Raw genomic sequence first — 56,394 nt, 5'->3', positions numbered from 1 at the left:
AAGTAGTTTGACTCATTACCAGGCCACGGGCCACAGGAGGGCAGATGGCATTTTCCGAACGGGTGACCCGACTCAAGAGCAGCCTGATCCGCGACATCCTGGCAGCGGCGCAGCGCCCGGAGGTGATGTCCTTCGCCGGAGGACTGCCGGCCGAGCGCTGCCTGCCAGCGGTGGACTGGAGCACGATGCCGGCCGGCCTGGGTCAGTACGGCATGAGCGAGGGCGAGCCGGCGCTGCGCGAGGCCATCGCCGCCCAGGCCCGCGCCTATGGCCTGGACTGCACGGCGGACCAGGTGCTGGTGACCACGGGTTCGCAGCAGGCCCTGGATCTGATCGCCAAGCTCTATCTCGACGTCGGCACCCCGGTGCTGGTGGAGGGCCCGACCTACCTGGCGGCGCTGCAGAGCTTCCAGTTCTTTGGCGCCGAGTGCCTGGAGGTCAGCCTGACGCCGGAGGGGCTGGACCTGGAGGCCTTGCGCCTGCGCCTGGAAGAGCGACGCCCGGCCTTCGCCTATCTGATCCCGACCTTCCAAAATCCTTCCGGGGTGCGCTATTCCGCAGCCAACCGTGCGGCGGTGGCAGCCCTGCTGGACGAGTATGGCGTGACCCTGGTCGAGGACGAGCCCTATCGCGAACTCAGCTACGACGGCGCGCCGGCGCGACCGCTGTGCGGCCAACTCCGGCGCAGCGCCTGGATTCACACCGGCAGCCTGTCCAAGACGCTGCTGCCCGGCCTGCGCGTGGGCTACCTAATCGCCTCGCCTGAATTGCTCAAGCCCCTGCGGGCGCTCAAGCAGGCGGCCGATCTGCACACCTGCCGCATGAGCCAGTGGCAGGTGCTGCAATGGCTGGGTAGTGAGCGTTATGCCCGGCACCTGGAGGAGGTAAGGACCTTCTACCGTGAGCGTCGCGATGGCTTCGAGCGGGCGCTGACGCGACATTTCAGCGACATCGCCGACTGGCAGATTCCCCAGGGTGGACTGTTCTTCTGGTTACGGCTGAAAACGCCCCTGGATACCCGTACGCTGCTGGACGCTGCCCTGGCGCAGGACGTCGCCTTCATGCCGGGCGAGCCATTCTTCGCCGAACCGGATCGTCACCGCGGTCTGCTGCGGCTCAATTTCAGCCATGTGCTGCCCGAACGGCTGGACACGGGCCTTGCGCGCCTGGCCAGCGTGATCCGGGAAGCCACCCCCCATGACAAGGAGCTGTGAGATGTATCAGGTCTATGGCGATCGTCGTTCCGGCAACTGCTACAAGGTGGTGCTTATGCTGCACCTGCTCGGCCTGGAGTATCGTTGGCACGAGGTCGATATCCTCGCCGGCGAGACGCAGAGCGAAGCCTTCCTGGCGAAGAATCCCAACGGCAAGATTCCGGTGCTGGAGCTGGAAGACGGCACCTGCCTGTGGGAATCCAATGCCATCCTCAATTTCCTCGCCGACGGCACGCGCTTCCTGCCCAGCGAGCCGCGGCTGCGGACCCAGGTGCTGCAGTGGCAATTCTTCGAGCAGTACAGTCACGAACCCTATGTGGCGGTGGCGCGTTTCATCCAACTCTACCAGGGGCTGCCGGCGGAGCGCCGGGAGGAGTACGAGGTCTGCCTGGTGCGCGGCTACAAGGCCTTGCGGGTGATGGAGCAGCAGTTGCAGCGCACGTCCTTCCTGGTCGGCGAGGACTACTCGATCGCCGATATCGCGCTCTATGCCTACACCCACGTCGCCCACGAGGGCGGCTTTAGCCTGGACGACTATCCGGCCATCCAGGCCTGGCTGGCGCGGGTAGCGGCGCAGCCGGGACATATCGCCATCGGCTGAAACGCGAGCGGGGAGCCAAGGCTCCCCGCGGGACGCCCGGGCGTGATCAGCGAGCGCTGACCACGAATTGCCAGTACTGGTTGAGGCGGCGCTCGCCACCGTTGGCGGTCAGCAGCACGGAGGACGGCGGCTTGGACTGCAGCTCCGGCAGGGATTTCATCAGCGTCAGCCAGTTGCTGTAGTAGGTCTGCAGGCAGCGGCGGGCGGTGCCGTTGTTCTGCAGGGAGGTGAGGGCCTTCTGGTAGGCCGGCTCGATCTGCGACAGTGCCTGGACGACACAGCTGTCGGTATCGGAGAAGCGGGCCGTATCGCCGATGCGGGTTCCGGCGATCACCGCCTTGTTCGCGCAGCTCTTGAAGGCAACCATGCTGGCCTGCTCGAACTGCAGGGCATCCTGGTCCATGGCGAAAACGGGGGCGTTGCAGACAGCGGCTGCAACGAGGGCTAAGGCGTAAGCGTGGCGTTTCATGGTGGCGTCCCTGGCTACGTCATACAACGTGATGGCATCAATGCACAGCGGCAGACTGCGCCGCCGGACAAATGTTCAGCGCAAAAGGCGGCAAAGCGCCATCAGGTGAATTCCACCAGACCGACGGTAGTGAGACCTATGAACAGGGCGGTCAGGGCGACCATGGCGAACGCCAGGAGATAATCTTCCATCAGGGCTTTCCCTACTACGATGACGGCAGTAGGACCGATGGCAATTGGCCAGGTTCGTGCGGAAGCGCAGCGCGCGCAAGCGGGCCGACGAAAGGTCATCGGGCCGAGGGGAGGGCGACGACGCCCGATGGGCGCCGTCGCCTAGACATCACTCTTCCAGACGGTTCTTGTCGAGTTGCTTGGCCAGGCCGGCGCCCAGATCGGCACCCGTTACCGGTGCAGCATTCGGATCCGACATGGTGCGGGTCGCGAGCTGTTCGACCGCCTTGGCCTGCATCGGCGGCAGCTTGACGCTGGCCAGGCCGTCGCCGCCGTCCACGGCGGGGCTGGGCTGCTCCACGAACTCCCAGTCCTGACCCTGGTTCCAGGGACCGCGCATATCGCCTTCGCCTTGCGACATGTTGTAGTAGACGCTGGCGAATTCCGGCCGCGGTGGCATCTTGCCCTGGGGGAAGTTGGGCTGGATGGAGTGCAGCGCGTTCTCGAAAGACTTCTGGTGCGCGATCTCGCGGGTCATCAGAAAGCTCAGGGTGTCCTTGATGCCGGCATCGTCGGTGACGTTGATCAGGCGCTCGTAGACGATCTTGGCCCGGGCCTCAGCGGCGATATTGGATCGCAGGTCGATGGTCGGCTCGCCGACGGTGTCGATGTAGGCCGCGGTCCAGGGCACCCCGCCCGAGTTGATCAGTTGCGGGCCGCCACCGTAGAGGATCTGGGTGAGGTGGGAATCATTGCCGGCACCGGTCAGGGAGCGGTACATGTCCGCTTCTTCCTGGGTCTTTTCCGCCAGGTCGCCCTTGGCGCCCTTGTTCAGCATGGCGATCATCGAGCCGATGATTTCCAGGTGGCTGAGTTCTTCGGTGGCGATGTCGAACAGCATGTCCTTGCGGCCCGGGTCGAGCTCGGCTATTGCCTGGGTGAAGTAGCGCATGGCGGCGGCGAGTTCGCCTTGGGGACCGCCGAATTGCTCCAGCATCAGGTTGGCGAGACCGGGATTGGGTTCGGACACGCGCACGGTGTATTGCAGTCGCTTGTTATGGACGAACATGTAACCTCCAGGGGCTAGTCACGGTATAACTCGGGCGTTTCAGCGCTTCGCGGTCAGATCGGGGTCGGCGGAGCGTTCCAGGAAGGCGCGGGTGGTGGCGGGCAGGTCTTCCAGCAGCCAGGCCGCCATGGCCTTCTCCTGTTCGAGGATGCGTTCGCAGGCCTGCTGCGTTTCGCTGTCGCCGATCTCGGCAGCCGCCGCGATCAGCGTGGTGTAGGTGGCGATTTCGATGTTCTCGAAGACATAGCCGGCGATGGCCCCCTTGATGACCTCATCGCTCATAGGAGCGCCGCCGATGGCCTGGCCCAGCGCCATCAACTTGCCGCCCATGTCCTTGAGGGTCGAGGGGCTGCTGCCGTGACGGCTCAGGCAGCCTTCGATCACCTGCCGCTGTTCCTGGGTCTCGCGGATGTGCTGCTCGATACGCTGGCGCAACTGCGGATAGTGCTCCAGGCGCGCGGCCTGGGCGGAGAGCATCTTCTCGGCCTGTTCCTCCATGGCATGGGCATCGCGCAGCCAATCGATGAGGTTGTCTTGCTTGGAAGCGGTCATGGAAAACTCCTGCTCGTGGAGAGTGGCGACAACGGGCTGCAGCGCCCCGCCAGATTGCGTTCTGTCTGCTTATTAGTGGCCCTGGCCTAGCCAGAGATTCGGCTCATGGTGGCCTTTCGGATCGATGGGGAAGCCCTGGGCTTTTTGTTTTACAAGCCCAGCGGCAGGGGATTGTCTGGAACGCCGAGTTGTTGGACAGGCGCCTGTCGGCTGTACAACTCTTGTATTAGCCAAATAGCGTCTTTAGTCATATCTTTGCCGTTCACCCCCTCGAGCAAACCGTTCATTCCGTACTTGCCGAAGCCAGGGACATCTGTGTCAGGATCCGGCGAATGCATGGGAAGGAGTCAGCATGAAAGGGGCTGAGGAACAGCTGCCAGGCGTAGGCCCGGTCAGGCCGCCGGAGGCACGCTGGCCGGATCCGAACGTGCCGGGGCTGGAGCCGGACGAGATCATCGCGCAACTGCGGGCGTCGGCTGCGGGCGCTGACTGGGCCTGGTACCAGCGCCGTGGCCACTGGTCTTGCATGGCCACCGGAAATGACGCCGGTGGCTGGCCGGAATTGCTCGACGACGAGGAACTGGCGCTACTGTCCGCCCAGACCTCGCTCCGCTGCTTTCCCACCGGCAGTGGCCCGACCCCGCTGGGCTGGTTGCTCGCCCGTCCCGATGGCCATACCGATTTCGCTGCCCTGGCCCTGAGATTCGGCTTCGTACTGCAGCGCCTGCAGTTGCAGCGGGCCCAGGCCATCCAGCAGGTGCTCTACGACATCACTTACCTGGCCAGTTCGACCCTGGATCGCCAGCTGTTCATGCAGCGCACCCATGAGTTGCTGGTGACCCTGATCGATGCGGAGAATCTCTGCCTGGCACTGCTCGATCCCGACGCCGACCGGATCCACTATCCCTATTACTTCGATCAGCGCGACGAGAGCCCGCCAGCGCCGGGTTCCTTCGAGCCGCTGGACCGCGAGCAGCCGAGCCTGACCGCCTTCGTGCTCATGCACGGCGAGCCGCTGCTGCTGCCCAAGGAGGCCATGGAGGCCGCCCAGGCCAACGGACCCTATTACTGCCAGGGCAGCGTGCCCGAATTCTGGATGGGCATACCGCTCAAGGATGGCGCCGATCGCACCTTCGGTGTGCTCAGCCTTCAGGTCTACGACCGCGAGCGCCGTTACGGCCCCGAGGACCAGGCGCTGTTCCAGGTCATCGCCCGTGACGTCGCCATGGCCCTGGACCGCATCCTCCGGCGCGAGGATCTGGAAGCCACCGTGGGCCAGCGCACCCAGGAGCTGTCGGAGGTCAACGCCCGGCTGCGCGAGCAGATCGCCGAGCGCGAACGCGCCGAGCAGTTGCAGGCGGCGCTGTTCCGCATCGCCGAGCTGTCCAGCGCCAGCACCGACATGCCGGAATTGCTGGGGGGACTGCACCGTGTCGTCGGCGAGTTGCTCTATGCCCACAACTTCTACATCGCCCTCTACGACGACGCCTCGGGCGAGGTGAGCTTTCCCTATTTCGCCGATGAGCGCCGTACCGCGGCCCCTGTCGCCCGGCGCGGCAGCCGCGGCTATACCGAATACACCATCCGCCAACGGCGACCCTGCATCATCGATCGGCACAAGGCCCGCCTGCTCATCGAGCGCGGCGAGATCACCCCGGTCGAGGGCACCCCGGAAGCCTGTTCCTGGCTGGGCATCCCGCTCTATGACGGCAAGCAGGTCCGCGGCGTACTGGCGGTGCAGAGCTATCGCGAAGACGTCCGTTACAGCCAGCGCGACCAGGAGCTGCTGACCTTCGTCTCGCGCCACATCGATACCGCCTTGTCCCGGCGCAGCGCTGCGGAAGCCATCCAGCAGTCGCGCCAGGCCCTGGAGGTCAGGGTGCAGGAGCGCACCCGGGCCCTGGATGCGGCCAATGCCCGACTGCTGTACGAGAACAATCACGATGCCCTGACCCGGCTGCCCAATCGCAGCTTCTTGCAGCAGCGCCTGGGCGAACTCTGGACGGCGCTGGAGCGCGACGGCGCCGGCCTGGCGGTGATGTTTCTCGACCTGGACAGGTTCAAGCGCATCAACGACCAGTTCGGCCATCCCTTCGGCGATCTGCTGCTGGTGGCGGCGGGGGAGCGGCTGTCCGGCTGCCTGCGGGAGACCGACCTGCTGGCGCGGCTGGGAGGTGACGAATTCGCCATCCTGGTGCCCGGTGGCGGCCTCGATTCACCGGTGGCCATCGCCCAGCGCATCATCGACGCCTTCGATCGCCCGCTGGTGATCGACGACCACAGTCTGTTCGCCTCCTGCAGCATCGGCATCGTGGTGGCCGATCCCAGTCTGCATCGCCAGCCGGATGACCTGCTGCGCGATGCCGACACGGCCATGTACCGGGTTAAGCAGGGCGGCCGCGACAACTTCGCGGTGTTCAACCAGGAACTGCGCCAGGTGGTGTCCGACCAGGTGGTGCGCGAAGGCGCGCTGCGCAAGGCGCTGAAGAACGGCAACGAACTGGAGCCCTTCTTCCAGCCGATCATCGAGGTCGGCACCGGTCGCGTGGCGGCGCTGGAGGCGCTGATCCGCTGGCGACAGCCCGATGGCAGCGTGCTGGCGCCGGGGGCCTTTCTCCCCGAGCTGGAAGGCCTGCGCCTGATCGGGAGGCTGGATACCTACATGCTGACGCGCATCGCCGCCACCCTGGCCGAGCCCGCCCAGGCCCACTGGCCGGTGGTGCACGTCAACTGCTCCAGCTACAGCATCGTGCAGCCGGAATTCGCCGACGAGGTGCTGAGCATCCTCGCCGCGTACGGCGTGGCGCCGTCACGGATCTGCCTGGAATTGACCGAAGGGGCCCTGGTCGCCGAGCCCGAGCGTGCCAAGGCGGCCATGGAGGCCCTGGATCGCCACGGGGTCTCGGTGGTGCTGGACGATTTTGGCGCGGGCTTCTCGTCGCTGGGCTATGTCCACGAATACCGCTTTCGCGGCCTCAAGATCGACAAATCCTTTGTGCTGCGTCTGGGCGACAGCACGCGCAGTGTCGCCATCGTCCGCGCCATCGTGCGCATGGCCGAGTCGCTGGGCCTGGATGTGGTCGCCGAGGGCGTCGAGGACGCCCAGGCACTGCAACTGCTCAAGGACATGGGCGCCCGCCATGCCCAGGGCTATCTGTTCGCCCGGCCGCTGGACCTGCAGGCGACCCGGCAGCTGCTGGGCAGGGCCGCCGGCTAGAAGGTGACGCCGGCCACCAGGATCAGGTTGGTGTAGGGCTGGCACTCGCCGGTACGGATCTGCACCCGCGCCTGGCGACACAGCGTCTTCATCTCGTCATGGGAAACCAAGCGGCGGCTGCCCAGGGCGCCGTCGGCGTTCAGGCGCTCCAGTTCGGCCAGGGCCGGGGGCTGGACCTCGAGGGTTTCCTCGGCGAGCAGATGGCTTTCCACCTGCATCTCGCTGAGCAGCGCCTGCACCACACTGAGGAAATCCGGGACGCCCGGGGTCACGGCCAGATCGACCAGGGGCGTGCCCGGCGGCACCGGCATGCCGGCGTCACCGATGACCACCAGGTCGCCGTGGCCGAGACTGGCGACGGCCTGGGACAGGGCGATGTTGAGCAGAGCGGTCTTCTTCACCGGGCGAGCTCCTGGCGGGTGGGGATGGAGGGCTGGGCGCCCGGACGGGTGACGGCGATGGCGGCGGCCTGCTGGCCGAGGGCGATGGCCGCCGAGACGCTCAGACCCTCCGCCAGGCCGGCGGCGAAGCCGCCCAGGAAGGTGTCTCCGGCGGCCGTGGTATCCACCGCCTTGACCGGCGTGGCCGGGTGGTGCTGGCAGCCGTCGGCGGAGACCTGCAGCAGGCCCTGGCCGCCCAGGGTCAGCAGTACCTGGCGGGCGCCGGCGGCGACCAGCTGGCGCGCAGCAGCTTCGGCCTGTTCCAGCGTGTCCACCGGCAGGCCGGTCAGCAGGCTGGCCTCGCTTTCGTTGGGCACCAAGTAGTCGATATGGGCGTACCACTCGGCCGGCAGCGGTCCGGTGGCCGGCGCCGGATTGAGGATCACCGTCTTGCCCAGCGCATGGGCGCGGGCGAGGGCGGCGCCCACGGTAGCCAGCGGGACCTCCAGCTGGGCGATCACCAGCTTGGCCTGGTCCAGCACGGATTCCTGGGCCTGCAGATGGGCGGCGGACAGTTCGCCGTTGCCACCGGCGACGATGACGATGGCGTTCTGGCCCTGGTCGTCCACCAGGATGGAGGCGATGCCGGTGGGCACCTCGGCCGCCACCGAGACGCCCTGGCAGTCGATGCCCTCCTGGAGCAGGCTGCGGGTGAGGAAGTCGCCATAGGGATCGGCGCCGACGCAGCCGATCATGGCGACCCGGGCGCCCAGGCGCGCGGCCGCCACGGCCTGGTTGGCGCCCTTGCCGCCGGGTGCGGTGGCGAAGGTATGGCCGGCGAGGGTCTCGCCGCCCTTGGGCAGGCGCGGGGTGCGCACCACCAGGTCCATGTTCAGGCTGCCGATGACGACGACGTCAGGGTGCATGGGAGGTCTCCAGAGCAGAGGGCGCCGCGGTGGATTCGCGCAGCACCAGCCGGGGTACGGCGATGTCGTGGGTGGAAGGGCTGCCGACCGTCTCGCGGCGCGCCAGCAGCAGCTGGGCGGCGCGTTCGCCGAGGTCACGGATCGACTGGCCGATGGTGGTCAGGGCCGGGTAGAGATAGCGACTGAGTTCGATGTCGTCGAAGCCCACTACGGACAGCTGGCCGGGGACGCTCAGGCCCCGTTCGGCGGCGGCGCGCAGCACGCCCAGGGCGATGGTGTCGTTGCCGGCGAAGATCGCGGTGGGGCGCTCCGCCCGGGCCAGCAATTCGCGGGCTGCGGCATGACCGGCGGCGGCGGTGAAGGAGCAGCGCTGGATGGCGCCAGGGGCGATACCGGCCTCCGCCAAGGCCTGCTGGTAGCCGGTGATGCGCTCGCTGGCGACGGGAGAGTCGGCCGGGCCGCCGATGCAGGCGATGCGCCGATGACCGAGTTGCAGCAGGTGGCGGGTGGCGAGCAGGCCACCCTGGTGGTGATCGATGCGGATATGCGCGGCCTGGACGCCATCCAGCGGCCGGTCGGCCAGCACCAGCGGGATGCGCAGGCCGGCGAGGGCGCGGGCGAAGCGCGGATCGCCATCCACGGTGGCGACCACCAGGCCGTCGATCCGGCGCTCCTTCAGCACCCGCAGATAGCGCAGCTGCTTGTCGGCGTCGTCATCGGAATTGCAGAGGATGACGCTGTAGCCCTGGCGTTCGCAGTGGTCCTCGATCCCTCGCGCCAGCTCGGCGAAGTAGGGGTTGACCGCATTGGGCACCAGCACGCCGAAGGTGCCGGTGGCGCGACTGCGCAGGGAGCGCGCCACGCCGCTGGGCACGTAGCCCAGTTCGGCGATGGCCGCCTCGACCTTTTCCCGCACGCCCGGGCTGACCGGGCGGCTGTTGTTCACCACATGGGAGACGGTGGTGTAGGAGATGCCGGCGCGGGCGGCGACATCCTTGATGGTCGCCATCAGCCCTTGCTCTTGGCGCGCTGGCTGCGGTAGGTGTCGAGGATCACGGCGACCACGATGACCGCGCCGGTGATGATGCGCTTGGTCGGCTCGCTGGCGCCGATCTGGGCCAGGCCCGCGGCCAGCACCGAGATGATCAGTACGCCGAAGAAGGTGCTGATGACCGAGCCGCGACCGCCCATGAGGCTGGTCCCGCCGATCACCACGGCGGCGATCACCTGCAGCTCCAGGCCGACGCCGGCATTGGGATCGGCGGCTTCCAGGCGGGAGATCTGGAACAGCGCGGCGAGGCCCGCCAGCAGGCCCATGAGGGCGAAGACGATGACCTTGTAGGGCTTGGGATTGATCCCGGCCAGGCGCACCGCTTCCTCGTTGGTGCCGATGGCGATCAGGTAGCGCCCGAGCACCGAGCGGGTCAGCAGCAACTGGGCGACCACGATCACCAGCAGGGCGATGACGAAGGAGGGCGAGATGCCGAAGGCGAAGGGCGTCGACAGCCAGGCATAGGCATCACCGATGTAGGCGGTGCGCGAATCGGTCAACTGGTAGGCCGCGCCGCGGGCCATTTCCAGCACGCCCAGGGAGACGATGAAGGAAGGGATGCGCCAGGCCACGGTCACGCTGCCGGTGAGGGTGCCGGTCAGGGCGGCGCAGAGCATGCCCAGGGCCGCGGCGGGCAGGATGCCCCAGCCCCATTCCAGGGTGGCGACGCTGACCACGGCGGCGGCCAGGGCCACTACCGAACCCACCGAGAGGTCGATGCCGCCGATGATCAGGATGAAGGTCATCCCGGTCGCCAGCACCATCAGATCGGGGATCTGGTTGGCCAGGGTGGTGAAGGTGGCATAGGAGAGAAAGTGACTGCTCATCAGGGAGAACAGCACGATCATGGCCAGCAGGGCAGCGGCCAGGCCGACGTAGGTGCCCAGGCCCAGGCCGAAGGCGCGCCGGGAGGAGGTGACGGGAAGACTGCTCATCGAATGGCTTCCTGAGAAAGGGGTTGCGGCGGGACAGGTTCTTCCAGCAGGGCTTCGCGGGAGCGATAGCCGGCGAAGGCGGCGGCCAGCAGCCGCTCCTGATCCCAGTCATGGCGTTCGAAGGTGGCTTCCAGGCGGCCGGCGGAGATCACGCCGATGCGATCGCAGATCAGCATCAGCTCGCGCAGATCGCTGGAGACCACGACCAGGGCCTTGCCCTGGCGGGTGAGTTCGGCCAGCAGGCCATAGATCTCGAACTTGGCGCCGACGTCGATGCCGCGCGTGGGTTCGTCGAACAGCAGCACCTGGCAGTCGCGTTCGAGCCAGCGGCCGATGACCACCTTCTGCTGGTTGCCCCCGGAAAGTTCGCCCACGGGCTGGCTGCCGTCGTTGCAGCGGATGCGCATGCCCTTGATATGACGCTCGGCCAGGGCGGCTTCACGGGCGCTGCTGACCAGGCCCTGCTGGGCAACCTTGGCCATGTTGCCCAGGGCCAGGTTGGCGCTGATGGGCTGGCTGAGCAGCAGGCCTTCGCCCTTGCGGTCCTCGGTGATCAGGGCGATGCCCTGGCGTACCACCTTGGCCGGCGAGGCCAGGTCGACCGGTTTGCCGGCCAGGTGAACCGCGCCGGAGTCGGCGCGATCGGCACCGAAGATCAGCCGCAGCAATTCGGTCCGTCCGGCGCCGATCAGCCCGGAGATGCCATAGATCTCCCCGGCGCGGACGCTGAAGGAGACGTCCTGGACCTTGTCGGCGCGCGACAGGCCCTTGACCTCCAGCAGCGGCGGCCCGAACCGGCGCTCGCCCATGCCCAGGTGCTCGCCGAGATCGCGGCCGACCATGAGGCTGACGATCTGGTCGGTGGCGTACTCCGCCATGGGCGCATCGGCCACCAGGCGGCCATCGCGCAGCACCATCAGTTGCTGGGCGATGCGCTTGAGTTCTTCCAGGCGATGGGAGATGTAGACCAGGGCCACGCCCCGGGCACGCAGCCGCTCGATCTGCTCGAACAGCAGCTCCACCTCGCGCGAGGTGAGCATGGCGGTGGGTTCGTCGAGGATCAGCACCCGGCAATCGCCGATCAGGTTGCGGGCGATTTCCACCATCTGCTGGTGACCCACGCCCAGTTCGGCGATGGGGGTATCCGGATCGATGGACTCCAGGCCGACCTGGGCCATGGCCAGCCGCGCCTGTTCGCGCAGCTGGCGGCGGTCGATCCAGCCCAGCCGCCGGGGCAGGCGGTCGAGAAAGAGATTTTCCGCCACGGTTAGGGTGGGCAGCAGATTGAGCTCCTGCATGACCATCCGCACCCCCTGGGCTTCCGCCTCGCGGCGGCTGCCCGGGGCATAGGGTCGGCCGAGAAAGCTCAGCTCGCCGGTGGTGGGTTGCACCAGGCCACAGAGGATCTTGGACAGGGTGCTCTTGCCGGCGCCGTTTTCTCCAGTGAGCGCCAGCACCTGGCCGGCGCGCAATTCCAGGTCCACGCCGCCGAGTACCGGCTGTGCATAGGTCTTGCCGATGCCACGGGCGCTGAGGATGACCTCGGACGACATGGGGGCTCTCCTCGGATCAGGGCTGGGTGACGAGTTCGACCGGGGTCTCGATCACGCCGTCCTTGGCACCGGTGGGCTCGCCCTTGACCAGCTTGAGCGCGGCTTCGATCCCGAACACGGCCTGCTTGGCAGCGAACTGGTCGGCGGTAGCGAGGACGCGACCGTCCTTGAGCATCGGGTGGATGGCCTTGATGTTGTCGTAGCCGACGATCTGCACCTGGCCTTTCTTGCCGGCCGCGCGCACGGCGGAGACGGCGCCCAGCGCCATGCTGTCGTTGCCGGCCAGCAGGGCCTTCAGGTCAGGGTATTCGTTGAGCATGGCCGCGGCGACGGCGTTGCCCTTGTCGATTTCCCAGTTGCCGGATTGCACGCCGACGATCTTCATGCCGGCCGCTTCCATGGCGTCCTTAAAGCCTGCGGTGCGCTGCTGGGCGTTGGTGGTGGTGGAGACGCCCTCGATGATGCCGACCTGGTCACCCTGCTTGAGCTGCTTGGCCAGGTACTCGCCCACCAGGCGCGCGCCCTTGCGGTTGTCGGGCCCGACGAAGGGGATGTCCAGGGACTTGGACTTGAGCACCTCGGGATCCAGGCGATTGTCGATGTTGACCACCTTGATGCCGGCGTCGCTGGCCTTCTTCAGTACCGGAACCAGCGCCTTGGAGTCGGCCGGAGCGATGACCAGGGCGTCGACCTTGGACACGATCATCTGCTCGACGATACGGATCTGGCTGGAGGTGTCGGTCTCGTCCTTGATCCCGTTGGAGATCAGGTCGAAATCGGCGGAATGGTCTTTCTGGTAGGTCTTGGCGCCGTCTTCCATGGTCAGGAAGAATTCGTTGGCCAGGGACTTCATGACCAGCGCGACCTTGGGCTTTTCGGCGGCCGTGGCGTGACTGGCGGCGAGCGGCAGGATCAGCGAAGCGGAGGTGAGAGCGATAGCCGCCAGCAGGCGGGCAGGGCGAAAGGCCAGCATAGGGGAATCTCCGAATTCTTATGGTTCTTGTGGTCGCGCAAACGTTTGCGCGAAAGCGAGAATGTCCGCTTCGTTGGTAGCTGTCAACGGAAGTCACTACATGAATCGATTCAGCGCCAGGGGACGGCAGGTTGGCCCCGGCCCTGTAGCCCCCGGTATACTGTGCAATCGTGTTCAACCAGGCGCCCGGCGCCCGAGAGTCTTTGCCATGTCCTTTTCCGAATCCGCCCTGAAATCCCTCATCCGCGCCGTGCCCGATTTTCCCAAGCCGGGGGTGATCTTTCGGGACATCACGCCGCTGTTCCAGTCGCCCGAAGGCCTGCGCGCCGTCATGGCGGAGTTGCTGGAGCGCTATCGTTCGGCGTCCTTCACCCATGTCGGGGCGCTGGATGCCCGCGGATTCCTCATCGGCCCGATCCTGGCCTATGAACTGGGCAAGCCGCTGGTGCTGTTCCGCAAGCAGGGCAAGCTGCCGGCCGAGTTGCTGACCGAGGTCTACAGCACCGAATACGGCGACTCCGTGATCGAGGTGCACAAGGACAGCGTCAGCGCCGGTGATTCGGTGCTGCTGGTCGACGACCTCATCGCCACCGGCGGCACCCTGGTCGCCGCTGGCAACCTGATCCGCCGCCTGGGCGCCGAGGTCCACGAGGCCGCCGCCATCGTCGACCTGCCCGAACTGGGCGGCTCCAAGCGCCTGGAAGCCGCCGGCATCCCCACCTTCGCCCTGACGAGCTTTGCGCTGTCGGAGTATTGATGAGGTCACGCGACAGCTGACTTAGCTTTATCGCGGCCATGGGCCGCTCCTACAAAAGCATCACCCCCTGTAGGAGCGGCCGCATCGGCGGACCGCCATGGCCGCGATAGGACGTTGTAAGCCGTATCAAGGCGTGCCAGCCGGTCTTCTCGGCTCCAGTGGATACAGATCCACCTCGTCCGCCAGCTTGGGCAGCTCGTCGAGAAATGCGAGGGTATGGGGCTGGTTGAAGTGGTCGCCCTGGGCGGCGACCGAGGCCCAGCGGGCCTGGATCACCCAGAAGTCGCCATCCTCGCTGCCCTGGAACACCCGGTAGTCCAGGCAGCCTGCGTCGGTCACCGCCACGGCGGCGAGATCCAGCAGATGGGCGCCCAGCGCCTGGGAGCGTTCGGGCTGGGCCCTGAGCAGGGTGAGGCTGTGGACGTCCGGCATGGCGGGCAGGTCTCCTGGAGGTTCGAGACTTCGACCCTCCAGGGCGGCGGACGTCGCAGTCGACTCAGCGATTGATCAGGCTGAGGAATTCGGCGCGGGTGGCATCGCTGGCGCGGAACTGGCCTAGCATCACCGAGGTGACCATGGAGGAATTCTGCTTTTCCACGCCGCGCATCATCATGCACATGTGCTGCGCCTCGATGACCACCGCGACCCCGGCGGCACCGGTGACCTGTTCGATGGCCTCGGCGATCTGCCGGGTCATGTTTTCCTGGATCTGCAGCCGGCGGGCGAACATGTCGACGATACGCGCCACCTTGGACAGGCCGAGCACCTTGCCCTTGGGCATGTAGGCGACGTGGGCCTTGCCGATGAAGGGCAGCATGTGGTGCTCGCACAGGGAGTACAGCTCGATGTTCTTGACCAGCACCATCTCGCTGTTGTCGGAAGTGAAGAGCGCCTCGCCCACCACCTCTTCCAGCGTCTGGTTGTAGCCACGGCAGAGGTACTGCATGGCCTTGGCAGCGCGCTTGGGCGTGTCCACCAGCCCCTCCCGGCCGATGTCTTCGCCGAGTCCGGTCAGGATCGAGGAGTAGTGCTGTTCGAGAGACATTTGGGTTCCTGTTTGTCGATAAGGAGGTTGGCGCTCGGATGAGACGTCACCCGAGTCGCGGAGTCACTCGTCGCGACCTTCGAGCATGGTGCGCTTGAGCAAGACATAAAGCGAGCCGGTACCGCCGTGGCGGGGCAGGCAGGAGGTGAAGCCCAGTACCTGGGGGTGCTGGCGCAGCCAGGTGTTGACGTGGCTCTTGATCAGCGGGCGGCGGCCGTCCAGGCGCGCGGCCTTGCCATGGGTGATGCGTACGCAGCGGATTTCGAGGCGGGTGGCCTCGGCGAGAAAGTCCCAGAGGGTTTCCCGGGCCTTCTCCACGGTCATGCCGTGCAGGTCCAGGCTGCCCTCGAAGGGGATCTGGCCGCCCTTGAGGCGGCGCAGCTGGGTGTCCTGGACACCGTCGCGACCCCAGTAGAGTTCGTCCTCGGCGCCCACATCGATGACGAAGGCATCGCTCAGGCCATCGACCCGGGTAGCGGTCATGGTCCTGGTCGCATCGGCACGGCGCTGGGCGACCTGGCCCAGGTCGGCGCGCGGTTTGCCGGTGTCGGCGCGATCCTGCTTGAGCGGACGGATCCCGCGGGTGAAGTCGGCGAAAGAGGCATCGTCGTCGTGCATGGCGTTCTCCGGTGTAGGACGTCATTCTACCGGCGGGTCAGGCCTCGTGCAGCAATCGGCTCACCGCGGCCAGCGCGGCCCTTTGCCGCTCGGGCCAGTCGCCGGCGATTTCCAGCAGCGGCTGGCCATGGGCCTGCAGCCAGTCCCGACAATGGGCGAAGAACGCCAGCCGCTCGGTCAGCTCCGGCTGGCAGCGCTGACCGTCGTCCTGCCAGGCGACGTCGCGGGGGTCGAGCAGCAGGTGCAGATCGTAGTGGCGGGCCAGCAGCGCCGGCTCCAGCCAGGCGGGCGCAGTGCCGAACAGCAGCCGACTCCACAGCAGATTGCTCAGCAGATGGGTGTCCAGCAGCAGCAGGGGCGGCGCGGCGGCACGCGCCTGGTCTTCCCGGCGCACTTGCTCGCGGGCGATGAGCTCCACATCCGCCAGGGTGGTGTCGGTACCGTGCCGCTCGCAGTATTCGCGGACGTACTCGTCGACCCGAATACCGCCGAACCTTTCGCTCAGCACCTGCGTCAGCCAGGACTTGCCACTCGATTCGGGGCCGGTCAGTACCACCACCTTCATGGCGCGGTCGCCAGGGCGCGACGCCAGTCGAGCCAGCCATAGGCCGCCAGGCCGACGAAGACCGCATAGAGGATCGCGGTGGGGTAGAGGCCCTTGTAATAGAAGAGGCCCACGTAGATGACGTCCAGCACGAACCACAGCACCCAGCACTGCAGGCGCTTCTGCGCCATCCAGAACTGGGCGACCAGACTGAAGCCGGTGAGCGCGGCGTCCAGCCAGGGCAGGGCGGCGTCGGTATGGGTACCCATGAGATAGCCGAGGGCCAGGCTGCCCAGGGCACCAACGGCCAGACCGGCCAGCAGGGGTTTCGCCGCCAGTGAAGTGACCTCGCGGCCCTGGTGCTGCTGGCCGCCCCTGAGCCATTGCCACCACCCATAGAGTTGCAGCACCGCATAGATGCACTGCAGCAGCATGTCCGAATAGAGCTTCACGTCCAGGAAGATCCAGGCGTAGAGCACCACCATCACCAGGCCGATGGGCCAGGCCCAGATGTTCTGGCGCACCGTCAGCCAGACGGCGATCACCCCGAGAACGGCGGCCAGCAGCTCCACGGGCGACATGCCCAGCAGGGTGGTGAGCGACTCCAGAAACGACATGCTTCACATCCGGAAAGATTGAATTGGTCATTGTACGGCACCTAATGGCCGTCTATCGGTCTCTTCAACCGGTCTCGCTCTGGTAAGGTGCCGGGCGCTGACTTCAGCACGTGCTGTCTTGGGTACCGCGAAGGGCCATGCCCTGCGGAGCGTCACGGTTCGAACCCCGTTGCCGCCGGAGCCTGCAGCTCCGGCTACCTGCAAATGTTTCACTTGGATGGAGTAATACCATGGACCTATGGAGTGCCTTGCAGGCGCTGATTCTGGGGATCGTCGAGGGCATCACCGAGTTTCTGCCCATTTCCAGCACCGGCCACCAGATCGTCGTTGCCGATCTGATCGGCTTCGGTGGGGAAAGGGCCATCGCCTTCAATATCATCATCCAGCTGGCGGCCATCCTGGCCGTGGTCTGGGAATACCGCTTCAAGGTCTTCGAGATCGTCACCGATCTGCCGCGCAAGTCCTATGCACAGCGTTTCACCGGCAACCTGATCATCGCCTTCCTGCCCGCTGCGGTGCTGGGCGTGATCCTGGGTGACCTGATCCACGAATACCTGTTCAACCCCATCACCGTGGCCTTCGCCCTGGTGATCGGTGGCGTGATCATGATCTGGGCGGAAAAGCGTACCCATCGCATCCGCGTGGAAGAGGTGGACGACATGCGCTGGCATGACGCCCTCAAGGTCGGCTGCGCCCAGTGCCTGGCGATGATCCCGGGCACCTCGCGTTCCGGTTCCACCATCATCGGCGGCCTGCTGTTCGGCCTGTCGCGCAAGGCGGCCACCGAGTTCTCCTTCTTCCTGGCCATGCCGACCATGGTCGGAGCGACGGTCTACTCCGTGTACAAGTACCGTCACCTGTTCACCGCCAGCGACGTCCTGGTGTTCGGAGTCGGCTTCGTCACCTCCTTCCTCTTCGCCATGCTGGCGGTCAAGGCCCTGCTGAAGTTCATCGGCAACCACAGCTACGAAGTCTTCGGCTGGTACCGCATCGTCTTCGGACTGCTGATCCTGGCCACCTGGCAATTCGGCTGGATCGACTGGCACGCGGCCAAGGCGGCCGGGTGAAACCCGAGAAGGAACAGCAGAGCCGGCGCAAGCCGGCTCGTGCGTCTGGGCAGAATGCTTCCCCCAAGGCCGCCAAGCGGGCAGCGCCGCTGACGCCCTATCAGCAGCGCGCCGCCATCGCCCGCCAGGACATGCTGGCGCTGCTGCAGATCGCCGTCTTCATCCTGCCCCTGGTGGGCATGCTGTCGCTGGCCTTCGGCCGCGGGGTGCTCTGGCCGATGCCGCTCTATCTGGTGGCCAGCGTGGCCACCTACCTGCTCTACAAGCACGACAAGCAGCGCGCCCGCGACAAGGGTTGGCGCGTGCCGGAGCGCATGCTGCACCTGGGCGAATTGCTCGGCGGCTGGCCGGGCGCCCTGATCGCCCAGCAGCGCTTTCGCCACAAGACCGTCAAGCTGAGCTTTCGGCTGGTGTTCTTCGCCATCGTCGCCCTGCACCAGCTGCTCTGGCTGGATGTGCTCTGCGGCGGTTTTCTGCACCGTCACCTGCCGCTCTGAGGTCAGACAGGCGGCGGCGGGGCAGGTGATGGGCTAGGCTTGGCGGGCGAAAGCCCCCGTTGCCCAGGAGCCCCCCGTTGCGAACCCCTCTGTCGATCCTCACGCCCCTTTTCCTGTCCCTGACCCTGGCCGCCTGTAGCCAGGGTCGCGAGACCTCCCTGCCCACGGCCCCCGAGGCCGGTTCCGGTTACCGCCCCGGGCTGACGGCCAGCGCAGCCACCCGGCAGATGGCGGCCGCGGCCAACCCCCTGGCCGCCGAGGCCGGCCGGGAGATCCTGCGCCAGGGCGGCTCGGCCATCGACGCCGCCATCGCCATGCAGGCCGTCCTGACGCTGGTCGAGCCGCAATCTTCCGGGATTGGCGGCGGCGCCTTCCTGCTCTACTGGGACGGTCGCAAGGTCCAGGCCTACGACGGTCGCGAGACCGCGCCAGCCGGGGCTACGGAAAGGCTCTTCCTGCACCCGGATGGCAGCCCCATGGCCTTCGAGGAGGCACGGATCGGCGGTCGTTCGGTCGGGGTGCCCGGGGTGCTGCGCGCCCTGGAGCTGGCGCATCGCGACCACGGCAAGTTGGCCTGGCAGGTGCTGTTCGAGCCGGCCATCCGCCTGGCCCGGGAGGGGTTCCCGTTGTCGCCGCGGCTGCATAACCAGCTGCTCCACGACCCCTTCCTCAAGCAGTCACCCGGCATGGCCGCGCTCTATCTGGATGCCCAGGGGCAGGTGAAGCCGGTGGGCACCCGGCTGCGCAACCCGGAATTGGCCGCTACCCTCGCCGTGATCGCCCGGGAGGGCGCCGGAGCGCTCTATCGCGGCGACCTGGCCCAGGCCATCGCCAGGGCCGTGCAGGAGAGCCCCAATCCCGGCAGCCTGAGTCTTCAGGACCTGGCCGGCTATCGCGCCAGGACGCGCACGCCGCTGTGCACCGACTACCAGCGCTGGCGCGTCTGCGGCATGCCACCGCCCGCCGGCGGCATCACCGTGGCCCAGACCCTGGGCATTCTCCAGGCCCTGGAGGCCCGCGATCCGGCCTGGGCCCTGGCGCCGTTGCGGCCAGTGCCGACCGCGCTGCCGGCGGGCCAGGAGCCGCGTCCCGAAGCCGTGCACCTGATCGCCGAGGCCGAGCGCCTGGCCTATGCCGATCGCGCCCAGTACGTAGCCGATCCGGAGCTGGTGCCGGTCAACGTCAAGGGGCTGCTCGATCCCGGGTATCTGGCCAGTCGTGCGCAGCAGGTCGGTGAGCGCAGCCTGGGCAAGGCCGCGCCGGGGGTCCCACCCGGCCCGACCCTGGCCTGGGCACCGGATCGCTCGCCACTGCGCATCTCCACCTCCCAGGTGGTGGCGGCGGATGCCTGGGGTGGCGCCCTGTCCATGACCACCACGGTGGAGAGCTACTTCGGCTCCCACCTGATGGTGAAGGGCTTCATGCTCAACAATCAGCTGACGGACTTTTCCTTCGTGCCGCGGGAGAAGGGCCTGCCGGTGGCCAACCGGGTGGAGCCGGGCAAGCGACCGCGCTCGACCATGTCGCCAACCCTGGTGTTCGACCGCCAGAGTGGCGAGCTGCTGGCGGCCCTGGGCTCGCCGGGCGGTTCGCAGATTGCCGGCTATGTGGTCAAGACCCTGGTCGGCTTGCTGGACTGGCAGCTGGATCCCCAGGCGGCTGCGGGCCTGCCGAATTTCGGCAGCCGTAACGGCCCCACCGAGCTGGAGCGCGGCGAGACCACCCCGGCCTTGCGCCAGGCACTGGAGCAGCGTGGGCACCAGGTACGCGAAGACGAGATGACCAGCGGCATCCAGGTGATACGCCGAATGAGCTCAGGTTGGCAGGGCGGCGCCGATCCGCGGCGGGAGGGCGCGGCGCTGGGGGATTAGGCAGGCGTCGGAGGCCGATAGCCCTTCACCCCAGCCCTCTCCCTGGGGGAGAGGGGGCGGTTTTGCTGGGGGGAGGTCAGGAGCAGGGATGGCACGCCAGTGGGCCATCCTGGTGGGGTCAGGCCGGCAGGTCGAGTTGCAGCACGCGGGTGGTGCGCTCGCGCACTTCGCGCAGCAGTTCGGGCTCTTCCGCCAGCTTGTGACCGAAGGCCGGGAACATGGCGCGCAGCTTGGCCTGCCAGTCTTCGCTCTGGAAGCGGCTGGGGAAGCAGCGCTCGACCAGGGTCAGCATGATGGACACCGAGGTGGAGGCACCCGGGGACGCGCCCAGCAGCGCGGCGATGGTGCCGTCGCCGGAGGCGACGATCTCGGTGCCGAATTGCAGCACGCCGCCTTTCTGCGGGTCCTTCTTGATGATCTGCACGCGCTGACCCGCCACTTCCAGGCGCCAATCCTGCTTGCGTACGGCCGGGTAGAAGGCCCGCAGTTCCTCGACACGCTGGTCGAAGGACTGCAGCACCTGGCCGACCAGGTAGCGGGTCAGCGGCATGTTGTCCCGCGCCACGGCGAGCATGGGGCCGATGTTGCCCGACTTGATCGACTTGGGCAGGTCGAGGAAGGAGCCGCGCTTGAGGAACTTGGTGGTGAAGCCGGCGAAGGGGCCGAACAGCAGGGACTTCTTGCCATCCACCACCCGGGTGTCCAGGTGCGGGACCGACATCGGCGGCGAGTTGACGCCGGCCAGGCCGTAGACCTTGGCCTGGTGCCGTTCGACGATGTGCGGATCGTCGCAGCGCAGCCACTGGCCGCTCACCGGGAAGCCACCGTAGCCGGCGCCCTCGGGGATGCCGGACTTCTGCAGCAGCGGCAGGGCCGCACCACCGGCGCCGAGGAAGACGAACTTGGCGATCAGGGTGCGGGTGGCACCGGAACGACTGTCCTCGATGGTCAGGCGCCAGCGCTGGTCGGCCTCGCGGGTCAGGTCCACCACCTTCTGGTTGTAGCGGACCTGGGTGCCGGGACGGGTCTGCAGGTGACCGAGCAGGCTCATGGTCAGGGCGCCGAAGTTGACGTCGGTACCCCCGGCCACATGGGTCGCGGCCACGGCTTCGGTGGCCGGCCGGCCTTCCATCACCAGGGGCATCCACTCGCGCAGCTTGGCGTGATCCTCGGAATACTCCATGCCGTCGAAGCAGGCGTGGTCCTTGAGGGCCTCGTAGCGCTTGCGCAGGAAGGCCATGTCCTTGGCGCCATGGACGAAGGACATGTGCGGCACCGGGCTGATGAAGGCGCGCGGCGAGCCGAAGTGGCCTTCCTCGACCAGGTAGGACCAGAACTGCTTGGAGGCCTCGAACATGCCGTTGATGCTGAGGGCCTTGGTGATGTCGATGCTGCCGTCCGCCTTTTCCGGCGTGTAGTTCAGCTCGCAGAGGGCCGCATGGCCGGTTCCGGCGTTGTTCCAGGGGTTGGAACTCTCCGCCGCGCCTACGTCGAGCAGTTCGAGCACCTCGACGGTGCTCGTGGGCTCCAGTTCCTTGAGCATGACCGCCAGGGTCGCGCTCATGATTCCCGCGCCGACGAAAACGAAATCCGACTCTTCGTTACCACTGTGCATTCATCGTACTCCTGAGACAGTGTCTCGCTTTACACCTGAGGGAGAGCGGGCGTCGGAGCCCGCCCTCGAGTTGGGCAACCCCGGGCTGACCGCGAACGGCCGGGCAGGGGTGAGCAACCGGTAGGGCATGGCAGTCAGTTGCGACAGCGGCCGTCCGGCAATGTTCTGATTTGTTGAGTGGGGAGCAAGGGTCCTGGCGGACCGGCGGAGGCCGGTACCAGGCGGGGAGATCAGGATGCGACAGGGAACCCGTCGAGCGTGCCGGAAGGGGGCGCTACGTGTTACGAGACGTGGCAGGAGACCCCTGGTCTCCCGGCGCAAACGATAGGTGATGATCGCGGCGATCCTGGTCGAGTACCCGTTTCGGTGCGAAATGATACCTAGGGTAACTGCTTAGGGCATCCTCTATTTTATTCGTGTAGTGGGTGTCGCGACCCACTACACGAACCTCGCCTCAGCCGTTGATGCCCTGGCTGCGCAGGTAGTCGTCGTAGCTGCCGCTGAAATCCACCACCCCGGCCTCGCTCATGTCGAGGATGCGGGTGGCCAGCGAAGAGACGAATTCGCGGTCGTGGCTGACGAAGATCAGGGTGCCCGGATAGTTTTCCAGCGCCAGGTTCAGCGCCTCGATGGATTCCATGTCCAGGTGATTGGTGGGTTCATCCATCACCAGCACATTGGGCTTCTTCAGGATCAGCTTGCCGAACAGCATGCGACCCTGCTCGCCACCGGAGATGACCTTGACCGACTTCTGGATGTCGTCGCTGGAGAACAGCATGCGACCCAGGGTGCCGCGTACCATCTGTTCGCCGCCCTGGGTCCACTGACCCATCCAGTCGAACAGGGTGACGTCGTCGGCGAAGTCCTCGGCGTGGTCCTGGGCGAAGTAGCCCACGTCCGCGCTGTCGGTCCACTTCACCTCGCCGCTCTGCGGCGCCATCTCGCCCACCAGGGTGCGCAGCAGGGTGGTCTTGCCGATCCCGTTGGGGCCGATGATGGCGACCCGCTCGCCGGCTTCGATCTGCAGGCCGAGACGCTTGAACAGCGGGGTGCCGTCGAAGCCCTGGGTGACGTTTTCCAGGGTCACCGCCTGGCGGTGCAGCTTCTTGTACTGCTCGAAGCGGATGAAGGGGCTGACGCGGCTGGACGGCTTGACCTCGTCCAGCTGGATCTTGTCGATCTGACGCGCCCGGCTGGTGGCCTGCTTGGCCTTGGAGGCGTTGGCCGAGAAGCGGCTGACGAACTGCTGCAGCTCGGCGATCTGGGCCTTCTTCTTGGCGTTGTCCGACAGCAGGCGCTCGCGGGCCTGGGTGGCCGCGGTCATGTACTCGTCGTAGTTGCCGGGGAACAGGCGCAGTTCGCCGTAATCCAGGTCGGCCATGTGGGTGCAGACGCTGTTCAGGAAGTGGCGATCGTGGGAAATGATGATCATGGTGCTGTTACGGGCGACCAGGATGCCTTCCAGCCAGCGGATGGTGTTGATGTCCAGGTGGTTGGTCGGTTCGTCGAGCAGCAGCAATTCCGGATCGGAGAAGAGCGCCTGGGCCAGCAGCACGCGCAGCTTCCAACCGGGGGCGACGGCGCTCATGGGGCCGAAGTGCTGGTCCTGGGGGATGCCCAGGCCGAGCAGCAGTTCGCCGGCACGGGCTTCGGCGGTGTAGCCGTCGTATTCGGCGAACTGGACCTCCAGCTCGGCCACGGCCATGCCGTCGTCTTCGCTCATTTCCGGGAGGGAATAGATGCGGTCGCGCTCGGCCTTGACCTTGGCCAGCTCGGCGTGGCCCATGATCACGGTATCGATGACCGTGCAATCTTCGTAGGCGAACTGGTCCTGGCGCAGCTTGCCCAGGCGCACGTTGGGCTCGAGCATCACTTGGCCGCCAGTGGGTTCAAGGTCACCGCCGAGAATCTTCATGAAGGTGGACTTGCCGCAGCCGTTGGCGCCGATCAGGCCGTAGCGATGGCCATTGCCGAATTTGACGGATACGTTCTCGAACAGCGGCTTGGCGCCAAACTGCATGGTGATGTTAGCGGTGGAGATCAAGGGGGGTACCTGTAAGGGTTTCAGACCGGAGCTCGCCTGCGACCCGAGCCGGCGGGCGGCTTGGGCGGGGCGTTTCGATCGGATGGGCAGAGCTCCAGCGGGCAGGGTCGAGGGGTCGCGACGATGCGCGGCGGCCTGGCTGGGCTGCGGTAAAGGCGGGCGGCGCCCGACATGCCGCCTATTGTGTCATAGCTGCGAGGTCCTTTGTACGGGGCGGGCGGCGGCCGGGTGTCGCTGGACTAGCGGGCGGTCGGGTCGGGGGTGCCAGGCCGGGGTACCACTCTCCAGATCGCTTCGGTCAGCTGATCCAGTGTCCACGGCTTGTGCAGGAAGGGCACCCCGGACGGAATGTCACTTCTCAGACCGGCGTAGCCGGACATCAGTACGAAGGGCACTGCGGGCCAGCGTTCACTGACGATCTTCGCCAACTGGACGCCGTCGATCACGCCCGGCATCCGCACGTTCGACACCACCACATTGACCTGCTGCCAGTGCAGCTCGAGAAACTGCAGGGCGGCATCGGCAGTGCCGAAGGTCTCGACATGGAAGCCTTCCTGCTTGAGGACCTCGCGGACCAGTGCCTGGAGCAGCAGTTCGTCCTCGGCCACGACGGCGAGCAGATTCGGGGTGCTGGCGGAGCGGGTCGGCGTATCCATAGGCAGGCAGTCCGGAGTGGAGAAATACCTGAAGTCTAGTCAGCCTTGGGCCAGGCTGCTGGCCAATGGCCCGGATCAGCACTCAGCTTTTTTAGGGATGAGCCTCTAGGTCCAGGCAGCTGACTCGCGCGAAGGCTCTGGCAAGGGGTCGACGCCGCTTGGCAGTCGGGCGACGTGCGGTAAGCGTCAGGATGAAACATCTGGCGCCGCCGACCTACTAACCTCTGAGACCGACCGGCACAGGAGCCACGGCATGATCCTTTCTCTTTCTCCGGCGCCCGATACCACGTCCCCGCTCGCCCTCTGGCTGGGTGGCGATCAGGCACCGCTGAACGATTCCGACATGGCTGACGAGGAGATCGATACCGACATCCCCGACGAAGTGGTCGAGAACCTGACCGAGCCGGCCAAGCCGCCAGCGCCGATTCCGGATCCCGGTCCGCTGTAGGCGCGCATCCGATTTCACCTGCGGTCAGGCCGGCGTCAGGTCAGGGCGTTCGCGCAGCGCCCGGTGATAGAGCAGGGCGCTGAGCCCCAGGCCAGCCAGGGCCATGAGGCCGGCGAAGAGGAAAATGGCGCTGAAGCCGAAGCCATTGGCGATAGCGCCGGCCAGTGGACCGGTGATGCCCAGGGCCAGATCCAGGCACAGCGAATAGGCGCCCAGGGCGGCGCTACGGTTGGTCGGGGGAACCTTGACGATGGCTTCCACACCCAGGGCTGGATAGACCAGCGACAGCCCGAACCCGGCCATGGCCGCGCCGATCAGTGCCATCTGCGGCGTGACCGCCAGCCAGAGCAGCAGCAGACCCAGGGTCTCGACGGTGAAACAGGCCAGGGCGACCCGAAAACCACCCAGCTTGTTGATGGTGCCGGCGAACAGCAGTCGCGCGCAGATGAAGGCGGCGCCAAAGGCGGTCAGGCAAAAGGCGGCATTGGGCCAGCCGTTGCTCGCGTAGTAGAGCGTGACGAAGGTGGCGATGGCGCCAAAGCCGATGGAGCTCAGCAGCAGGCAGAGGCCAAAGGGGCTGATGCGCCAGAACACCTTGTGAAAGGGCAGTCGCTCACCGGGAATCACCGGTGCCGGCTCCTTGTTCCAGGCCAGGGCCAGACCCAGGGCGCCAAGCAGCGCGATAGCCACGCCCAGGCTCCACAGGCCCAGACCCGCGACCATGGCCACGCCCAGGGGGGCGCCCAGGGCCAGGGCGCCATAGGCGGCGATGCCATTCCAGGAGATTACCTTGCTGACGTGCTGCATGCCGACGCTGCCCATGCCCCAGCTCAGGCAGCCAGTGCCTATCATGGCCTGGGACATGCCGAGAATGATCCTGCCGACGATCAGTAGGCCCAGGCTGAGGCCAGGCACGCTTTGCAGCGAGGTGGCCAGCAGGGTGAGCACGCCACAGGCGACGCAACCGAAAAGGCCGTAGATTACCCCGCGCTTGGCGCCGATGCTGTCGGCCAGCTTGCCGGCCAGGGGGCGGGTGAAGAGGGTGGCGAGGTACTGGATGCTGATCGCCAGTCCCGCGATGACCGAGCCGTAGCCGAGATCGTCGTGCACGTAGCCCGGCAGGATCGCCAGCGGCAGGCCGATCGCCAGGAACAGCAGAAAGCTGAAGACGACGATGGAAACGATACGCAGCGTGACGGCGAGGGAGCTGGCGGCTGGGGCGGTCGTGGTCATGGCTGTTCTCGAGAGGACTCGTCGAAACGGCAGAGGAGGCGAACGCTGAGCGCCAGGCCTGCCAGCGCGGCCAGCGCGGCGCAGAGAAAGCTCGCGGCATAGCCGAAATGGGTGGCCACCGCCCCGATCAGCGGACCGGTCACCGCCAGGGAGAGGTCGATGAACACCGAATAGCCGGCCAGGGCGGCGCCCCGGTTGGAGGACGGCACCCGCTGCACCGCCTCCACGGCCAGCGCCGGGAACACCAGCGAGAAACCGATGCCGGTGAGCGCTGCCCCTACCAGGGCAGTGGTCACGCTGGGGGCCAGCCAGAGGACGGCCAGGCCGACGGCTTCCACCGCCAGGCTGACGATGGCGACACGAAAGCCACCGTGGCGATTGATGGCGTTGGCGCAGACCAGGCGTACCCCGATGAAGAAGGAACCGAACACGGTCAGGCACAGGGCCGCGCCGCTCCAGCCCTGACTGGCGTAATAGAGGGTGATGAAGGTTGCCAGGGTGCCGAAGCCGATGCCGCCCAGCGCCAGGCCGAGCCCGAAGGGCAGGACCCGGCCCAGCACCGTGGTGAAGGGCAGGCGCTCGCCGCGGACCGGGACGATGGGCGGGCGGGGCTTGGCGATGCGATAGCCCAGGGCGGCCAGGCCGATGATGCTGACACCCATGATCCACAGCCCCAGGGTATCCACCAGCACTACGCCCAGCGGCGCGCCTATGGCCAGGGCGCCATAGCTCGCGACGCCGTTCCAGGAGATCACCTTGGCGGTGTTGGTCGGACCGACCCGACCGATCGCCCAGGAGATGGCGCCGGTCCCCGAAAGGCTTTCGGCGCAGCCCAGCACCAGTCGGCCGAGCAGCAGGGCGACGAGGCTGACCCAGGGCCAGGCCTGCAAGAGCACCGACGCCAGCATCAGCACGCCGCTGAGCCCGCAGCCGAGCATGCCGTAGAGCACCGACTGCTTGGCGCCGACGGTGTCGATGATGCGGCCGGCATGGGAGCGCGAGAACAGCGTCGCCAGGTACTGACTGCTGATCACCAGGCCGGCGATGATGGAGTTGAAGCCCAGCTGGTCGTGCACATAGCCCGGCAGCACGGCCAGGGGAATGCCGATGGTAAGGTAGGCGATAAAGGTGAAGAGCACCGTACCCAGGGTGATGCGGGTGGCCAGAGCGGGTGAGGGTGCGGGCGGTAGGCTGGCGGTCGACATCGGACTCGAGAGGTTGTCTGACAATGTGGGATAGATTGCTTTCGTCCGGTAAAGGTCACATGCGATGACATTTTTTGTCCACGCTCGAGAGGGAGCGAAGCGGGCGCCAGGCACTGGCTGGGGTGGTCTGCTGCTGTTGGCCGCGTGGGTGGCCTTGCCCGGCTGGGCGGCGGAGCGGATCGAACTGCGCATCGGTGGGCAGCGCCTGGCCGTCGAGGTGGCGGCGACACCGGCGCAACGGGCCCAGGGATTGATGGGGCGACCGCCACTGGCTGCTCGCGAGGGCATGCTGTTCGTCTTCGCCGGGGATGACGAGCGCTGCCTGTGGATGCGCGATACCCCCAGCGCGCTGGCCGCCGCCTTCATCGATGCCAGCGGCAGGATCCTCAACACGGTCGAGATGCAGCCGCTGACCGATACCCGGCACTGCTCGAGGGCGCCGGCGCGCTATGCGCTGGAGACCCAGGCCGGCTGGTTTGCGGCGCGCGGGATCAAGCCGGGCGAATCCGTACAGGGATTGGAAGGAGTGGCGCGTGCATCCCGGTGAGCGCGTGTAATTGAAGTCTTTTATTATTTAAAAGTCATTCAAAAACATTAGCTTGAGAGATTGTTTTAGTGTTGAGTCTAGGTACTTTGTGAGAAATCACTTTAAGTACAGGGTAGCGCTCGAAACGCAGTCGGCATCTGTATCCAGGTGACTCGGCAACTGCCCACTGCCCACGAAGGCGATGACGCCGTCCGTTGCTTCATACCGTTTCCCGCCAAAAAATCAGCCAGGCGATCGCTAATGGATCCAGGCCTCGACACGCCGGTTCTTGATCCGGCCATTGGCTGACAGTCCGGCAACCGGCAACTGGTCGCCCAGGGAGAGCACTTCGCTGGCGAAGGCCTGCTGATGGCGCAGCGCCGTGGCCACCGCGGTGGCCCGCAGACGCGCCAGCAGAGATGCCCGTGCCGGATCTTCGGTGGCGTCGTTGAAGCCCACCAGGATCAGCTGCCGGTTGGCGTTCTCGGGCTGGCGCATGAAGGCGGCCAGCCGCTCGACATCACGCAGCGCCTTGTTGTCCAGACGTGCGCTGCCGGCGGTGAAGCGGAAGTTGACCGTGAGGCGCTGCGCCCGGCGCGCCAGCTCGCTGTAGGCGGGCGGCATGCCGCGGGTGTCGCCTATGGTCAGAGGCTCGATGCGCTGGGCGACGAAGCCGCTTTGCTGCACCACCGCCTGGCCCGCCGGGGTCTGGCTGAATTCCAGCAGGCTCCGCGTCCAGTCCGAACGCTGAGCCGGCGGCGCATAGAGGAAGAGGCGGCGGGCGAGCGGATAGTCTTCGGTGGCGATGCTGGCTTCGCTGGGCGCGATGGCGCGGCCTTCACCGTCGCGCAGGGCGAGCTTTGGCGACCCGGCAGCCGCCGCCAGGCTGGTGAAGCCTATGCCGGCGGGGTCGTCGGCCACCCGCTGCGCCAATTCTTCGTTGGACTCGAAGCGCCGGGCGGCGGCGCTCAGGCGTTTGCCGGCCGGATTCAGGACCAGCTCGCGAAAGGTGTCGTAGGTACCCGAGCGGTCATCCCGCGCATAGATCCGGATCGGGCCGGGCGTGCCGCCCAGTTGCTGCCAGTCGCCAACGTCGCCGGAGAAGACCTGCGCCAATTGCTGCAGATCGAGTTCCCGCAGCGGATTGCCGGGATGCACGATGATCGCCAGACCATCCAGGCCGATGACGTATTCCGCCTCCTTGCTGCGCAGGTCACCCAGATTGGCCAGGGCACTCACTTCGCTATCGGTGATGGGGCGCGAGGCCGCGGCGAGATCGGTCGCGCCCGCGGCCAGGGCGGTAAAGCCGGTACTGGAGCCATGGGCCGCGATCTGCACGGCCACGGTATTGCCCTGCGGGGCTCGGGCCATCAGTTGCCATTCGTCCATGACGGCGGTGGGCACCACCTGTGGATCCCGATAGTTGCGTTCGGCGAGCAGGGCCGCGACCAGACGTGGTCCGAGCCGGGCATTGATGGTGTTGGAGCCCTGCAGGCGCAGGAGGATGTTCGTGGATTCGCTGGCCAACAGGGGTGAGGGCAGCAGTGGAAGCAGGGTCGCGAGCACCGCTCGCCGCAGAAAGGCGCGGCGGAATACCGGGGCGGAGCAATTCATGGGTCGGCCTCGAGCCTAAAGGCGAGGCCGACACCTTAGGCATGCCGCATGACGTCGATGTGACAGCCGCTCACGCCAATTCCAGCCAGATCGGCGCATGGTCGGAGGGTTTCTCCATGCCGCGGATCTCGTAGTCCACCCCGGCGGAGACGATGCGCTCGCGCAAGGCCCGCGAAGCGAGGATGGTGTCGATGCGCAGGCCGCGCTTGGGTTCGTCCTCGAAACCGCGACTGCGATAGGGGAACCAGCTGAAGCGATCGTCGACTTCGGGATGCAGATGGCGATAGCTGTCGAGCAGGCCCCAGCCCAGCAGCCGCTGCATCCATTCGCGTTCTTCCGGTTGAAAGCTGCAGGCGCCGGTCCGCAGCCAGCGCTTGGCATTGGCGGCGCCGATGCCAATATCAAGATCCTGGGCCGAGATATTGAAGTCGCCCATCAGCAGCAAGGGCGTGTCCGGCGAGAAGCGCTCTTCAAGTAGATTCTGAAGATCCGCGTAGAACTTCCTCTTGCCAGGGAATTTTGTCGGATGGGCGATGTTCTCGCCTTGGGGGAAATAGCCGTTCATGACCACCAGCGGCTGACCCTGGCGGTCGGCGAAGACGCCATAGATGAATCTCTTCTGGGACTCTTCGCCATCGCCGGGAAAGCCCTTGTGCAACTCCAGGGGCGCCAGGCGCGACAGCAGGGCCACGCCGTAATGACCCTTCTGGCCATGGTAGTGCACGTGATAACCCAGGGCCTCGACCTCGGCCCGGGGAAACTGGTCATCCGAGACCTTGGTTTCCTGCAGTCCGATCACATCCGGCTCATAGCGTTCGATGATGGCAGAAAGTTGATGAGGTCTTGCGCGCAAGCCATTGATATTGAAGCAAACTACCTTCATGACGCCCTCTCTAAAGGTGGATGGCCCTAGCCTAGCAGAAAGCCTGTCGCCGAAGCGGCAGGCGGGCGAACCCTGGCCACTCCCGTTTGTCTCACAGCGCAACGCCCGTTAGCATCCCTGTATGAATAAGCCGAACGCTCTACGCCGCGCCCTGATTGGAATTTGTTGTCTGCACGGCGTGGCCTGGGCGGCACCCGCCGAAGTCAGCGTTCGCGTCCAGCCTGCCAATAACGCCTTGCGAGACAACATCCAGGCCTATATCGGCTCCGTCGAAGGGCGCGATGTCGCCGGGTTGCAACGCCTACGCCCGGCGACGGAGCGGCAGGCCGAGCAGGCAGCCCAGGCACTCGGCTACTACCATGCGCAGATCGAGACCCGCGTCGAGCCGGGGGAGACGCCACGGCTGGTGGTCGAGGTACGCCCCGGCGAGCCGGTCAGGCTGCGCAACGTGGATATCCGTATCGAAGGGCCGGCGCGCGAGTTGCGCGCCTTTCGCCAGCCGATACCGGCCGGACTCAAGGCGGGCCAGCCGCTGAACCAGGGCCTCTACGAAGACGCCAAGAGCCTGATCCAGAATCAGGCGCAACGGTATGGTTTCTTTCGCGGCACCTTTACCCAGCACCAGCTGCGGATCGATCCCGCTACCGGATTTGCCGACATCGCCCTGGTGTTCGACAGCGGGCCGCGTTTCGTCCTCGGCAAGGTGTCCTTCGAAGGGGATGCGCCCTTCGATCCCGATCTGCTTCAGCGCATGGTGCCCTTCGCCCAGGGGACGCCCTACGATTCCGAGCTGATCGCCGACTTCCAGAGCAATCTGTTGGCCAGCGGCTTCTTCGATGGGGCGCGGCTCGATACCTATCCCAAGCAGGATGGCGCCGCCGAGGTGCCGGTGACGGTCACCCTACGCACGCGCAAGCCGCGCACCTTCGGTTTCGGCCCCGGCTACTCCACCGATGTCGGTCCGCGGCTGAGATTCACCTGGGAAAATCACTGGCTCAATCCCCAGGGCCACAGCCTGGGCGCCGAGGCCGAGTTGTCGGCGCCACGCCAGAGCATCGCCACCTGGTACGACATTCCCGGGCAGGACCCGATCAACGACAAGTTCCGCTTCGCCGGCGGCTACCAGTACGAGCAGATCGCCAACGACGACTCCCTCAGCCAGTTGCTGACCGTGGGTCCCGAGTGGCATCGCAAGTTTCCCAACGGCTGGGAGCGGGTGCTCTCGCTCAAGTGGCGCAACGAAAGCTATCGGCTGGGCGACGATGAGGGCACCTCCAACCTGGTGATGCCTGGGGTGGATTTCTCCCTGCTGCGCAGCGACAACCGCATCGACCCCAATCGCGGCTATCGCCTGCAATTCGGCGTCTCGGCGGCGAAGGAGGGGTTGCTCTCGGATGCCAACATGATCCACACCACGGCGCTGGCCCGTGGCCTGATCACGGTGGGCGACGGGCACCGCTTCCTCGGACGCCTGCAGCTGGGCGGCAACTTCACCAATGGCTACAACAAGGTCCCGCCATCGCTGCGCTTCTTCGCCGGCGGTGACCAGAGCGTTCGCGGCTACGACTACCAGACCCTGTCGCCGGAAAACGACGAAGGCGACTACGTGGGCGGTCGCTACCTGGTCGCCGGTGGGGTCGAATACCAGTATCCCCTGCGCGACAAGTGGCGGCTGGCCACCTTCATCGACCAGGGCAGCGCCTTCAACGACCTCAACAACTACGAGCTCAAGACCAGCGTCGGTGTGGGCGTGCGTTGGGTCTCGCCGGTTGGTCCGATCCGCGTCGACCTGGCGCACGGTCTCGACGAACCCGGCGGTATTCGCCTGCACTTTTCCATAGGACCTGAGCTGTGAAGTCGTTAGGCGGTGTCATCCTCGGCGTACTGGCGGCCCTGCTGGGCGCTATGATCCTCCTTCTCGCCCTGGTGCTGGGCAACGCCAGCGTCAGCCGGCTGGTGCTGGAACGGGTGCCGGGTCTGACCCTGACCGACTTCCAGGGGCGCCTGGGTGGCCATTGGCAGGCCCGGCAGCTGGTCTGGGAGGGGGGCGCCACTCGGGTGACGGTCGAGGCACCCGAATTCGCCTGGCGACCCGCCTGCCTGCTCAGGCTGCAGCTGTGCATCGATACCCTGGTCGCCTCGCGCGTCGCCATCGAGCAGGCGCCCACTCCGGAGCCGGCGCCGGAGAAGAGCGGGCCCATCCAGTTGCCCAGCCTCGGCTTGCCGTTGGGGGTGCAGCTAGGTGAGGTACGGATCGGCGAGATCCGCTACAACGACGCCGAACAGGCCCGCGACCTGGAGCTCCAAGCCCGCTGGCAGGCTGATGGGATAGCCATCGAGCGCCTGGCCGGCATGGCGCACGGCATCACCCTGGATACCCACGGCCGGTTGCAGCCCAGCGGCGCCTGGCCGCTGCAGTTGCAGGGCACCCTCGGCCTGCCTGCGCCGGAGGCCGCGCCCTGGTTGCTGGCGCTCAAGCTGAACGGCGACTTGCAGAAGACCTTGCAGCTGGAGGCCGACAGCAGCGGCTATCTGCCCGGCCGCCTGACCGGCACGGTGCAGCCGCTGGTGGACAACGTCCCGGCCGATCTGCAACTGGTGGCCGATGGCTTCAAGGCGGCCGCCAGCCTGCCCGATACCCTGCGGCTGAACGACCTCAAGCTGACCGCGCGAGGCGATCTGGCTGTGGGCTACGCCCTGGTCGGCCAGGCGAAACTGCCGGGCGAGGGCGGTCCGGTGGACCTGAATCTGGAGGGTCGCGTCGATGCCAAGGGCGCGCGGATCTCGGCCTTGCGCCTCCAGGCCGCGCCCGAGCAGCGTGTGGCGCTGGCTGGCCAGATCGACTGGCAGCAGGGGCTCGCCGCCGACGCCACCCTGGATTGGCGCGACTTTCCCTGGCGCCGGCTGTATCCCATGGCGGAGCCCCCGGTAAGTCTGCAGCGTCTGCAGGGCGAGGTGGCCTATAGGGATGGTGCCTACCTGGGCAATCTCAAGGCTGCGGCGACCGGTCCGGCCGGCGCCTTCACCCTGGCCACCCCCTTCAGCGGCGATACCACCCAGCTCAATCTGCCCTCGCTGGACCTGCAAGCCGGCCAGGGGCGGGCGCAGGGCAAGGTCAACCTGGGCTTCGCCGAGGGCGTGAGCTGGCAGGTGGCCCTGGATCTGAGCCGCCTGGATCCGGCCTTTTGGGTCGCCCAGCTGCCCGGCAGCCTGGCCGGTCCGCTGCGTAGTTCCGGTGCCTTCAAGGATGGCCGCCTGCAGCTGGATGCCGACCTGGACCTCAAGGGTCGGCTGCGCAACCAGCCGGCCGTGCTGGCCGCCAAGGCCAAGGGCGCCGGCGAGCAGTGGCAGGTCTCGCAGCTGGACATCCGCCTGGGTGACAACCGCATCCAGGGGCAGGGCGCCCTCGATCAACGGCTGCAGGGCCAGCTGCAACTGGATCTGCGACGCCTCGGCCAGCTCTGGCCCGATCTGTCCGGCAGCGTCCAGGGCCGCCTGGATCTGGCCGGCACCCTCAAGGCGCCGGCTGGCCAGCTGCGCCTCGACGGGCGCCAGCTCGCCTATGCCGACAACCGCATGAGCAGCCTGGCGCTGGCGGCGACCCTGGATGACCGCCAGCGCGGCAACCTGGAGCTGACTGCCCAGGGTCTGCAGGCGGCCGGGCGCGATTTCGGCGTCCTGCGCCTGCAGGGGCAGGGCGATCGCCGCCAGCAGCAGGCCGAGCTGTCGCTCAAGGGGCCACAGGTCAACCTGGCGCTCACGGCCGGCGGTACCCTGGCCGACAACGGTGACTGGAAAGGCCAACTGGCCCGCGGCTCGGTTGCCGCCAGTGGCCAGAACTGGACCCTGCAAAGCCCCGCGCGCATCGAGCGCCTGGCCAACGGGCGTCTGGAACTGGGCCGGCACTGCTGGCGGTCCGGCGCGGCCAGCCTCTGTGGCGACGATCAGCAACTGCTGCCCGACACCCGTCTCGCCTGGCACCTGCGCGCCTTCCCGCTCGCCAGTCTGCAACCGCTGCTGCCCCCGGAACTGGCCTGGCAGGGCACCCTCGATGGCGACGTCGACCTGCGCCTGCCCAAGGCCGGACCCGATGGCGAGATCCGTCTCCAGGCCGGTCGTGGCAGCCTCAAGCTGCGCGACGCCGCTGGCCAGTGGCAGACCTTCAGCTACGACAGCCTGGACGTCACCAGCGCCCTGAAGCCGCAGCAGGTGGACACCCAGGTGCGCCTGACCAGTGCCGACCTTGGCCGGCTGGATATCCAGGCGCGGCTGGATCCCCGCGATCCGAACCAGGCGCTGGCCGGTCGCTTCCAGTTGCAGGGCCTGAATCTGGCCCTCGGCAAGGCCTTCGTCGAAGGCATCGAACACCTCGAAGGAAAGATCAACGGTGCCGGCGAGCTGAGTGGCACCCTGCTGCAACCGAGGGTCAACGGCCAGATCCAGCTCAGCGGGGGCGACATCGGCGGCGGCAGCGTGCCGACGCGCCTGCAGGACCTCGGCCTGACCGCCCGCATCCAGGGCGACACCGCGCTGCTCGACGGCGGCTGGCGCAGCGGCACCCAGGGGCGCGGCCAGATCCGGGGCAGCGTCGGCTGGGCCAACGGCTTGGACGTCAATGTGGCGGTCACCGGCGACAAGCTGCCGGTCAATGTCGAGCCCTATGCGCAGCTGGAAGTGGCGCCCGATCTCAAGATCCTGATGAAGGACGGCCGCCTGGCCCTGGCCGGCGAGGTGCGGGTGCCGCGCGGGCGCATCCAGGTGCAGCAGCTGCCGCCATCCACGGTCAAGGTGTCGGACGATGCCGTCATCGTCGGCCAGGAGGCTCCGGCCAAGCAGCCGGCGATGCAGATCGCCATGGACGTCGATGTGCTGGTCGGATCCGACAAGCTCACCTTCGATGCCTTCGGCCTGTCCGCCGAAATCGTTGGCAAGGTGCACATCGGCGACAACCTCGACACCCGCGGCGAGTTGAACCTGCGCAACGGTCGCTACAACGCCTATGGTCAGCGCCTCACCATGAGACGCGCACGGCTGTTCTTCCAGGGGCCCATCGCCCAGCCCTATATCGATGTGGAAGCCGTGCGGGTGGTGCAGGAGCAGAACGTCACCGCCGGCCTGCGGCTTTCGGGTTTCGCCCAGCAGCCGCGCATCGAGGTGTTCTCCGAACCCAGCATGAGCCAGGAGCAGGCGCTGGCCTACCTGGTGCTGGGACGCCCGCTTTCCAGCGGCAGCGAAGGGGACAACAACGTGCTGGGTCAGGCGGCACTGGCCCTCGGCCTGGCCGGCAGCTCCGGCACCGCCGGCGCCCTGGCGCAGCGATTGGGTATCCAGAACTTCCAGCTGGATACCGCCGGTTCGGGGGACAAGACCAGCGTGGTCGCCTCGGGCAATCTCACCGACAGGCTGTCGGTGCGTTATGGGGTAGGGGTGTTCGATTCGGCCAACACCGTCGCCCTGCGCTACCAGCTCACCCGCCGGCTCTATCTAGAGATCGCCAGCGGTCTGGCCAACTCCCTGGATTTCTTCTATCGCCGCGATTTTTGACGCAAGGACGCGTAACGCTTTGATCGGGTGCGGAAAACGTGTTTACTCCCTGTCCCGTCTCATGAGAAAGGAGCAGTTCATGGCAACCGTCAATTTGCGTGGCAACCCGGTCGAGGTGCAGGGCAACCTGCCGCAGGTCGGCCAGCAGGCCCCGGCGTTCAGCCTGGTCAACGGTGATCTGCAGGACATTACCTTGGCCAGCCTCGCCGGCAAGCGCAAGGTGCTCAACATCTTCCCCAGCGTCGATACCCCGACCTGCGCCACCTCGGTGCGCAAGTTCAACAGCGAAGTCGACAAGCTGGATAACACCGTGGTGCTGTGTATCTCCGCCGACCTGCCGTTCGCCCAGAAGCGTTTCTGCGGCGCCGAAGGCCTGGAAAAGGTGGTGAACCTCTCCACCCTGCGCGGTGCCGAATTCCTGCAGAACTATGGCGTCGCCCTGGCCAGCGGTCCGCTGCAGGGCCTGGCCGCCCGCGCCGTGGTGGTGCTGGACGAGCAGGACAAGGTGCTGCACAGCGAGCTGGTCCCCGAGATCGGCCAGGAGCCGGACTACGCGGCCGCACTCGCCGTTCTCGGCTGATCGCCGCCAACCCACCGCTCTGCGCGGTGGGCGTTTCGAAACGGGCAGGCGCCTTTTGTGTCTGCCCGTTTTGCTTTAGGTAAAATCGCGGTAAAGGGGCTGGTTAGCCGTCTCGCTACTGCTTATCTTCCGCCTTTCCCAGCGTGTACGTATCTTCCGATGTCCGACTCTTCGCCTAGCTCTTCCTCCCGTCGCCGACTGGTGTGGCTGCTCGTCCTCGTGGTGCTGGTGGCTGCGGGCGGCTGGTATTGGTATCACCAGCACGGCCAGAAGAACGAGGCCGCTGGCGGCAAGGGCGCGCGTTCGCCCTTCGGCATGACCGGCCCCACGCCGGTACGGGTGGTGGCGGTGGAGCAGCGCAGCTTTCCCATCGTGCGCAAGTCCATCGGCACAGTGACGGCGCTCAACACCGTCAATGTGCGCACCCGGGTCGCTGGCGAACTGGTGCGGGTGGCCTTCGAGGAGGGCCAGAAGGTCAAGGCCGGCGAGTTGCTGGCCAGCATAGATCCGCGTCCCTATGAAGTGGCCCTGCAGCAGGCCGAGGGCACCCTGCAGCAGAACCAGGCGCAGCTGCGCAATGCCGAGCTGGACCTCAAGCGCTACCAAGGGCTGTTCCGCGAAGACAGCATCGCCAGGCAGACCCTGGATACCCAGGAAGCCTTGGTCAACCAGTACCGCGGCACCCTCAAGAACAGCCAGGCGGCGGTGGCCGATGCCAAGCTGAATCTGGCCTTCACCCAGATCAAGGCGCCCATCGCCGGGCGCGTCGGCCTGCGCCAGCTGGACGGCGGCAACCTGCTGTCCGCCAACGACAGCACCGTGGTGGCCGTGATCACCCAGACCCAGCCGATCTCGGTGGTCTTCACCCTGCCGGAAAGCCAGCTGGGCGAATTGCTCAAGCGTGCCCGCGCCGGCCAGACCCTGCCAGTCGAAGCCTGGGATCGCGGCGGTTCGCGCAAGGTCGCCGACGGCACCCTGCAGAGCTTCGACAACCAGATCGACACCGCCACCGGCACCCTCAAGTTCCGCGCCCGTTTCGCCAACGGCGACGAGGCGCTGTTCCCCAACCAGTTCGTGACCGTGCGCGTGCGTGAACAGGTGCTGGAACAGGCCCTTGTGGTGCCTTCGGCCTCCATCCAGTTCGGCTCCAATGGCACCTTCGCCTACGTGGTCGGGGCCGACAACAAGATCCAGGTGCGCAGCCTCAAGCTGGGGCCGGATGACGGCAGCCTGACCGTGGTCACCGAGGGCCTGGCCGCCGGTGACCGGGTGGTGACCGAAGGCACCGATCGCCTGCGCGAGGGCAACGAGGTGGAGGTGGTCACCGGGGCCTCGGCGGCGCCCAGCGAACCAGCCAAGCCGGCGGTACGCAAGCCCGGCAAGACCCAGGGCTGACCGGCCGCGATGGATATCTCGCGCCCCTTCATCCTGCGCCCGGTCGCCACCACCCTGCTGATGGTGGCGCTGCTCATCGCCGGTCTGCTGGCCTATCGCCTGCTGCCGGTCGCAGCCCTGCCGCAGGTGGACTATCCCACCATCCGCGTGCTCACCCTCTATCCGGGCGCCAGTCCCGACGTCATGACCAGCGCCGTGACCGCGCCGCTGGAGCGCCAGTTCGGGCAGATGCCCGGCCTGTCGCAGATGGCCTCCACCAGCTCCGGTGGGGCCTCGGTCATTACCCTTAGATTCAATCTCGAGTTGGACCTGTCGGTCGCCGAGCAGGAGGTCCAGGCGGCGATCAACGCGGCCAACAACCTGCTGCCCAACGACCTGCCGGCGCCGCCGGTGTACAACAAGGTCAATCCAGCGGATACGCCCATCGTCACCCTGGCGATCAGCTCCAGGACCTTGCCGCTGCCCACGCTCTACGACCTGGTCGATACCCGCATGGCGCAGAAGCTCGCCCAGGTGAGCGGGGTGGGGATGGTCAGCCTGGCCGGTGGCCAGCGCCCGGCCGTGCGCATCCAGGTCGATCCGGACAAGCTCGCCGCCCACAACCTGACCCTGGCCGACGTGCGCAGCCTGGTCACCAGCGAAAACACCAACCAGCCCAAGGGCAGCTTCGACGGTCCCACCCGGGTCGCCACCCTGGACGCCAACGACCAGTTGCGCGACCCCAAGGCCTACGGCGACCTGATCCTCAACTACGCCGACAACGGCGCCCTGCGCCTGGGTGACGTCGCCACCATCGCCCAGGGTGCGGAAAACGACCGCCTGGCCGCCTGGGCCAATCGCAGTGGCGCCATTCTGGTCAATGTCCAGCGCCAGCCCGGCGCCAACGTCATCCAGACCGTCGACCGCATCCAGGCGCTCCTGCCCAGCCTCAGGGAAAGCCTGCCGGCCGGTCTCGACATCGCCGTGCTCAGCGACCGTACCGAGACCATCCGCGCGGCGGTCACCGACGTCCAGCACGAGATGCTGCTGGCGGTGGGGCTGGTGGTCATGGTCACCTTCGTCTTCCTGCGCCGCTTCAGCGCCACCCTGATCCCCTCGGTCACGGTGCCGCTGTCGCTGATCGGCACCTTTGGCGCCATGTACCTGGCCGGCTTCTCGCTGAACAACCTGTCGCTGATGGCCCTGACCATCGCCACCGGGTTCGTCGTCGACGATGCCATCGTCATGCTGGAGAACATCTCCCGGCATCTGGAAGAGGGCGCCACGCCCCTGGAAGCGGCGCTCAAGGGCGCCCGCCAGATCGGCTTCACCCTGGTGTCCCTGACCGTCTCGCTGATCGCGGTGCTCATCCCGCTACTGTTCATGCAGGACGTGGTCGGCCGGCTGTTCCGCGAATTCGCCATCACCCTGGCGGTGGCCATCCTCATCTCCCTGGTGATCTCCCTGACACTCACGCCGATGATGTGCGCCCGGCTGCTCAAGCGCGAGGAGGCCGCGGAACATCGACTGGTCTGGCTGGAGCGGCTGATCGCCGGCTACGGTCGCGCGCTGCGCTGGTCGCTGGCCAACCGGGCGCTGATGCTGATGCTGGCGGTCGCGACCTTCGTGCTCACCGCGGTGCTCTACCTGCTGGTGCCCAAGGGCTTCTTTCCGGCCCAGGACACCGGCTCCATCCAGGGCATCACCGAGGCGCCCCAGTCCATCTCCTTCCGCGGCATGAGCGAGCGCCAGCAGGCGCTGGCCGAGGTGGTGCTGCAGGACCCGGCGGTGGCGAGCCTGTCGTCCTACATCGGCGTCGACGGCGACAACGTCACCCTCAACAGCGGCCGCATGCAGATCAACCTCAAGCCGCAGAGCGAGCGCGACGTGACGGCCCAGGAAGTGATCGACCGCCTGCGTCCCGAGGTCGCCAAGGTGGTGGGCATCACCCTCTACATGCAGCCGGTGCAGGACCTCAGCGTCGAAGACCGGGTCAGCCGGACCCAGTACCAGCTCAGCCTGGACTCGCCCGATGCCAATCTGCTCGACACCTGGGTGCCGCGCCTGACCCAGGCCCTGCAGCAACGCCCGGAAGTCACGGATGTCACCAGCGACCTGCAGAACAAGGGCCTGCAGCTGTACCTGACCATCGACCGAGACGCCGCGGCGCGCCTCGGTGTCCAGGTCTCGGCCATCACCGACGCCCTCTACGACGCCCTCGGTCAGCGGCAGATCTCGACCATCTACACCCAGGCCAACCAGTATCGGGTGGTGCTGGCCAGCGCCGCCGCTGACAGCCTGGGTCCAGACGCCCTCAGCCAGGTCTGGGTGAAGGCGGGCAGTGGTACCTCGTCCAGCGGCAGCAGCGGTACCGGAACGGCCACCACCACCGAGACCACCACGGACACCGGTCGCGCCCCGGTGCGGCTGTCCAGCCTGGTGAAGATGGAGCAGCGGCCGACCCGGCTGGTGATCAACCACCTGAGCCAGTTCCCGGCGGTGACCCTGTCGTTCAACCTGGCCAACGGCGTTTCCCTCGGCGCCGCCGTGGCGGCCATTGATGCGGCCAAGCAGGAGATCGGCCTGCCGATCGGCATCAACACCCGCTACCAGGGCGCGGCGGCAGCCTTCCAGGCGTCGCTGTCCAGCACCTTGCTGCTGATCCTGGCCGCGGTGGTGGTGATGTACATCGTCCTTGGCGTGCTGTACGAGAGCTTCATCCACCCCCTGACCATCCTCTCGACGCTGCCCTCGGCGGCCATCGGTGCGCTGCTGGCGCTCTTGCTCACCGGCAACGACCTCGGCCTGATCGCGGTGATCGGCATCATCCTGCTCATCGGCATCGTCAAGAAGAACGCCATCATGATGATCGACTTCGCCCTCGACGCCGAACGGCACCAGGGGCTGAAGCCGGAAGAGGCCATCTACCAGGCGGCGCTGCTGAGATTCCGGCCGATCCTCATGACCACCTTGGCCGCGCTGTTCGGCGCGGTGCCGCTGATGCTGGCCACCGGCGCCGGCGCCGAGTTGCGCCAGCCGCTGGGCCTGGTGATGGTCGGCGGCCTGCTGGTCAGCCAGGTGCTGACGCTGTTCACCACCCCGGTGATCTACCTGGCCTTCGACAGCCTGGGCGAGCGCCTGGGTCGGCGCAGGACGGCCTGAGGTGAATCTTTCGGCGCCCTTCATCGCCCGGCCGGTCGCGACCCTGCTGCTGAGTCTGGCGCTGCTGCTGCTCGGCGCCATCGCCTTTCGGCTGTTGCCGGTGGCGCCCCTGCCGCAGATGGACTTTCCCACCATCACGGTCTCGGCGACCCTGTCAGGCGCCAGTCCCCAGGTGATGGCCTCCAGCGTCGCCACGCCGCTGGAGCGTTCCCTGGGCACCATTGCCGGCATCAGCTCCATGACCAGCCGCAGCAGCCAGGGCTCGACCCAGATCATCATCCAGTTCGACCTGGACAAGGACGTCAACACCGCCGCCCGCGAGGTACAGGCGGCCATCAACGCGTCGCGCAACCTCTTGCCCAGCGGCATGCGCCAGATGCCGCGCTATCGCAAGGTCAATCCGTCCCAGGCACCCATCATGGTGTTCTCCCTGACTTCCAAGACGCTGAGCAAGGGCGAGCTGTACGACCTGGCGTCCACGGTGCTGGCGCAGAGCCTGTCCCAGGTCAACGGCGTGGGCGAGGTGCAGATCGGTGGCAGCTCCCTGCCGGCGGTGCGCGTCGAGCTGGAGCCGCGGCAGCTGGAGCACTATGGCCTGGCGCTGGACGACGTCCGCACCGCCATCAATAGCGCCAACCAGCGCCGACCCAAGGGCGCGGTGGCCAATGACGAGCACAACTGGCAGATCCAGGCCAACGACCAGCTGTTCAAGGCGGCCGACTACGCGCCCCTGATCATCCGCTACCAGGATGGCGCGGCCTTGCGCCTGCGCGATGTCGCCAAGGTCAGCGACGCCGTGGAAGACCGCTACAACGCCGGCTTCTACAACGACCAGAGCGCCGTGCTGCTGGTGGTCAATCGCCAGGCCAACGCCAACATCATCGAGACCATCGCCGCGCTCAAGGCGCGCCTGCCGGCGCTGGAAGCCATCGTCCCGGCCAGCGCCCGCCTGGAAGTGGCCATGGACAGGTCCGGGGTGATCAAGGCCACCCTGCACGAAGCCGAACTGACCCTGATCATCGCCGTCTTTCTGGTAATCGGCGTGGTCTGGCTGTTCCTCGGTCGGCTGCGCAGCGCGGTGATCCCGGCCTTGGCGGTACCCATCTCGCTGGTGGGTACCTTCGCCGTCATGTACATCCTGGGCTTCTCGCTCAACACCCTGTCGCTAATGGCCTTGATCCTGGCGGCAGGGCTGGTGGTGGACGATGCCATCGTGGTGCTGGAGAACATCGCCCGCCACATCGACAACGGCATGGCGCCGCTCAAGGCGGCCTACCAGGGTACCCGCGAGGTCGGCTTCACCCTGCTGTCGATGAACGTCTCCCTGGTGGCGGTCTTCGTCGCCATCCTGTTCATCGGCGGTATCGTCGAGAAGCTGTTCCGCGAATTCTCCCTGACCCTGGCGGCGGCCATCCTGGTGTCGCTGGTGGTGTCTCTGACGCTGACGCCCATGCTCTGCGCACGCTGGCTCAGGCCTCATGACCCGGCCACCGAAAGCCGCCTGCAGCGCTTCAGCGAGCGCGCCCATCGTCGCCTGGTGGCGGGTTACGACCGCAGCCTCGGCTGGGCGCTGCGCCATCGGCGCCTGACCCTGCTCAGTCTGTTCGCCACCATAGCGCTCAACGTGGCGCTCTATGTGGTGGTGCCCAAGACCTTCATGCCGCAGCAGGACACCGGCCAGCTGATCGGCTTCATCCGCGGCGACAACGCCCTGTCGTTCCAGGTGATGCAGCCGAAGATCGAGATCCTGCGCAAGTCGCTGCTGGCCGATCCGGCGGTGGCCAGTGCCTCCGGCTTCGTCGGCAGCTCCGGCTCCGGCAGCGGGGTGAACAACGCGGTGATGCTGATTCGCCTCAAGCCCATCGCCGAGCGCCAGCTGGATGCCCAGAAGGTCATCGAGCGTATCCGCGCCAATGCGCCCAAGGTGCCGGGCGCCCAGCTGTTCCTCATGGCCGATCAGGACCTGAGATTCGGCGGGCGCCAGCAGAGCACCTCGTCCTATGAGTACAACCTGCTCTCCGGCGACGTCGGGCTGCTGGAAACCTGGCAGCCCAAGGTGCTGGCCGCGCTCAAGGCGCTGCCGGAGCTGACCGCGGTGGACGGTCGCGAAGGCAGCACCCAGCAGATCACCCTGCAGATCGACCGCGAGAAGGCCAAGCGCCTCGGCGTGGACATGGAGACCGTGGCCGCGGTACTCAACAACTCCTTCGCCCAGCGGCAGATCTCGACCATCTACGAGCCGCTTAACCAGTACAAGGTGGTGATGGAGATCAATCCGCGCTATGCCCAGGACCCGACCATCCTCGAGCAGGTGCGGGTCATCACCGCCAGCGGCGCCCAGGTGCCGCTGGCAGCCTTCGCCTACTACACCAACAGCCTCGCCGAGGACCGCGTTACCCACGACGGCCAGTTCGCCTCGGAAAGCATCAACTTCGACCTGGCGCCGGATGTCAGCCTGGAACAGGCGACCCGGGCGGTGCAGCGCGCCGTGGCCGCCATCGGCCTGCCCAGCGATGTGCAGGGGCGCCTGGGCGGCTCCGCCAACATCTTCGCCAGCACGGTGTCCGGGCAGCCGCTGATGATCCTCGGCGCCCTGGTGCTGGTCTACATCGTGCTTGGCGTGCTCTACGAAAGCTATGTCCACCCCCTGACCATCCTCTCGACGCTGCCGTCGGCCGGGGTAGGGGCCTTGCTGGCCATCCAGCTCACCGGTGGCCAGTTCAGCCTGATCTCCATGCTCGGGCTGTTCCTGCTGATCGGGGTGGTGAAAAAGAACGCCATCATGATGGTGGACCTGGCGCTGCAGCTGGAACGCCAGCAGGGCCTGACGCCCGAGGAAGGCATCCGCCAGGCCTGCCTGCTGCGCCTGAGGCCCATCCTCATGACCACCATGGCCGCCATTCTCGGCGCCGTGCCGCTGCTGATCGGCGATACCGAGGGCGCCGAGATGCGCCAGCCGCTGGGCCTGGTGATCGTCGGCGGACTGGTGCTGAGCCAGATTCTCACGCTCTACACCACTCCGGTGGTCTATCTCTATTTCGAACGCCTGCGCCGCCGCGTCAATCGCTGGCGCGGCATCCGTACCGACGCTGCCCTGGATACGCCGCTATGACCCCAACCCTGCGCCTGCCGACGCTGACCCTGGCTCTGCTGCTGGCCGGCTGTACCCTGGGCCCGGACTACCAGCGGCCGACCACCACGGTGCCGGTCGCCTATCGCCACGCCGAAGGCTGGCAGGCGGCGGCGCCCAAGGACCTGGAGATCCGTGGCGACTGGTGGCGGCGCTATGACGATCCGACCCTCGACCGTCTGATGGTCCAGCTCAACCAGCGCAACCAGAGCCTGGCCCAGGCCGAGGCGACCTATCGGCAATCCCTGGCCTTGGTCAGCCAAGCACGGGCTTCGCTGTTCCCGACGCTCTCCAGCAGCCTGGGCGCCACCCGCTCCGGGCGCGGGGGTGGTTCGGGCAGCAACACCGTCATCCGCAACTCCAATGGCACCAGCAGCACCGTCAGCAGCGGTGGCTCCAGCACCATCAGCAACGCCTACGACGCCAGTCTGGGGGTGAGTTGGGAGCTGGATCTCTGGGGCCGCGTCCGGCGCCAGGTGGAGGCGGATCGGGCCTCTGCCCAGGCCAGCGCCGCGGAGCTCGCGGCCACCCGCCTGAGCCTGCAGACGCAACTGGCGACCAACTACCTGCAACTGCGCGTACTGGACGCCCAGCAGCGACTGCTCGACGCCACCGTGGCCGCCTACGAGCGATCCCTGCGCCTGACCCAGAATCAGTACCGCGCCGGCATCGTCACCCCGGCGGATGTGGCCCAGGCCACCACCCAGCTGAAGAGCACCCAGGCCGACGCCATCGACCTCAGGTATCAGCGTGCCCAGCTGGAAAACGCTATCGCGGTGCTGGTCGGCGAGGTCCCGGCCAATTTCCAGCTGGCCGCGGTCAAAACGATTCCCGAGTTGCCGCCGCTGCCGAGCGCCGTGCCCTCGACGCTGCTCGAACGTCGTCCGGACATCGCCCAGGCCGAGCGCCAGGTTATGGCCGCCAATGCCGCCATCGGCGTCGCCGAAGCCGCCTATTATCCCGACCTGACCCTGAGTGCCAGCGGTGGCTACAGCGCCAGCCAGTGGGGCAACCTGATCAGCACGCCAAATCGCTTCTGGTCGATCGGGCCGTCCTTTGCCCTGTCGCTGTTCGATGGCGGCCTGAGACGCGCTCAGGTGGAGTCCGCCGAGGCCAGCTACGACGCCAGCGTCGCCGGTTATCGCCAGACCGTGCTCGCGGGCTTCCGCGAGGTGGAAGACTATCTGGTGCAGTTGAGTACCTACAGCGACGAAGCCGGCGTGCGCCAAGAGGCCCTGGATGCCGCGCGCCGCGCCCTGCAACTGGCCGAGAACCAGTACCAGGCCGGCCTGATCGGCTATCTCGACGTGGTCACCCTGCAGACCACCGCCCTGAGCAACGAGCGCACCAACCTGACCCTGCTCGGCAGTCGCCTCAGCACCAGCGTCCAGCTGATCGCCGCGCTTGGCGGTGGCTGGGATGGCAATCTCACGCCGCCCGCACCGCCACGGCGGCCCTGATCCTGAGCAGGAAAAAGCCGCGCAGATTCTGGATTGTCGAGGCTGTGGGCGCGCCTTTGGGCGAGGCACGACGGCCGATCACCGGCGTGCCGGAGTGGATGGAGCTGAACGCTTGCGTGGATAGCCCCCTCTCCCTGCGGGAGAGGGCTGGGGTCAGGGGGCCCTTTGCCGCGAAGTCCCCAGTGGAACAGGCTGCGCTGTTTTCCACGCTACTGCACGGGAGGGCAACGTCACGCCCCAGCGGCCCTGACGGCGGGCACAAAAAAGCCGGGCGATGGCCCGGCTTTTTCACGACTGGCGCTTAGTTGGGGAAGAGTTCGCCCAGCTTCATGCTCAGCATCATGTTGCCTTCGACGCGCAGCTTGCCGGACATGAAGGCCTGCATGCCGTCGGTCTCGCCGCTGACGATGCCGGCCAGGGTGGCCTGGTCCATGATCAGGGTGCAATCCGGGTCGGCGGCGTCGCCCTGCTGGACGTCGCAGGTGCCGTCCTTGACGACCACGTAGTAGTTGTCACCACCCTCGACGTCGAATTGATAGGTGAGGTCCAGGCCGGCCGCGGCGGAGGGGTCGAACTTGCTCTTCAGGGTGGCGATGGCTTCGGCTGCGCTCATGGCGAGGGTCCTTGTGGTCTTTTTCGATGAGGCCCACTCCAGGCGGAGGGGCAGGGCACTCGACCGAGGGTAGGGGGCGACAGGAGGCCTGTCAACGGATATTCATACGCTTGTTTGAAAGGCGCGGGCGCATGCCCGGCCGGATCACGGCCCACGGCCGGCCTGTGCAGAAAGACCGCCCGGGAGTCGCCGAGTTTCTATCGGTCGGGCGACTCGGTATGCTGGGCAGGGCACTGCTGCCGCCATCCTAGGAGAGTCCGTGGAGTTTCTTGCCGACTATGCCAGTTTCCTGGCCAAAACCGTCACCGTGGTGGTCGCCATCATCGCCGTGCTGCTGTTCACCGCCGCCGTTCGCGGCCGCAACCGGCGCAGCTCGGCCGGCCAGCTGCAGGTACAGAAGCTCAACGACTTCTATCGCGATCTGCGGCTGAGGTTGCAGCAGAGCGTGCTGGGCAAGGAGGCCTTCAAGGCCCTGCGCAAACGCGAGACCAAGGCCGAGAAGACCAAGCGCAAGAGCGAGACCGGCAAATCGCGGGTCTATGTGCTCGACTTCCATGGCGACATCAAGGCCACGGCCAACGAACACCTGCGCAACGAGATCACCGCGGTCCTGACCCTGGCGACGCCCAAGGACGAGGTGGTGGTACGGCTGGAAAGCGGCGGTGGCCTGGTGCACAGCTATGGCCTGGCCGCCTCCCAGCTGGCGCGCATCCGCCAGGCCGGGATCCCCCTGACGATCTGTGTCGACAAGGTGGCCGCCAGCGGCGGCTACATGATGGCCTGCATCGGCGATCGCATCCTCTGCGCGCCCTTCGCCATCCTCGGGTCCATCGGCGTGGTCGCCCAGTTGCCCAATGTCCATCGCCTGCTGAAGAAGCACGACGTGGACTTCGAGGTCTTCACCGCCGGTGAGTACAAGCGCACCGTCACCGTATTCGGCGAGAACGACGAGAAGGGCAAGGAGAAATTCCAGCACGACCTGGACACCACCCACGTCCTGTTCAAGAACTTCGTCTCCCACTACCGGCCGCAGCTCAACATCGACGAGGTCGCCACCGGTGAGGTCTGGCTGGGCCAGGCCGCGCTGGGCAAGCAACTGGTGGACGAACTGCGTACCAGCGACGAATACCTGGCCGAACGGGCCCAGGTGGTCGAGGTCTTTTCGCTGCGTTTCGTCGAGAAGAAATCCCTGCCCGAACGCCTGGGCATGGCGGCGAGTCTCGGTGTCGATCGTCTGGTGACCACCTGGTGGGAGCGTCTGGGCGAGTCGACCCGCTGGCGCTGAGGTCCATAGGACGGGCGGCCCCATAACAAGACTCCAACGGAGGTTCTGCGATGAGCAATTTTCAGGCGCTCTGGGTAACCGAAGGGGCCCATGGTGCTTTTCGGCAAGAAGTGGTGACACGCACCCTGGACGACCTGCCCGCGGGCGAGGTGCTGATCCGGGTGCGCTACTCCTCGCTCAACTACAAGGACGCGCTCTCGGCCATCGGCAACCGCGGCGTGACCCGGCGCTATCCCCATACCCCGGGGATCGACGCGGCGGGCGTGGTGGAGCAGTCCAGCGCGGGCGAATTCGCCGTGGGCGACGAAGTCCTCGTCACCGGCTATGACCTCGGCATGAACACCCCCGGCGGCTTCGGCCAGTACATCCGGGTGCCGGCCGCCTGGGTGATCCGGCGCCCGGACAATCTCGGCCTGCGCGAGGCCATGGTGCTGGGTACCGCGGGTCTCACCACGGCGCTGTGCGTCGAGAAACTGGAACAGATGGGCCTGACCCCGGAGGCCGGCACCGTGCTGGTCACCGGCGCCAGTGGCGGCGTGGGCAGTCTGGCGGTCAAGCTGCTGGCGCGACTCGGCTATCACGTGGCGGCGTCCACCGCCAAGCTGGAGCGCGCGGAGTGGCTGCATCGCCTGGGCGCCCGGCAGATCCTCGACCGTGCGACCCTGGCCGACGGGGTCGGCAAGCCGCTCCTGGACCAGCAGTGGGCCGGCGCGGTGGATACCGTCGGCGGCGACATCCTCTTCAATGTCATCAAGTCGCTGGAATACGGCGGCAGCGTGGCCTGCTGCGGCATGACGGCGGGCACCAAGTTCGAAGCCGGGGTCTTTCCCTTCATCCTGCGCGGGGTGAATCTGCTGGGCGTGGATTCCGTCGAATTGCCGCTGATGGCCAAGGCCGCGCTCTGGGACAAGCTTTCGGTGCAGTGGAAGCTGGACGACCTGGATAGCCTGACCCGAGAGGTCGGCCTGGAGGAACTGCCCGATACCATCAGCCAGATCCTCGCCGGCAAGATGGTGGGCCGGGTGGTGGTCGATCTCGGTTGAGCGAAGGCCAGGCAAAAAGAAACCCGCCATGGCGGGTTTCTTTTTGCGTCCAAGCCAGCGATCAGGCCTGGCGACGGCGGAATAGCGGCTCCGGTTGGTCGACCGCGCTCTGGTAGGTCACGCTGAAGTCGCGCAGACCGGCCAGGGCCGCTTCCGGATCGCGGTCGGCGCGGACCACATAGGCGTCGAAGCCGCAGCGCTTGAGAAAGAACAGCTGGTCCTGCAGCACATCGCCGATGGCGCGCAACTCGCCAGTCCAGCCGAAGCGCTCGCGCAGCAGCCGGGCGTAGGAGTAGCCGCGACCGTCGACGAAGGCCGGGAAGTTGATGGCGATCAGATCGAAATGCTCAAGGTCGCCGGCGATGCTTTCCGGCTCTTCGTCGCTGTCCAGCCAGATGCCCAGTTTGCCGTCGCGGCAGGTGAGGGCATGGCCGTGCTCCAGCCACAGGGCGGCCGGGATGATCACGTCGTCGCTGTTGGGAACGTCTGCGAAGGCGACGTCCTTGGGCAGCAGGTGCCAGTTATCGGTGACCAGCTGGTCGCCCTTAATGATTCTTTGCATAGACGCGCTCCTTGAAGGGGTCGATACCGATACGGCGGTAGGTGTCGATGAAGCGCTCGTCTTCGGTGCGTTGCTCGACGTAGACATTGATCAGCTTGCCGATCACCTCGGGCATCTGATCCTGGGCGAAGGAGGGGCCGAGGATCTTGGCCAGGGTGGCGTCGCGGCCGGCGTCGCCGCCCAGGGACACCTGGTAGAACTCCTCGCCCTTCTTGTCCACGCCGAGGATGCCGATGTGGCCGACGTGATGGTGGCCGCAGGCGTTCATGCAGCCGGAGATGTTGAGGTCCAGCTCGCCAATGTCGAACAGGTAGTCCAGGTCGTCGAAGCGGCGCTGGATGGATTCGGCGATGGGGATCGACTTGGCGTTGGCCAGGGAGCAGAAATCACCGCCCGGGCAGCAGATCATGTCGGTCAGCAGGCCGATGTTGGGGGTGGCGAAGCCATGCTCGCGCAGCGCGTGCCACAGCTCCAGCAACTGGTCCTGGCGGACGTCGGCGAAGATGACGTTCTGCTGGTGCGAGGTGCGCAGCTCACCGAAACTGTAGCGATCGGCCAGGTCGGCCATGGCGTCCAGCTGGCGATCGGTGACGTCGCCGGGGGCCACGCCGGTGGGCTTGAGCGACAGGGTCACGGCGACATAGCCCGGACGCTTGTGGCGGAAGGTGTTGCGCTGGCGCCAGCGGGCGAAGCCGGGGTGCTCGGCGTCCAGGCGGGCGAGGGCCTCGTCCTGGTCCTGCAGCTCGGCATAGGCCGGATCGACGAAGAAGGCGGAGACCCGCGCGACCTCGGCTTCGGTCAGGGTGATGGGACCGTCCTTGAGGTGGGCCCATTCGGCCTCGACCTTTTCGGCGAAGGCCTCGGCGCCCAGGGCCTTGACCAGGATCTTGATGCGCGCCTTGAACTTGTTGTCGCGGCGACCGTAGCGGTTGTAGACCCGCAGGGTGGCTTCCAGGTAGCTGAGCAGATGCTGCCAGGGCAGGAATTCGCGGATGAATTCGCCGGTGTGGGGGGTACGGCCCTGGCCGCCGCCGACCAGCACGCGGAAGCCCAGCTCGCCGGCCTCGTTGCGCACCGCTTCCAGGCCGATGTCGTGCACCTCGATGGCGGCACGATCCAGCGCGGCGCCGTTGACGGCGATCTTGAACTTGCGCGGCAGGAAGGCGAATTCGGGGTGGAAGGTCGACCACTGGCGGATGATCTCGCACCAGGGGCGCGGATCGATCAGCTCGTCGTGGGCGACGCCGGCGAACTGGTCGGTGGTGGTGTTGCGGATACAGTTGCCGCTGGTCTGGATGGCGTGCATCTGCACGGTGGCCAGCTCGGCGAGGATCTCGGGGACGTCTTCCAGCTCCGGCCAGTTGAACTGGAAGTTCTGCCGGGTGCTGATGTGGGCGTAGCCCTTGTCGTAGTCACGGGCGATCTGCGCCAGCTTGCGCACCTGGGTGGTGTTCAGCAGGCCATAGGGCACGGCGACCCGCAGCATGGGCGCATAGCGCTGGATGTAGAGGCCGTTCTGCAGGCGCAGCGGGCGGTATTCTTCGCCACCCAGCTCTCCGGCCAGGAAGCGGCGGGTCTGGTCGCGAAACTGGGCGACACGTTCTTCGACGATCCGTTGATCGTACTGATCGTAAACGTACATGGTCATCCTGCTGTCAGGCGGCGCGCACGGCTGCGCGTGATCGAAGTCTTGGGCACCCCGGGGGCGCTCTGGCGACTTTTCTAGGCCGTGCACGATAGCAGCAGGTCTATATGCTTAAAAGCGATGTTTCTTTATATATAAATCTATTCCGGCGATAAGCGGAGAGTGGGTGGGCGGCGCCGGACACCGCCCACCGCGGGCCTCAGTTGAGGCCCAGCTTGCCGCGCAGGGTGGAGAGGTCTTCGGCCAGGGTGTTGACCGGACCGACCAGGGCCTTGCGGTCACGCTCGCTGACCTTGTCGTAGGTCTCGAAGCCGCCGTCCTTGGTCTTGTACTTGGCCAGGATCTTGTCGACCGTGGCGAAGTTCTTGTCGACCTTGGCGACGAAGGCCTGGTCCTGCTTCTCGATCTGCGGGCGGAACAGGTCGACGATCTTCTTGGCGCCATCGACGTTGGCCTGGAAGTCGTAGAGATCGGTGTGGCTGTAGCGCTCTTCCTCGCCCGACACCTTGGTCGCCGCCACTTCCTCCATCAGCGCCGCAGCGCCACCCACCACCTTTTCCGGCGGGAAGGTCAGGCCGTCGACGCGGGCCTGCAGGTCCTTGACGTCGGCCAGCAGCTTGTCGGCGACGGGACCCTGGCCCTCGGTGGTGTTCTGGGTGAAGAGTGCGTATTCCAGGCGGTGGAAGCCGGTAAAGTCCTCGGATTTCACGCCCTGCTCATGGTCGTCTTCGCGGGAGTCGATGGCGGCGTCCAGGTCGCTGAACAGCTCGGCGATGGGCTCCACCTGCTCGTAGGAGACCCGCGTCGGCGCATAGAGCTTGCGCGCGGTGGCCAGGTCGCCGCGCTTGACCGCCGCGGTGAAGGCCTGGGTCTGCTCGGTGAGCTTGGCCAGGTTGTCGGTGACATAGATCTTGTAGTCGGAGATGGGGCCGACCAGATCCAGCGGCGAGTTGGCCGCGAAGGCCGGCGTGGCGAGGGCCAGACCGAGGGCAATGGCGAGGAACGAGCGTTTCATTCGACTTCTCCTGTCGAGGTATTAAAGCGATGCGGCGGCCAGCAGGCTGCGGCCGAGGTAGTCCTTGGCATCGGTGATCCCCGGCAGGACGAAGAAGTAACCGCCGCCGATGGGCTTGATGTATTCCTCCAGGGGCTCACCATCCAGCCGCTTCTGCACGGCGATGAAGCCCTGTTCCAGGTCGGCCTGGTAGGCGATGAACAGCAGGCCCATGTCGAGCTGGCCGTTCTTGCGCACACCGTTGGAGTAGTTGAAGGGGCGGCGCAGGATCAGGTTGCGCTGGCTCTCCGCGGTGCGGGGATTGGCCAGGCGGATATGGGCGTCCAGCGGCGTGACCTTGCCCTTGGGATCGCTGGCATAGTCCGGCACATCGGTCTCGTGACCGCCGGCCATGGGCGCGCCACTGGCCTTGCGCCGCCCGAAGATGGCTTCCTGTTCCTGCAGCGGGGTGCGATCCCAGCGCTCGACGAAATTGCGGATGATGCGCACCGCCTGATAGCTGCCCTGGGCCGCCCAGGCCGGCTCGCCGCTGCCGGGCTGGACCCAGACGATCCGGTCCATCGCCTGCTGGTCGGTGGAGTCGGGGTTGGCCGAGCCATCGCGAAAGCCCAGGAAGTTGCGCGCGCTCTCGGCGGGCTGACCGGGTGGCGGATCCTGCACCGGCACGCTGCCTTCCTGCTTCCAGCGGATCGCCAGCAGGTCGGGCAGATTCTTCACGATGTCGCGCAGGGCGTGGATGTTGGTGTCCGGGGTGTTGGCACAGAATTGCAGGCAGAGATCGCCGTGGCAGCAGTCCGCTTCCAGGGCGTCGTTGGGAAAGCCGGTCATGCGCTGCAGCTGCCGCGGCTTGACCGCGGTGAGGCCGAAGCGGTCATCGAAGAGCGATTCGCCCACCGAGACGGTGATGGTCAGGTTGTCCGGCGTCACCACAGGACCGAGGATGCCGGAATCCAGCGGTGGCAATTTGGGGTCGACCTCGGGCACCGGGCCGCCCTGCATGAGAAAGCGGATGCGCTCGTCGAGGGTCCGCAGCAGGCGTTCCAGGTCCTCGCGATCGCTGGCCAGCACATCGAAGGCCACGATCATTCCGGCCGCCGGCCGTGGGGTGACGATGCCGCTCTGGTGCAGGCCAAGGAACGCCTGGCGCTGATGGGTATTGGCGCTGCCGGGGGCACGGGTCACCTCGGCGGTGCTGGCCGCCCGGGCGTGCATCGGGCAGAGCCCGGCACCGGCCAGGGCCACGCTGGCGGCGCCGAGGCCACCCAGCAGGCGGCGACGTTCGATGTTGGGCTGATCGGGAGCGGACTTCTTCATGGCGTGGTCTTGGTCGCGGCCAGGCCCAGGGCCGGGGCGATCTGGTCGAGGGAGTCGGCCAGTGCCTGGGCCGCGGCGGCGATGCGCTGGCGGTCGTCGGGGGAAAGGGTGGAGTAGGGACGCTGGACATCGCCCAGGGCCGTAGCGAAGGCGTCGGCCTGGGTATCCAGGCGGTGCTGCAGCTCGGGATGACCCTTGCCGAGCAGGGGGCGCAGCAACTCGATCACCTTGCGCGTGCCATCCAGATTGGCGGCGAAGCCGGGCAGCACGAGCTGGCTGTAGCGCTCTTCCTCACCCGAGATCCGGGTGCCGGCCAGGTTGTGCAGCAGGCGCGCGGCATTGCCACTGAGTTGTTCCGGCGGCAGCGACTGGCCGAGCAGGGCGTCGCGCAGGGCGGCGGCGTCCTGCTCGAGGCGAGTGGCGACCGCTGTCAGGCCCTGGGTGCTGTTGCCAGCGAAGAGGCCCTGTTCGAGGCGATGGAAGCCACCAAAGGCCGGATCCTGTTCGCGCTTTTCGTAGTAGTCGGCGCGGGCATTGAGGCGATTGTCCAGTTCGGCGAAGCGCTGCGCGGTCGCCGCCAGGCGCTGGTAGGGCAGGCGGGCGGCCGCATAGGCGGCGCGTGCCTGCTCCAGGTCGCCCGCGGTCAGCGCCTGCTGCAGGGTGGCGAGACCCTGCAGCAGCAAGCGGCTCTGCTGATTCAGGTAGACGCGGTATTCCGACAGCGGGCCGACGAACTGGGTCAGGGTCGGACCGGCCTTGCTGGCGGCTTCCGAGGCGGCGGTCGGGAGTACCTTCAGGGTGCCTCGCGGATTGCTCAGCAGACCGCAGGTGATGGCGTAGTCGCCGGGGGCCAGGGTGGCATTGATGACCTGACTGAGGCCGGGGGCGATGTTCTCGCGCTCCTCGACCACCAGGACGCCGTCGAGAATCTCCCATTCCACCGCCCGGTCCGAGCGGTTGACGATACGAAAGCGCGCCGGCCCGGCGGGTACCTGCAGGGCGTTGGGTTCGCAGCGATTGGCGAGGATGTCGACCTTGATTTCGCCGTCGGCCACGGTGGCGTGACGCTCGCCTGCGGCGCGCGAGGCATAGTAGAAGGCCGCGGCGGCTGCGATCAGCAGGGTGGCCGAGCCGACCACGGCCAGGCGCAGCGCCAGGGAGCCCTGCTTCGGCGGATGGGGGTTGGCGTGATTCAAGACGGGCGCTCCAGCGAGGCAGGGGTGGTCACGGCAGGACGCTGGGGCGGCGCCGGGGTGCGGAAGAACAGCGGCAGGGTGACTGCCAGGAACAGCAGATAGGCGCCCAGGGTGCTGACGGTCGGAGTGTCCTGGTAGCCGAACATGCCGGCCAGCACCGTGCCCACCGGGCCGTCGGCGGGCAGCGCGTGGCTCCAGTCGAAGACCACCTGCTGTAGCGAATTCCACAGGCCGGCTTCATGCAGCGCCTTGACCGAGTTGGTGAACAGGCCGGCCGCGACGAAGAGGATGAACAGGCCGGTGAAGCGGAAGAACTTGCCCAGGTTCAGTCGTACGCCGCCGGTATAGAGGCCATAGCCCACGGCGATGGCGATGATCAGCCCCAGCAGGGCACCCAGGGGCGCGCCGGGGCCGGCGCTCTGCTGGAAGATCGCCAGCAGGAAGAACACGGTTTCCAGGCCTTCGCGAGCGACCGCCAGGAAGACCATGCCGATCAGGGCATAGACCTGGTTGCGCGAGGCGGACAGGGCGTTTTCCAGGGAGTCGTGCAGTTCGGTCTTGATCGAGCGCGCCGCCTTGCGCATCCAGAACACCATGGAGGTGAGGATGGCGGTGGCCGCCAGACCGACCACCGCTTCGAACAGCTCCTGCTGACGCTGCGGGAATTCGGCGCTGGCCAGTTGCAGCCCGGCGCCGACGAACAGCGACAGGGCGGCGGCCAGCATGACGCCGATCCAGACCGCTGGCATCCAGTGGCCGCGACCGGTGCGTTGCAGGTAGCTGGCGATGATGCCAACGATGAGCGCCGCTTCGATGCCTTCGCGGAGCATGATCAGAAAGGGAACGAGCATGAAAGCTATCACCGACATTAGCGAAGGGGCGCAGAGGCGCCCGGAGGTCGGTGATTTGTATCACAATGATTCGGATTGTTAAATGCGGATGATTCTCGTGCCTCGCGGATCCGCTGACTGGTTGGTAGCGGATCCCCGTATTGCAGAGCCTCAGGCGCGAAAGACCACGGCAGTATCCGGCGCCTTGCCCGTGGCGAACCGGCGGATCTCCCGCCAGGTGCGCAGATCGACCACCGCCAGCTGATTGTCCTCCAGGGCGGCGAACAGGCGCTCGCCACCGGGATCGAGGTTGAGTCCGGGCACCGCGCTGCCCATGGGCAGGTAGGCGACTTCGGCGAAGGTATCGGGCCGCAACAGCGAGAGACTCTTGTCCGCCAGGTTGGAGACCAGCAGGCGACCATCGGGCAGGGCGGCTACCCGTACCGCTTCGCCGCGCATCTTGACCTGGCGGATCGGCGTCAGGTCGCGGGCATCCAGCGCATGGAGGATGCCGGCGAAGCGATCCAGCACATAGAAGGTGCGCTCGTCCGGACTCAGGCAGCAGCCCTCCGGCGCCTGGCCGAGGTACCTCTTCACCGGCAGCACGGCAGGATTGTGCGCATCGACCAGGATCACCAGACCGCTCAGGGTGTCGGCAACGTAGGCGCGGCGTCCGTCACGGGTCAGGACGAAGTAGTGGCTGCGGGTGCCACCCACCGGGACGATCTGGCTGGGATATTCGGCGGTGGCGGGGCGATCGAAGCGGATGAGCAGCGAGTCGGTCTCGCTCAGCACATAGAGGCGACCCTGGTAGTCCAGGCGCATGCCGTGCAGGCGGTGATAGGGCGACAGGTCGATGGCTCTCACCAGCCGGCGCTCGGCGAGATCGATCACGCTGACCTGATGGCCGCCTTCGCCGGGCGCCTGCCAGCTCTTGACCCCGTACTGGCCGACGTAGGCATAGCGACCCTGGCGGTCCGCGACGATTTCATGGGGTTGCTCGGGCAATTCCAGACTGCCGATGCGCTTGCCATCGGCCAGGCGATAGAAGCCGAGGCCGGGGGCTTCCTTCTCGACCAGGGCGAGGTATTCGTCGCCCGCTGCGAGGGCATTGAGCGGATAGCCGCCCAGCAGGGGCAGGGCGGCACTGGCAGCCAGCAGGCCGAGGGTCCGGCGGCGATTCAGGTGGGGCATAGGAGGTCTCCCGAGCGGCAAGCCTCCCTGCCAGGGTCAAGCATCCGTGCTAGTCGAATAGACCCTTGAACCAGGTCCAAACTCCGAAGGAGTAGTC

Annotated in this window: 48 protein-coding genes (1 of these 48 cut by a window edge); 18 read left to right on the top strand and 30 right to left on the bottom strand. The window is 66.8% G+C overall.

What is annotated here, in order from left to right:
• The first annotated feature begins 44 nt into the window (after positions 1 to 44).
• Both PSK12I2_RS0118105 and PSK12I2_RS0118100 read left to right on the top strand, forming a co-directional pair.
• Entirely contained in the window at positions 45 to 1,214 is a 1,170-nt protein-coding gene (locus tag PSK12I2_RS0118105) for a PLP-dependent aminotransferase family protein (protein WP_027599482.1), read from the top strand.
• Position 1,215: 1 nt separating this feature from the next.
• Positions 1,216 to 1,815: a glutathione S-transferase family protein gene (locus PSK12I2_RS0118100; protein ID WP_027599481.1), complete on the top strand. Its 600-nt coding sequence runs from the start codon at positions 1,216 to 1,218 to the stop codon at positions 1,813 to 1,815.
• Between the two features lie 46 nt (positions 1,816 to 1,861).
• Here the strand turns inward: PSK12I2_RS0118100 and PSK12I2_RS0118095 are convergent, their stop codons facing one another.
• The 3 genes from PSK12I2_RS0118095 to PSK12I2_RS0118080 all read right to left on the bottom strand — a co-directional run bounded on the left by PSK12I2_RS0118095 (position 1,862) and on the right by PSK12I2_RS0118080 (position 4,075).
• On the bottom strand, positions 1,862 to 2,218 hold the full coding sequence (locus PSK12I2_RS0118095) for a hypothetical protein (protein WP_027599480.1): 357 nt from the start codon (positions 2,216 to 2,218) through the stop codon (positions 1,862 to 1,864).
• Positions 2,219 to 2,623: 405 nt separating this feature from the next.
• Positions 2,624 to 3,523 carry a manganese catalase family protein gene (locus tag PSK12I2_RS0118085; protein WP_007158448.1) on the bottom strand — a complete coding sequence of 300 codons (900 nt, stop codon included), beginning with the start codon at positions 3,521 to 3,523 and terminating at the stop codon, positions 2,624 to 2,626.
• A 39-nt stretch (positions 3,524 to 3,562) separates the two neighbouring features.
• Entirely contained in the window at positions 3,563 to 4,075 is a 513-nt protein-coding gene (locus PSK12I2_RS0118080; RefSeq protein WP_007158447.1) for a ferritin-like domain-containing protein, read from the bottom strand.
• A 352-nt stretch (positions 4,076 to 4,427) separates the two neighbouring features.
• Here PSK12I2_RS0118080 and PSK12I2_RS0118075 point away from each other — a divergent pair, with 352 nt between their 5' ends.
• Positions 4,428 to 7,292, top strand: a complete 2,865-nt coding sequence (locus PSK12I2_RS0118075; RefSeq protein ID WP_027599479.1) for an EAL domain-containing protein — start codon at positions 4,428 to 4,430, stop codon at positions 7,290 to 7,292.
• Here the strand turns inward: PSK12I2_RS0118075 and rbsD are convergent.
• From rbsD to PSK12I2_RS0118045, 6 genes are read right to left on the bottom strand one after another with little or no spacing between them, the layout of a single operon-like run.
• Positions 7,289 to 7,693 (bottom strand): D-ribose pyranase, encoded by a 405-nt coding sequence (gene rbsD, locus PSK12I2_RS0118070; RefSeq protein ID WP_027599478.1) that lies wholly within the window; start codon positions 7,691 to 7,693, stop codon positions 7,289 to 7,291. The genes PSK12I2_RS0118075 and rbsD overlap by 4 nt on opposite strands.
• Complete coding sequence (rbsK, locus tag PSK12I2_RS0118065; protein WP_027599477.1) at positions 7,690 to 8,598, bottom strand: ribokinase; 909 nt, start codon at positions 8,596 to 8,598, stop codon at positions 7,690 to 7,692. Before rbsK ends, rbsD begins: the two co-directional genes overlap by 4 nt.
• Positions 8,588 to 9,607 carry a LacI family DNA-binding transcriptional regulator gene (locus tag PSK12I2_RS0118060; RefSeq protein WP_027599476.1) on the bottom strand — a complete coding sequence of 340 codons (1,020 nt, stop codon included), beginning with the start codon at positions 9,605 to 9,607 and terminating at the stop codon, positions 8,588 to 8,590. Before PSK12I2_RS0118060 ends, rbsK begins: the two co-directional genes overlap by 11 nt.
• The gene (locus PSK12I2_RS0118055) at positions 9,607 to 10,584 is read right to left on the bottom strand and encodes an ABC transporter permease (protein WP_007158442.1); all 978 of its coding nucleotides are present in this window, start codon (positions 10,582 to 10,584) and stop codon (positions 9,607 to 9,609) included. Before PSK12I2_RS0118055 ends, PSK12I2_RS0118060 begins: the two co-directional genes overlap by 1 nt.
• Positions 10,581 to 12,137, bottom strand: a complete 1,557-nt coding sequence (locus PSK12I2_RS0118050; protein WP_027599475.1) for a sugar ABC transporter ATP-binding protein — start codon at positions 12,135 to 12,137, stop codon at positions 10,581 to 10,583. Before PSK12I2_RS0118050 ends, PSK12I2_RS0118055 begins: the two co-directional genes overlap by 4 nt.
• A gap of 16 nt (positions 12,138 to 12,153) precedes the next feature.
• Positions 12,154 to 13,110 carry a sugar ABC transporter substrate-binding protein gene (locus PSK12I2_RS0118045; protein ID WP_007158440.1) on the bottom strand — a complete coding sequence of 319 codons (957 nt, stop codon included), beginning with the start codon at positions 13,108 to 13,110 and terminating at the stop codon, positions 12,154 to 12,156.
• 208 nt (positions 13,111 to 13,318) lie between these two features.
• Between PSK12I2_RS0118045 and PSK12I2_RS0118040 the strand changes: the two genes are divergently transcribed.
• On the top strand, positions 13,319 to 13,867 hold the full coding sequence (locus PSK12I2_RS0118040) for an adenine phosphoribosyltransferase (protein WP_027599474.1): 549 nt from the start codon (positions 13,319 to 13,321) through the stop codon (positions 13,865 to 13,867).
• A gap of 126 nt (positions 13,868 to 13,993) precedes the next feature.
• Here the strand turns inward: PSK12I2_RS0118040 and PSK12I2_RS0118035 are convergent, their stop codons facing one another.
• From PSK12I2_RS0118035 to pnuC, 5 genes are all read right to left on the bottom strand, one after another.
• Positions 13,994 to 14,299 carry a putative quinol monooxygenase gene (locus tag PSK12I2_RS0118035; RefSeq protein WP_027599473.1) on the bottom strand — a complete coding sequence of 102 codons (306 nt, stop codon included), beginning with the start codon at positions 14,297 to 14,299 and terminating at the stop codon, positions 13,994 to 13,996.
• 64 nt (positions 14,300 to 14,363) lie between these two features.
• Positions 14,364 to 14,912, bottom strand: a complete 549-nt coding sequence (gene folE / locus PSK12I2_RS0118030; protein WP_027599472.1) for a GTP cyclohydrolase I FolE — start codon at positions 14,910 to 14,912, stop codon at positions 14,364 to 14,366.
• A gap of 63 nt (positions 14,913 to 14,975) precedes the next feature.
• Complete coding sequence (locus tag PSK12I2_RS0118025; RefSeq protein WP_027599471.1) at positions 14,976 to 15,530, bottom strand: Smr/MutS family protein; 555 nt, start codon at positions 15,528 to 15,530, stop codon at positions 14,976 to 14,978.
• A gap of 37 nt (positions 15,531 to 15,567) precedes the next feature.
• Positions 15,568 to 16,095: an AAA family ATPase gene (locus tag PSK12I2_RS0118020; protein ID WP_027599470.1), complete on the bottom strand. Its 528-nt coding sequence runs from the start codon at positions 16,093 to 16,095 to the stop codon at positions 15,568 to 15,570.
• Positions 16,092 to 16,655: a nicotinamide riboside transporter PnuC gene (pnuC, locus tag PSK12I2_RS0118015; protein WP_027599469.1), complete on the bottom strand. Its 564-nt coding sequence runs from the start codon at positions 16,653 to 16,655 to the stop codon at positions 16,092 to 16,094. Before pnuC ends, PSK12I2_RS0118020 begins: the two co-directional genes overlap by 4 nt.
• Positions 16,656 to 16,921: 266 nt before the next feature.
• On the opposite strand from pnuC, the gene PSK12I2_RS0118010 reads away from it, so the two are divergent.
• The 3 genes from PSK12I2_RS0118010 to PSK12I2_RS0118000 are packed head-to-tail and all read left to right on the top strand — an operon-like array spanning position 16,922 to position 20,126.
• Positions 16,922 to 17,758 carry an undecaprenyl-diphosphate phosphatase gene (locus tag PSK12I2_RS0118010; RefSeq protein ID WP_027599468.1) on the top strand — a complete coding sequence of 279 codons (837 nt, stop codon included), beginning with the start codon at positions 16,922 to 16,924 and terminating at the stop codon, positions 17,756 to 17,758.
• Entirely contained in the window at positions 17,755 to 18,255 is a 501-nt protein-coding gene (locus PSK12I2_RS0118005; protein ID WP_027599467.1) for a DUF1294 domain-containing protein, read from the top strand. The genes PSK12I2_RS0118010 and PSK12I2_RS0118005 overlap by 4 nt, the downstream gene beginning before the upstream one ends.
• Positions 18,256 to 18,314: 59 nt before the next feature.
• Positions 18,315 to 20,126: a gamma-glutamyltransferase family protein gene (locus PSK12I2_RS0118000; protein WP_051398754.1), complete on the top strand. Its 1,812-nt coding sequence runs from the start codon at positions 18,315 to 18,317 to the stop codon at positions 20,124 to 20,126.
• A gap of 118 nt (positions 20,127 to 20,244) precedes the next feature.
• Here PSK12I2_RS0118000 and mqo read toward each other — a convergent pair whose 3' ends face one another.
• The 3 genes from mqo to PSK12I2_RS0117985 all read right to left on the bottom strand — a co-directional run bounded on the left by mqo (position 20,245) and on the right by PSK12I2_RS0117985 (position 24,441).
• Positions 20,245 to 21,741 (bottom strand): malate dehydrogenase (quinone), encoded by a 1,497-nt coding sequence (gene mqo, locus PSK12I2_RS0117995; protein ID WP_027599465.1) that lies wholly within the window; start codon positions 21,739 to 21,741, stop codon positions 20,245 to 20,247.
• A gap of 454 nt (positions 21,742 to 22,195) precedes the next feature.
• Entirely contained in the window at positions 22,196 to 23,785 is a 1,590-nt protein-coding gene (locus PSK12I2_RS0117990) for an ABC-F family ATPase (protein ID WP_027599464.1), read from the bottom strand.
• Between the two features lie 239 nt (positions 23,786 to 24,024).
• Positions 24,025 to 24,441: a response regulator gene (locus tag PSK12I2_RS0117985; RefSeq protein ID WP_027599463.1), complete on the bottom strand. Its 417-nt coding sequence runs from the start codon at positions 24,439 to 24,441 to the stop codon at positions 24,025 to 24,027.
• A 253-nt stretch (positions 24,442 to 24,694) separates the two neighbouring features.
• On the opposite strand from PSK12I2_RS0117985, the gene PSK12I2_RS0117980 reads away from it, so the two are divergent.
• A complete protein-coding gene (locus tag PSK12I2_RS0117980) occupies positions 24,695 to 24,889 on the top strand; it encodes a hypothetical protein (RefSeq protein ID WP_027599462.1) in 195 nt (64 codons plus the stop codon).
• A gap of 24 nt (positions 24,890 to 24,913) precedes the next feature.
• On the opposite strand, the gene PSK12I2_RS0117975 is transcribed toward PSK12I2_RS0117980, so the two are convergent.
• Together PSK12I2_RS0117975 and PSK12I2_RS0117970 are read right to left on the bottom strand one after the other, a co-directional pair.
• A complete protein-coding gene (locus PSK12I2_RS0117975; protein WP_027599461.1) occupies positions 24,914 to 26,122 on the bottom strand; it encodes an MFS transporter in 1,209 nt (402 codons plus the stop codon).
• On the bottom strand, positions 26,119 to 27,327 hold the full coding sequence (locus tag PSK12I2_RS0117970; RefSeq protein ID WP_027599460.1) for an MFS transporter: 1,209 nt from the start codon (positions 27,325 to 27,327) through the stop codon (positions 26,119 to 26,121). The genes PSK12I2_RS0117975 and PSK12I2_RS0117970 overlap by 4 nt, the downstream gene beginning before the upstream one ends.
• Before the next feature lie 136 nt (positions 27,328 to 27,463).
• Between PSK12I2_RS0117970 and PSK12I2_RS0117965 the strand changes: the two genes are divergently transcribed.
• Positions 27,464 to 27,874, top strand: coding sequence for a DUF192 domain-containing protein (locus PSK12I2_RS0117965; protein ID WP_256203999.1), 411 nt, complete (start codon positions 27,464 to 27,466; stop codon positions 27,872 to 27,874).
• A gap of 237 nt (positions 27,875 to 28,111) precedes the next feature.
• Here PSK12I2_RS0117965 and PSK12I2_RS0117960 read toward each other — a convergent pair whose 3' ends face one another.
• On the bottom strand, positions 28,112 to 29,467 hold the full coding sequence (locus PSK12I2_RS0117960; protein WP_084222115.1) for a substrate-binding domain-containing protein: 1,356 nt from the start codon (positions 29,465 to 29,467) through the stop codon (positions 28,112 to 28,114).
• A 70-nt stretch (positions 29,468 to 29,537) separates the two neighbouring features.
• Entirely contained in the window at positions 29,538 to 30,350 is an 813-nt protein-coding gene (gene xthA / locus PSK12I2_RS0117955; RefSeq protein ID WP_027599457.1) for an exodeoxyribonuclease III, read from the bottom strand.
• 121 nt (positions 30,351 to 30,471) lie between these two features.
• On the opposite strand from xthA, the gene PSK12I2_RS0117950 reads away from it, so the two are divergent.
• The 7 genes from PSK12I2_RS0117950 (at position 30,472) to PSK12I2_RS0117920 (ending at position 45,600) form a co-directional block, all read left to right on the top strand.
• Positions 30,472 to 32,205, top strand: a complete 1,734-nt coding sequence (locus PSK12I2_RS0117950; RefSeq protein WP_219860232.1) for an autotransporter assembly complex family protein — start codon at positions 30,472 to 30,474, stop codon at positions 32,203 to 32,205.
• Positions 32,202 to 35,894, top strand: coding sequence for a translocation/assembly module TamB domain-containing protein (locus tag PSK12I2_RS0117945; RefSeq protein ID WP_027599455.1), 3,693 nt, complete (start codon positions 32,202 to 32,204; stop codon positions 35,892 to 35,894). The genes PSK12I2_RS0117950 and PSK12I2_RS0117945 overlap by 4 nt, the downstream gene beginning before the upstream one ends.
• Before the next feature lie 79 nt (positions 35,895 to 35,973).
• Positions 35,974 to 36,474 (top strand): thiol peroxidase, encoded by a 501-nt coding sequence (tpx, locus tag PSK12I2_RS0117940; RefSeq protein ID WP_027599454.1) that lies wholly within the window; start codon positions 35,974 to 35,976, stop codon positions 36,472 to 36,474.
• Between the two features lie 159 nt (positions 36,475 to 36,633).
• Positions 36,634 to 37,869, top strand: a complete 1,236-nt coding sequence (locus tag PSK12I2_RS0117935; RefSeq protein WP_027599453.1) for an MdtA/MuxA family multidrug efflux RND transporter periplasmic adaptor subunit — start codon at positions 36,634 to 36,636, stop codon at positions 37,867 to 37,869.
• A gap of 9 nt (positions 37,870 to 37,878) precedes the next feature.
• Positions 37,879 to 41,010 (top strand): multidrug efflux RND transporter permease subunit, encoded by a 3,132-nt coding sequence (locus PSK12I2_RS0117930; protein ID WP_027599452.1) that lies wholly within the window; start codon positions 37,879 to 37,881, stop codon positions 41,008 to 41,010.
• Position 41,011: 1 nt separating this feature from the next.
• A complete protein-coding gene (locus PSK12I2_RS0117925) occupies positions 41,012 to 44,122 on the top strand; it encodes an efflux RND transporter permease subunit (protein ID WP_027599451.1) in 3,111 nt (1,036 codons plus the stop codon).
• A complete protein-coding gene (locus PSK12I2_RS0117920) occupies positions 44,119 to 45,600 on the top strand; it encodes an efflux transporter outer membrane subunit (RefSeq protein WP_027599450.1) in 1,482 nt (493 codons plus the stop codon). The genes PSK12I2_RS0117925 and PSK12I2_RS0117920 overlap by 4 nt, the downstream gene beginning before the upstream one ends.
• 301 nt (positions 45,601 to 45,901) lie before the next feature.
• On the opposite strand, the gene PSK12I2_RS0117915 is transcribed toward PSK12I2_RS0117920, so the two are convergent.
• Positions 45,902 to 46,213: an SCP2 sterol-binding domain-containing protein gene (locus tag PSK12I2_RS0117915; RefSeq protein WP_007158414.1), complete on the bottom strand. Its 312-nt coding sequence runs from the start codon at positions 46,211 to 46,213 to the stop codon at positions 45,902 to 45,904.
• 259 nt (positions 46,214 to 46,472) lie between these two features.
• Between PSK12I2_RS0117915 and sohB the strand changes: the two genes are divergently transcribed.
• Complete coding sequence (gene sohB / locus PSK12I2_RS0117910) at positions 46,473 to 47,498, top strand: protease SohB (protein ID WP_027599449.1); 1,026 nt, start codon at positions 46,473 to 46,475, stop codon at positions 47,496 to 47,498.
• 50 nt (positions 47,499 to 47,548) lie between these two features.
• Positions 47,549 to 48,541 (top strand): YhdH/YhfP family quinone oxidoreductase, encoded by a 993-nt coding sequence (locus PSK12I2_RS0117905; RefSeq protein ID WP_027599448.1) that lies wholly within the window; start codon positions 47,549 to 47,551, stop codon positions 48,539 to 48,541.
• A gap of 61 nt (positions 48,542 to 48,602) precedes the next feature.
• Here PSK12I2_RS0117905 and PSK12I2_RS0117900 read toward each other — a convergent pair whose 3' ends face one another.
• The 8 genes from PSK12I2_RS0117900 to PSK12I2_RS0117865 all read right to left on the bottom strand — a co-directional run.
• A complete protein-coding gene (locus PSK12I2_RS0117900; protein ID WP_027599447.1) occupies positions 48,603 to 49,103 on the bottom strand; it encodes a DUF934 domain-containing protein in 501 nt (166 codons plus the stop codon).
• Positions 49,087 to 50,745 carry a nitrite/sulfite reductase gene (locus PSK12I2_RS0117895; RefSeq protein WP_027599446.1) on the bottom strand — a complete coding sequence of 553 codons (1,659 nt, stop codon included), beginning with the start codon at positions 50,743 to 50,745 and terminating at the stop codon, positions 49,087 to 49,089. Before PSK12I2_RS0117895 ends, PSK12I2_RS0117900 begins: the two co-directional genes overlap by 17 nt.
• 202 nt (positions 50,746 to 50,947) lie before the next feature.
• Positions 50,948 to 51,763 carry an iron uptake system protein EfeO gene (gene efeO / locus PSK12I2_RS0117890; protein WP_027599445.1) on the bottom strand — a complete coding sequence of 272 codons (816 nt, stop codon included), beginning with the start codon at positions 51,761 to 51,763 and terminating at the stop codon, positions 50,948 to 50,950.
• A 21-nt stretch (positions 51,764 to 51,784) separates the two neighbouring features.
• Entirely contained in the window at positions 51,785 to 53,077 is a 1,293-nt protein-coding gene (efeB, locus tag PSK12I2_RS0117885; protein ID WP_027599444.1) for an iron uptake transporter deferrochelatase/peroxidase subunit, read from the bottom strand.
• On the bottom strand, positions 53,074 to 54,273 hold the full coding sequence (gene efeO, locus PSK12I2_RS0117880; RefSeq protein ID WP_027599443.1) for an iron uptake system protein EfeO: 1,200 nt from the start codon (positions 54,271 to 54,273) through the stop codon (positions 53,074 to 53,076). Before efeO (PSK12I2_RS0117880) ends, efeB begins: the two co-directional genes overlap by 4 nt.
• Positions 54,270 to 55,124: an iron uptake transporter permease EfeU gene (gene efeU / locus PSK12I2_RS0117875; protein ID WP_027599442.1), complete on the bottom strand. Its 855-nt coding sequence runs from the start codon at positions 55,122 to 55,124 to the stop codon at positions 54,270 to 54,272. The genes efeO (PSK12I2_RS0117880) and efeU overlap by 4 nt, the downstream gene beginning before the upstream one ends.
• A 150-nt stretch (positions 55,125 to 55,274) precedes the next feature.
• Positions 55,275 to 56,297, bottom strand: a complete 1,023-nt coding sequence (locus PSK12I2_RS0117870; protein WP_027599441.1) for a YncE family protein — start codon at positions 56,295 to 56,297, stop codon at positions 55,275 to 55,277.
• A 49-nt stretch (positions 56,298 to 56,346) separates the two neighbouring features.
• Positions 56,347 to 56,394, bottom strand: partial view of a hypothetical protein gene (locus PSK12I2_RS0117865; protein ID WP_007158404.1) — the end only. 357 nt of this gene lie beyond the right edge of the window; only the last 48 of its 405 coding nucleotides appear in the window; its start codon lies beyond the right edge, outside the window — the gene reads right to left on this strand; its stop codon occupies positions 56,347 to 56,349.

Source organism: Pseudomonas sp. MOIL14HWK12:I2, assembly GCF_000510745.1.
Classification (GTDB): domain Bacteria; phylum Pseudomonadota; class Gammaproteobacteria; order Pseudomonadales; family Pseudomonadaceae; genus Chryseomonas; species Chryseomonas oryzihabitans.
This window is presented reverse-complemented; position numbering and strand designations above follow the sequence as displayed.

Coding starts and splice junctions, on each gene's coding strand:
- PSK12I2_RS0118105 (WP_027599482.1), top strand. CDS start 45: ATGGCATTTTCCGAACGGGTGACCCGACTCAAGAGCAGCCTGATCCGC.
- PSK12I2_RS0118100 (WP_027599481.1), top strand. CDS start 1,216: ATGTATCAGGTCTATGGCGATCGTCGTTCCGGCAACTGCTACAAGGTG.
- PSK12I2_RS0118095 (WP_027599480.1), bottom strand. CDS start 2,218: ATGGACCAGGATGCCCTGCAGTTCGAGCAGGCCAGCATGGTTGCCTTC.
- PSK12I2_RS0118085 (WP_007158448.1), bottom strand. CDS start 3,523: ATGTTCGTCCATAACAAGCGACTGCAATACACCGTGCGCGTGTCCGAA.
- PSK12I2_RS0118080 (WP_007158447.1), bottom strand. CDS start 4,075: ATGACCGCTTCCAAGCAAGACAACCTCATCGATTGGCTGCGCGATGCC.
- PSK12I2_RS0118075 (WP_027599479.1), top strand. CDS start 4,428: ATGAAAGGGGCTGAGGAACAGCTGCCAGGCGTAGGCCCGGTCAGGCCG.
- rbsK (WP_027599477.1), bottom strand. CDS start 8,598: ATGCACCCTGACGTCGTCGTCATCGGCAGCCTGAACATGGACCTGGTG.
- PSK12I2_RS0118060 (WP_027599476.1), bottom strand. CDS start 9,607: ATGGCGACCATCAAGGATGTCGCCGCCCGCGCCGGCATCTCCTACACC.
- PSK12I2_RS0118055 (WP_007158442.1), bottom strand. CDS start 10,584: ATGAGCAGTCTTCCCGTCACCTCCTCCCGGCGCGCCTTCGGCCTGGGC.
- PSK12I2_RS0118050 (WP_027599475.1), bottom strand. CDS start 12,137: ATGTCGTCCGAGGTCATCCTCAGCGCCCGTGGCATCGGCAAGACCTAT.
- PSK12I2_RS0118045 (WP_007158440.1), bottom strand. CDS start 13,110: ATGCTGGCCTTTCGCCCTGCCCGCCTGCTGGCGGCTATCGCTCTCACC.
- PSK12I2_RS0118040 (WP_027599474.1), top strand. CDS start 13,319: ATGTCCTTTTCCGAATCCGCCCTGAAATCCCTCATCCGCGCCGTGCCC.
- PSK12I2_RS0118035 (WP_027599473.1), bottom strand. CDS start 14,299: ATGCCGGACGTCCACAGCCTCACCCTGCTCAGGGCCCAGCCCGAACGC.
- folE (WP_027599472.1), bottom strand. CDS start 14,912: ATGTCTCTCGAACAGCACTACTCCTCGATCCTGACCGGACTCGGCGAA.
- PSK12I2_RS0118025 (WP_027599471.1), bottom strand. CDS start 15,530: ATGCACGACGACGATGCCTCTTTCGCCGACTTCACCCGCGGGATCCGT.
- PSK12I2_RS0118020 (WP_027599470.1), bottom strand. CDS start 16,095: ATGAAGGTGGTGGTACTGACCGGCCCCGAATCGAGTGGCAAGTCCTGG.
- pnuC (WP_027599469.1), bottom strand. CDS start 16,655: ATGTCGCCCGTGGAGCTGCTGGCCGCCGTTCTCGGGGTGATCGCCGTC.
- PSK12I2_RS0118010 (WP_027599468.1), top strand. CDS start 16,922: ATGGACCTATGGAGTGCCTTGCAGGCGCTGATTCTGGGGATCGTCGAG.
- mqo (WP_027599465.1), bottom strand. CDS start 21,741: ATGCACAGTGGTAACGAAGAGTCGGATTTCGTTTTCGTCGGCGCGGGA.
- PSK12I2_RS0117985 (WP_027599463.1), bottom strand. CDS start 24,441: ATGGATACGCCGACCCGCTCCGCCAGCACCCCGAATCTGCTCGCCGTC.
- PSK12I2_RS0117980 (WP_027599462.1), top strand. CDS start 24,695: ATGATCCTTTCTCTTTCTCCGGCGCCCGATACCACGTCCCCGCTCGCC.
- PSK12I2_RS0117975 (WP_027599461.1), bottom strand. CDS start 26,122: ATGACCACGACCGCCCCAGCCGCCAGCTCCCTCGCCGTCACGCTGCGT.
- PSK12I2_RS0117970 (WP_027599460.1), bottom strand. CDS start 27,327: ATGTCGACCGCCAGCCTACCGCCCGCACCCTCACCCGCTCTGGCCACC.
- PSK12I2_RS0117960 (WP_084222115.1), bottom strand. CDS start 29,467: ATGAATTGCTCCGCCCCGGTATTCCGCCGCGCCTTTCTGCGGCGAGCG.
- xthA (WP_027599457.1), bottom strand. CDS start 30,350: ATGAAGGTAGTTTGCTTCAATATCAATGGCTTGCGCGCAAGACCTCAT.
- PSK12I2_RS0117950 (WP_219860232.1), top strand. CDS start 30,472: ATGAATAAGCCGAACGCTCTACGCCGCGCCCTGATTGGAATTTGTTGT.
- tpx (WP_027599454.1), top strand. CDS start 35,974: ATGGCAACCGTCAATTTGCGTGGCAACCCGGTCGAGGTGCAGGGCAAC.
- PSK12I2_RS0117935 (WP_027599453.1), top strand. CDS start 36,634: ATGTCCGACTCTTCGCCTAGCTCTTCCTCCCGTCGCCGACTGGTGTGG.
- PSK12I2_RS0117930 (WP_027599452.1), top strand. CDS start 37,879: ATGGATATCTCGCGCCCCTTCATCCTGCGCCCGGTCGCCACCACCCTG.
- PSK12I2_RS0117920 (WP_027599450.1), top strand. CDS start 44,119: ATGACCCCAACCCTGCGCCTGCCGACGCTGACCCTGGCTCTGCTGCTG.
- PSK12I2_RS0117915 (WP_007158414.1), bottom strand. CDS start 46,213: ATGAGCGCAGCCGAAGCCATCGCCACCCTGAAGAGCAAGTTCGACCCC.
- PSK12I2_RS0117905 (WP_027599448.1), top strand. CDS start 47,549: ATGAGCAATTTTCAGGCGCTCTGGGTAACCGAAGGGGCCCATGGTGCT.
- PSK12I2_RS0117900 (WP_027599447.1), bottom strand. CDS start 49,103: ATGCAAAGAATCATTAAGGGCGACCAGCTGGTCACCGATAACTGGCAC.
- PSK12I2_RS0117895 (WP_027599446.1), bottom strand. CDS start 50,745: ATGTACGTTTACGATCAGTACGATCAACGGATCGTCGAAGAACGTGTC.
- efeO (WP_027599445.1), bottom strand. CDS start 51,763: ATGAAACGCTCGTTCCTCGCCATTGCCCTCGGTCTGGCCCTCGCCACG.
- efeB (WP_027599444.1), bottom strand. CDS start 53,077: ATGAAGAAGTCCGCTCCCGATCAGCCCAACATCGAACGTCGCCGCCTG.
- efeU (WP_027599442.1), bottom strand. CDS start 55,124: ATGCTCGTTCCCTTTCTGATCATGCTCCGCGAAGGCATCGAAGCGGCG.
- PSK12I2_RS0117870 (WP_027599441.1), bottom strand. CDS start 56,297: ATGCCCCACCTGAATCGCCGCCGGACCCTCGGCCTGCTGGCTGCCAGT.